Source organism: Catalinimonas locisalis (genome assembly GCF_038039535.1).
Classification (GTDB): Bacteria; Bacteroidota; Bacteroidia; order Cytophagales; family Cyclobacteriaceae; genus Catalinimonas.
Window position 1 is genome coordinate 314,290 of sequence record NZ_JBBPHP010000002.1, and the last position, 57,671, is coordinate 371,960.

Consider the following 57,671-nt stretch of genomic DNA (forward strand, 5'->3'; position numbering starts at 1 on the left):
GTCAACTCTTACCTACACCAAAGGACGTGATCTGGAGGAAGATGCAGCATTGCGCCATGCGGCTCCATTGTTTGGCAGTACTGAGTTGAGCTATCAAAAAGGTAAATTCAGAGGCGAGTTTAACGTTAGGTACAATGGCGCAATAGCCTATGATGATCTCGCTCCTTCTGAACAAAACAAGCCTTATATGTACACTGAAGATGGTACTTTGGCCTGGTATACGCTTAATCTGATGGGTAGCTATCAGTTGAACCAATATTTACAGATCAGTGGTGGCTTAGAAAACATCCTGGATAAGCATTACTGGCCGTATTCTTCGGGCATTGCTGCGCCGGGACGTAACTTTATATTATCATTGAGGACTACCTTTTGAGCATAGTACTCAATGAATTAATACATAAGGTGAAATTTTAATCCTGTATAAAAATTACGATCAGGAGCAGGCTGATAATAACGACCGCCAAACGCGTTAAGATCATTGCCCAGGCTGTATTTTTCGTCAAGCAGGTTGTTTACGCCCCCAAAAATTTCAATATCCAGATCATCTGATATTGAAGCACGATAGCCTGCTTTGAGCAGGATGAGCTTATAAGCATCAGCGTACACTGTATTCGCATCATTAAGCGGAATCTCATCAGTGAAGTTAAATGAACCGTTGAGGTACAGACCCATATTCGTTTTAAGGGTAGTCGCAAACACGATTATGTTGGAAGCAACTCCTGTTAAGTCATTACCAGAATAATCTCTCAGTTCGTCATCTTCAAACTTTGTATAGTTCTTAAACACAAAATCATGCAGTGTATATGAAAGCTGAAACTCAAGGTCGCTGATGAAGCCCGCCTGCTCCTGTAAGGCAAAATAAGTAAATGCTGTTTCCAGACCTCGCTGATCCGTTGAACCTGTGTTGGTAAACAAAACCGTTCCCCGATCCGATTGCTGCTGCACTATGGTTTCATCAAGTTGGAAGTAGAAGGCACTGACGTCAAAATTTAGCTTTCCGTTCCAGGTATTTCCTCTCACGCCTACTTCATAATTGATGCCTTTTTCAGGTCTAAGTCCAAGGTTGATACTACCCTCATTGGTTCTTACATCCTCAATGGTAGGAGGGGAGAAGCCATAGCTAATACTTCCGTGCGCTGCAATACTGTTAAATTGCTTGGCGATACCGATGCGAGGTACCCAAACCGGATCAAATTCTTTCACTACTCTGTAAGCCGAATCCAGGTTATTGTCTACCAGCCGGTTGATGTCATAGTTAAGGTGATTACGGCTTAGGCCAAGAGTCAAAAAGAAATCATCAGGAAGCTCAAATTCTGCTCTTCCAAAAATCAACGACTGACGACTTCTGAGTTCATCATCAAAGTTGAGTGCTCCGGGATCACCGTAATCGTTTTCAAAGTTTCTGGCAACATTAGTCCCTGACTGAAACTCTCCACCCAGCGTGAAGCGGGTTTCAAATCCAAAAAGTTGGGTCAGGTAATCAAAACGGGTACGTCCGCCACCGGCCATGCGGCTATCTCTTTTGTAATCAAGATTGAAAGGGTTCTCAAAAAAACTGAAATCCCCGTAAATCGTGGTAAGGTTACTAAGTTTATCATTCCACTGATAGTCATGACTAAATCCAAAAAGCAGATATTCCTGATCAATGCCTGCCTCCGCTTCTTCACTTCCCAGGGCAAAAGGGTTTCCGGGGCGTGCCTGCCGAGGGTTTTCGTTGTATTGCTCTAAATTAAGTCCTCCGGGTATTTCGTAGAAAAGGTCAGAGTAAAGGAAACTGGCAGATACCTCTCTTTTTTCAGATAAGTCAAACTTTCCGTGCAACTCAATTACATCACGGTCCAGAGTAGTATGATCGCGATACCCTTCTGCCTCCTGATGGGCATATTTGAAAGTGTAAGTTGCATTGTCAGTAACCTGATTAACCGTAGTAGCGTAACGCTGCAAACCATAAGAGCCCAACATGGCTTCTGCTCCAATATAATCCTTGTCTAGCCGTGAACTTTCACTCTGGATATTGACCACACCTCCCGTTCCTGCTCCGTATATGCTACCAGCAGGACCTTTAATCAACTCAATTTCACCCATGTTGATGATATCCAGCAGATTAAAATTAGTACTTCCCGAAGGCTCTGTAAAAGGAATGTTGTTCCAGTACACTTTAATATTTCTTACACCAAAAGGTGCTCTCAGCGTACTTCCGCGAATAGCAATGCGGTAACTGCCGGGAGAGCGTTCTTCCATACGCACCCCTGGAATGATATTCATGGAGGGCAGAGCGGAAGTCTCATCAAAAGCAGTGATCTGCTGAGAAGTGATGAGGGCTACAGCACCCGGAGTTTGAAGGAGTTTGCGATTGGCATCGTATCCAATTACTGTAATTTCATTCAGTAATTTAGTTTCAACACTGTCTTCTTCTTGCGCAAAAACAGCAGGGATGTAAGTAAAGGTGATCAGAAAAAGATAAAAAAAAACTTTCATGCTACAGGTTAATAAAAATTGAAGCATGAAAGTAAGGTAATGGTTAGAGAATTGGTAGTGTGTGGTAGAAAATTATTCATTAATCTACGTTCCAGGATATTTCAACCTGTTGTTTTCCCCATTCTCTGGCTTTTTCCTCATCAGTACCCATATATATATCAATCTTCTTGGTCCAGCGCTTATTCATTTTGTCCAGAACTTCGTAGCGGCCGGATAAGCCTTCTATCTTTACTTTTGCGCCGTGCTCAATACCTTCTTCCTGGAGCAGGTCACGGGACACAGCGATGGCTTTCATTCCGGGTTTTAGTTTATCACCCCAGGCAGCAGTTACAGCATCTCCTTTCTTGGTTTGAGATTCTACAGAATTGTAGGCAGTAGCTGTTACTTCCATAGTTTTAGTTTCTGCACAAGAAGCCAAAAAAATGAAAGCAATGAAGATGACAAAATTATGCTGTTTGGTAAAGTATTTCATAGGTTTTGCTAGGTTGGTTTAAATGATAAACACCAAACCCCCTTCATATGTTCAAAAAAGCGTCTTTTGTATTCCTGCCTGCATAAGTTTGGGTGGCTTGAGATTTAGTTTTAACTGCTTGTTGAGATGGTCAACTAGATAAATGGCTAAGTCGATACATAATGCATCTTCTGGTTGGTGAACGATGAAGTAGAGTTCCTGTAAGCCTAGTTCAATCCAATTTTCAATACGACTTACCCATTGATCAATACGCTCATAATCAGTAGGGTGCAAGGAATTGCCTACAAAGCGAACCATAAGTTTTGGATTTGTAAGCTGCATATGGATCACATCTCTTCTGCCCGCTGTATCGGTAATTACAGTGCTTAGATAATTTTCTTCTAAAAGGTCAAAAGCTCTTTCTCTGATTCTATCATCCTCAAACCAGCCCGGATGACGCAATTCTATAGATAAGGGTACATCATGAGGCCAGTGAGAAAGATAATCAAAGAGGGCTTTGCCATTATTTCTGGGTTCAAATGTAGGAGGAAGCTGCATGAAAGCGAGACCCAGTTGATCTCCAAAAGCATGAAGTGCTTCCAGAAACTGATCGGTAGCACGAATGCTTTTACCAAAATCACTACTGTGACTGATGACTTGCGGAACTTTAGGACAGAACTTAAAGTCAGCAGGCGTCTTTTCCTTCCACTGTTCTACCATATCCAAGGTTGGAATACGATAATGCGTTGTATTCATTTCTATGGTATTGAACTGCCGTGAATAGTGGTACAGGTAGTCTTTGGAAGGAGTGCCTTTCGGATAAAGTTTGCCCACCAGATTTCTGTCGCCCCAGCGGGCCATGCCAATATATATTTTGGGCTGAGAATGTGTATCAGACTTAGTAAGTACCCGTTGATTGCGATCCGCATCCTTGGGTAAGTTAAAGTCTACCTGGCTGATATCGCTAAGTTTTCCAAACTCCATACTGATCAAAGATAGTCATAATGATATTACTTGAATATTGCCTACTTGTTGTGAATAAACAGCAAAGACAGTAGTTTTACAGCTATTGCCTATGCGCTACTTTTTTACATGTACATTGCTTTTTTTGCTTTACAGCAAGCTACTGGCCCAGACAGCGCAACCTCATGCTTTTGATTTTCTGAACTTTTCTCCCTCAGCCAGAATTACTGCGTTGGGAGGCATTCAGGCAGTATCGGGCAGAGACTCCAGTATTATTTCTCCTTCCCTTTGGTTTACCAATCCGGCAGTAAGCGAACCAGCCTTTGATCGGCAATTGAGCCTTGGTTATCAGCCCTATTACGCCGATGTGGACTATGTTACCCTCACTTACAACCATAGTATAGGAGAGCAAGGGGCGTGGGGGCTGGGCGTGCAGTATCTCAACTATGGCGAGTTTGATAGCTATGATATCGCAGGATTACCCACTGGAACGTATCATGCGCAGGAGTATGCCATCTATTTCAATCGCAGTCATCAATCCGGCCCTTTTCGCTTTGGTGTAAACGCTAAGTTTCTGTCCTCTAACTTTGGGGCTTATGGCGCATCAGCCCTTTTGTTGGATGCTGGCGGCATGTTCATACACCCGAATTATGGTTTTACAATCGGCCTGGCCATCAATAATCTGGGGTTCTTGCTCAATGACTACACTTCAATGAGCCAAAGCAGGATGCCCACTGATCTTAAAATAAGCCTGGCGATCAAGCCTGAGTACATGCCATTCCGTTTTTATCTGACTGGTTTTCACCTGATCAACCATTATGGTGACTACTACAGTCAGGATAACAATGAAAAGCCGGGATACGTTAACAGAATACTAAGGCATATGAGCTTTGGTGGAGAGCTTTTGCTCAGTAAAAATTTCCATATACAGGCTGGCTATAACCAATTGAAAAGAAATACGCTACAATTAGAACAATTCACTGGCGGAGCGGGATTATCTTTTGGATTTACGCTTCGCCTGCGTTTTTTACAGCTTGAATATGCACGAGCTTTTTATCATGTTGCGGGAGGATTTAACCACTTTACGCTTAACATGAACTTGAACAGGCTTAATTTTAAAAAAACTAGTACATAAATAATATCCATGATAGAAGCTAATTTGACTCCGAGACAGATTGTCACTGAACTTGACAAATATATTATCGGTCAGCAGGATGCTAAAAAAAATGTGGCAATTGCGCTACGTAACCGTTGGCGCAGAATGAATGTGAAGGATGAAATGCAGAAGGAGATTGTCCCTAATAATATTCTGATGATTGGTACCACCGGAGTAGGAAAAACAGAGATTGCCCGCCGTCTGGCTAAAATCGCTGACGCTCCTTTTACCAAAGTAGAAGCATCCAAGTTTACCGAAGTGGGTTATGTAGGTCGTGATGTGGAAAGCATGGTGCGTGATCTGGTAGAGCAATCCGTAAACCTGGTAAAGTCCCGTAAGAAAGAAGAGGTACAGGAAAAAGCTGCTGAGGCGGTAGAAGAAATTATTCTGGATGCACTTATACCCCCTGTAAAAGGGAACACCCCTAAATCAAATGCTCCACGCATTGGCTTTGAGAATGAAGAAAGTGAAGAGAATCTGAGCGATGCCGAATTGAATCACAGAACTCGCGAGCGTTTTCGGGAGAAAATCAAAAATGGAGATATTGACGATCGCAAGATAGAAATCAATATTAAGCAGAGTGCTTCCCCAGGGGTAGGCATGATTGGTGGTGGCATGATGGATGAGTCTTCCATGATGAATCTGCAGGAGATGCTGAGCGGCATGATGCCCAAGAAAAATAAGAAGAGAAAAGTCACCATAGGAGAAGCCAAGAAAATCTTACTGGAAGAAGAAGCTTCCAAGCTGATAGATATGGATGAGGTAAAGGAAGAGGCTATCTATAAGGCAGAAAACACCGGAATTATTTTCGTAGATGAGATTGACAAGATTGCTGCCGGAGGTGGAGACCGTAAAGGTAGCGGAGGCGCTGATGTAAGTAGGGAAGGTGTGCAGCGTGATCTGCTTCCCATTGTAGAAGGTAGTGCCGTAAATACCAAATATGGCATCGTACATACTGATCATATTCTTTTCATTGCGGCAGGAGCTTTTCATGTGGCCAAGCCTTCTGACCTGATTCCTGAGTTACAAGGTCGTTTCCCTATTCGGGTAGAGCTTAGCGATCTTACCAAAGAAGATTTTGCGCAAATTCTTCGTGAACCCAAGAACGCACTTACCAAGCAATACGAAGCACTGTTTACGGCAGAGAATGTAGAGTTGAAATTTCAGGAAGATGCGCTGGATGAAATTGCTGATATTGCTTTTCAGATCAATTCTGAAATAGAAAATATCGGTGCCAGAAGGCTGCACACCGTAATGAGCCGATTGCTCAACGATTTCCTTTTTGATGTACCCGATAAGATTGAGCCTAACTCCAAGCTATTGATCAACAAAGAGATGGTGAGAGATAGATTGGCTAAGCTGGTACAGAATAAAGACCTGAGTCAGTATATATTGTAGAATAGGTACTAGGGATTGGTTATTAGATTTCGGGGATAGTAACTAAAAATGCATGTTTCCTTATTATTGGAAGTTAATCATTCCCTAACTTCTAATTCATAACAATCTAACCCCATCTATGATGCGACATTTTTTCATCACCGGAACCAGCCGAGGAATAGGTAAAGCTATAACGGAAAAGATTTTACTGGAACCTGATACTCACGTACATGGTTTCTCCCGCAAGAATAGTATTGAGCATGAACGCTATCAACATGTTCAGGCTGACCTTTCCGATACAGACTGGCTGGTGCAACATGTTCAGGAACTGTTTCCTAATTTGTCTTCTGCTGATCAGATTGTTTTGATCAATAATGCAGGTATGCTGGGAGATGTAAAGTATCTGGGTGACCTGGATAACCAGCAGTTTGTCAATCTTTTTAACCTCAACGTTACCGCACCGGCAATTATGATGAATCAGTTTATCAAAAGTTACCGTAATCAGCCCGTTGAAAAACTGATTGTCAATGTGAGTTCAGGAGCGGGCAAACATCCGGTGGATGGCTGGTCAGGCTATTGTGCTTCCAAAGCAGCATTGGACATGCTTTCGCAGGTGGCAAAAGTAGAGCTTAGCAAAAGAAACCTGAGCAAAAACTTTAAAGTGTATGCTCTGGCGCCTGGCGTAGTGGATACTACTATGCAGGGCGAAATTCGTGAGGTATCTCAGGATCATTTCAGCAACATTGAGAAGTTTATCAATTACAAAAAAGAAGGCACCCTGGATGATGCCTCCTATACTGCTGAAAAATTTATGGAACTGATCAACAATACTGAGCGCTTTGAGGAAGTACTGCAGGATGTAAGGCAGTACTAATCATTGCTGCAAGGTATAACTGATTCCCATTTCAAGTCCTCTTAGTTCTGCCAAGCCTCTCAAGCGACCAATTGCGGTATATCCGGGATTGGTTTTTTTATGCAGATCGTCCAGCATTTTGTGTCCGTGGTCGGGACGCATAGGTATCTGATCATCGGATCTGCCATTTGCCTGACGCTTACGAATTTCCTTCACCACTGCTTTCACTACCTGATACATATTGGCGCTGCCTTCCAGATGATTGGCTTCATAAAAACTGCCATCTGCTTCCCTTTGTACACTACGCAGATGCAGAAAGTGAATTTTATCACCTAATCTTTCTACCATTCCGGGAAGGTCATTCTCAGGGTGAGCCCCATAAGATCCGGTGCAGAACGTGATTCCATTGGCTGGAGAGTCTATTACATTCAGCAAAGCTACCGCATCTGCCTCTGTACTCACTACTCTGGGCAGCCCAAGCAATGCACGGGGGGGATCATCAGGGTGAATAGCCATCTTTACACCGCTTTCTTCCGCTACCGGAATGATTTTTTTCAGAAAGTAGGACAGATTTTCTCTTAGCTTTCCTTCATCTATATCTTTGTACAAATCCAGTTGCTGCTGAAACTCTGCCAGACTATAATTTTTGTCAGAGCCGGGAAGACCTGCGATGATACTTTGCTGTAAAGTAAGCTTTGCCTGCTCACTCAGACTGTTTAAATAGGTCTGAGCCTTCTTCTGAGTAGCCTCATCATATTCTTTTTCAGCTCCGGGGCGCTTTAGTATGAGCAAATCAAAAGCAGCAAAAGCAATCGCATCAAAACGTAGGGCAGTAGAGCCATCTTCAATCGGGAATTCCAGATCAGTACGGGTCCAATCCAGCACCGGCATAAAGTTATAACAGATAGTTGGGATGCCACATTGCCCCAGATTGCGGATGCATTGCTGAAATACCTCAATATACTGGTCCCGATCTGCGCCGCCTGCCTTGATCGCTTCGGCAACGGGTACACTTTCTACCACATTCCAGCGCAGACCGGCATCTTCAATCATCTTTTTCCTTTCATTGATAGCCTCAACACTCCATACTTGTCCTACAGGAATCTCATGGAGGGCATTCACAATACCCACTGCTCCGGCTTGCCGGATATCAGAAAGACTTACCGGATCGTTGGGGCCGTACCAACGCCAGCTTTGTTCCATACTCATAGAAAAAAAGGTTTGTAAGTAATGTTGCCAAAGATATAGGATTCTTACATAGTACCAATTCTGTATAAAAATTGAAAAATAAATTACTACAGCTTGTAAAGAGAAGATGTACGAAATGATATATTAATAAAGTAAAATATAGTATAATAAAATTTATACTTTGCCAGGTGTGCTTTAGCGCAAATATTATCTTATGTTTTTTATCCTTAGACATAAATTCATATTTACATCACATCTTTACCTCTTTTTTAATGTGCGTAAGTCATTCATTATTACCTAACTAAAGAAATATTGTGTAACTTTCCGCAGATATTTGATCAACCTTCCGGACCAAAAGAATGCCCAAGGGGTACAATCAATGAAGGTAAATATCGTTATTGTGTAAATTTCCGTTTCAACCTTACAACTTTTTAACGCTCTATGTGTCATCATTGCAAAGACTATCCAACTATGTATATGAAAGCAACTCCCTTTGCACTTTTGATCCCCTTGCTTTTAATGTTTGCATGTGAAGGCGAGCAGGCCGTTCCTTCCAATACCCTGGGAAGTGAGATAGAATTGAGCATGGCTGAGTACATTGACTCAGACCAGCGTTCTCTTTCTTTTAAATTTCTGACCTTAAAAGATTTTCCCTGTATCAATTACAGTATCAAGCATGAGACTGTGGTGGATAATCAGGCGATAAAAATTGTTTTGGAGAAAGTTGAGGTTTCAGATGTTTGTCTTGATGCAATCGGGCCAGCCTCTGCATTCATTGACTTAGGGGCGTTAAGTGAAAAAGAATATGATTTGCAGATTCAGCTAGGGGAGTCTCTGATCAATCATGGTACATTATCGGTAAGCAAGGATGCTTATCAGTTAAATTTGTTGGAGAGTGAAGGGATTGATCTGCTGGAATCTACCCTGAACCGTATTCCTTCTCAGACAGTATGGGGCGTGATCAAGTATCAGGGCAAAGAAAAGAACAAGGAACTGATCTCTTTCTTCAACGAAGCAATGGATATTGCCGGGGCTACCGACAAAAAATTTGCTGAAGGAGATTATGGTTACTTTAAAGTAAGCTCCGAAGGAAAGATTATTCAGCCTCTGGAGCAGGGAGAACTGGTAGAGCAGGCTTTTCTATTTGATTTTGGTGGTAAGTCAGAAGATATAGAGCAGGTGCTGCAGCAAATCAATACCAGTTTTGAAGATGTGCAGATACGCTTCTACAATGCCCGGGGAGAAGAGTTTCGCAACTGGGACTTTAACTAATCCCAGCTTACTCTGATTACCTTGGCCGAGATGCCTTGGTCTTCAAAAAAGCGCAGCCAGTACAACTGCTGAGCAGATAATTGATCGCTTGGCGACTTCACTTCAATAAAACTATACGATTGATCATCCCACACAAAGAGGTCGGGGAAGCCCTTGGTATTTTCTCTGAGGTTCTTTGCCATTTCCAGCAGTACATTTGAAATCTGTTTTGGCTCAAGGCAGTGATAACATTGCTCTACCAGAGGTAATAAGCTTTCGTGCCAGCCCATGATAGGGTTACTCATCCCCATTTTTGTCTCATAATGATGCCGTACAATATTGAAAAAACGTTTTGGGTGGGGCAGTACTTCCAGACGTTGTGCTATCGCTTCATTTCTTTTTTCCAGAAACAAGGGGGTATAAAAGTCTGATGGGACAGTTTGTAAGGGGTTATGAAAGGCTTCACTATCCTGATCAAAGATGATATCCCAGAGCAGCAGGCCAAAGAAACCTCTCCAGAGGTAATTTTCGGTATGCACACCCATCTGTCCCTGCTCCTGAAAGTATTCCAGTACCCCCTGTTCCACATAATTTTTGTGTATATCGGACAGACTGATACAATGGCTGCGTTTCAGATAGTCGGTTGCCTTGCGTGTCCTTTTCTTTTTCTGCACACGGTTACAGAAATCCTCCGCAAAAAACAGCTCATCCGCATTGACAGGCTGCTCCTGCATCGCCTGGCATTGCTCCAGTGCCTCTTCCAGAAACCCTAATTTGTGCAGTAAGCGGACTCTGCGCTCCCGGGCAGGGCGCTGATCGGTGTATTCGTAAGTTTTTAGCGCTAATTCGGGAAAGGATTGCTGCTCTAGCAGTTTGCCCAGGCGTAAGCAGAGCTTATCAAACTGGGCAAGAGCCGTTTCGCTGATTCTTTCTCTTTGCAAATCAAGCTGAGCAAACCAGCTATAGATCTGGTCGGCACTGAGCAGCAATTCATCCCGCATGTATTTGAACTCACGATATACCTTGGAGAGCTTCAACTTGTCTTCCGCCTCTGCTCGGCTTTTGAACAAAGCCTTAAGTTTGGTCTGATCATAAGCCTCTGTTTTGACATAGCCGATATCCCGCACCACAAACTGCGTCATATCACCATCCAGATGACCGAAGTACAGAAATTTCAGCATCTCCAGTTCCTCCTCATGGCCTACTCTTACGATCACTTCCTTCTCTTTCAACACTTTGAGTAAGTCGGCAGCCGAAGTCAGCTGAATCAGTTCCACGATCAGCTCCGGCTTTTTGAGTTTTTTGATCTGCCTGAGCTGTTCTTTTTCCAGTATACTCTTACAAAGCTCGCAAAGTTCGGCCTTGGTATAGGTATGCAGTACCCAGGGCAGCTCTTCGGCATACTTTGTATGCAGCAGGCTGAAGTAATTTCTTTTCAAAAGCAACTGCAAAGCCTTATCCTGATCTTCTATTTCCGCATAAGCGATCTTTTCCATCCGAAAATAGCAGCCTCGGCGATTGACCAGCCGGATGAACAGGCACTTGGCGTCTTCGGGCAGCTTATTGTACCGCCGGATAAAGCTTTTCTCCCCCTTGCTCAGCAGATCACCGTACAGATGCTGCACATGCTCCAGCAACGCACTGAAATAATCCAGGTAGTATTTCTCCGGTAGCTCTATGGGGGCACCTTTCATAACTGCTGTTTGGTATTTTCTTTAAGCCTGAGGCTCTCATAGGCTTCCAGATCACTCAACTGTATATTAAGGGCATTGACCGAAATCTGTATTTCCCGAACAGATAAGGCCAGTGAAGCCATCAATAGTACCAGGCTTACCCCAAAAACTACTTTGCCGATGAAGTTTTCGCCTGCGAAAATGAGAAACATACAGAAGACACAGAGTAAAAGGCTGCATATACCCAGTGCCTGCATGTTACGAATCAGCACTACCCGTTTCCTTAAGTTTTCTATCTGCCCCATCAGTAGCTGATCAGGCTCCGATTTGTACTCAGAATGCAGCTTCCTGATCAGGCTGGCCAGGGTCAGAAACCTGTTGGTATAGGCCAGTAGAAGCAAAGAGATGGCCGGAAACAATAGGGCAGGGGTAGTGAGGCTGATATCTGACATATGGAAGAAAAAGTTTTTCTCTTCAAAAAGTTTCTTGTCTCCAAAATAAGTGTTTCATTTTGTAAAATGCGCGTTAAATCCAACAGAATATGAAGACTTTGTTTCTGATCCGGCATGCCAAATCCAGTTGGGATGATCCCTCACTGGATGACTTTGATCGGCCGCTCAACGATAGAGGTAAAAAGGATGCTCCCAAAATGGGTAAGCGTCTGAAAAAGCAGAAAATTCATCCCGATCTGATGGTGAGCAGTACCGCCAAACGGGCTAAGAAGACCGCGCAGGCCATAGCCGATGCATTGGACTATGCCGAAAAACATATCCAATGGAGAGACGAGCTTTATCATGCCGGGCCGGAAACTATTCTGAGGGTAATACAGAAGGTGGACGATAAGGTAGGGCAGCTATTTTTGTTCGGACATAATCCCGGTCTGACAGATATTGCCAATCGTATTGGCGCATCTCCTATAGACAATATTGTGACCACTGGTATTTATGCGTTGCAACTGGACATCACTAGCTGGCAGGATGCACAACTCAACGGTAAAGCGAAGCTTCTCTTCTACGATTATCCCAAGAAGGGGTAAGGATTACTAAAGTATGTATTCCTCATAGGACGTTTCCATTGTACTCAAACGCGCACTAGATTAATCTCGCTAGACCAGGTATTTCTGTTGCTCTAAAGTCCACCAGGTACAGCAAAGGACTGGTAATTCATCTAATATCAGCATATGAAAGTCATATATAAAATCACTTACCCTAATGGAAAAATATATATTGGTCAGGATATAACAGATACCTTGAATTATTTCGGTAGTGCAAATAGTAAACTCATTGAAAAAGATTTCACTAAAGAACAGATGCGAGATTTTACTATTAGAAAAGAGATATTGTGGGAGTCTGAAATTGCTTCAAACAAAGAAGTGAGTTTGATGGAGATAGAATTAATTAGAAAATTTGAATCAAATAACCCCAGAATTGGGTATAACCAGTGGCCAAAGTTTAAGAGTAAAGATGTGTAATTTGTTACTTGGGCACGTGTGTACACGTCCGCCCTTTACTATCGTCAAAATTGAAATACTGCACTGCTTTATGTATATTCAATGGACATAGCTAAATGTGTCTGCCATGAACGAGCTTCTTCTTATCTTTTTCTTTGTTGTACTCTCCGCTTATGCCTTTGTTTATTACTGGAAAAACGGTAAGCTCAGACAGTGATCTGCTGTGTTTTACGGCTAATTTAGCCATGATCACCCGTCCAACTGCTGTAATTTACACCAAAAATGGACGATTTGAAGACTCCAAATGCTTCATTTTTTTGCAAAAATGAGCTTCATTAACACCTCAAATAGGTAATTTTTGTACTCAACCGTCACTTTTTGAGTGTCCAAAAAGCTTATTTTTCTGCTAAAATGCCCAATCTCAAGTCAGAAAATGCCCTCCCTGAGCCAGATTCGCATTGTCATCCATATTAATTTATATTGTAATATTATAATAAATTATATATATAATTATATTTTGTGTCTGCGTATCTTGCCTTAAACTTATTTATTACAATATGAATATTTCAATACTTTCCCAGAAGGAGCTACTCTATCAGGTAGACATGGGAGTAAACGCAGCCCTAAGTATCGCTGATGTAGGGGCCGCACTATTGGAGCAGGGCATTACCCCTGAAAAAGCTAAAAAAGGCCTGGATCTGAGGGCAGAAGTATTGACTTGGCAAAGTCGTCAGGATGAAACTCATCGCAATGTCCAAAAAGCACAGCGTGCACTGAGTCAGGTACGTGACAGCATAGATGTTATGTATGGTAAGCATCGTACCAACGCACGCTTTTTCTATCGGGAAGATGAAGATATGCTGAAGAAGCTTCATCTGAAAGGTGTAAAGAAGGTTCGCTACACTGATTGGTTAGAGCAGGTACAAAATTTTTATGAGCAGGTGGATGTGAAATCATTGGAAGCCTATGGCATCCTACCTAAAGAGGTGAATGAGGTAAAAAAACTCATCAGCCAGCTTAGTGAATTGATCGTATTGCGCAACGATGCCAAACGCCAGGCGCAGCAGGTAACCCAGGCTAAGCAAAAGGCAGTGGCAGAGCTACGCCAATGGTTCCGTTACTTCATCAAGGTAGCCGAGCTTGCCTGCCATGAAGACCCCCAGCTCCTTGAGTCTATGGGGATAGTGGTACCTTCCAGGTAAAAATCAATTTGTAAATCATGGTATTGGCAGATGCTGAGAGGTGTCTGTCAATATTTTATCTCAATACATTACTAAAGGAAAAATAATTAAAAATAATACTGAGTGTATACAGGTATTGTATAAAATCAACTAAGACAAATGAAAAAAATATCAACAACATCGTTAGCCAAAAAAATTAATATTGATGTAAGTGAATTGTTTAATATTCTATCAACAAAAAAATGGATGTTCAAGTCAGATGGACAGTGGAGGCTTACTAAGGAAGGTCGTATGGTAGGTGGAGAAATAAATTATAACCCTAAATTTGGTGAGTATGTGGTATGGCCTATTGATTTAGATTTGAATAAGGATATAGATTATGGTAATACTTATAATGCAACAAAAATTGGTGAACATTTTAATGTATCTAGCCAGAAATTGAACTTATACTTTTCCGAATTAGGTTGGATTGAAAAGAGCAAAGGTGGATGGGTTGTTACTTACTTGGGCAAACAAAATGGTGCAATTCAGATGGAGGCACAGAATGGCAAACCTTATGTGGTTTGGAATGAAAATATTATTAACAATAAGCATTTAATTCATGAAATTAAGGGTGCTACTGGTGATGAAACTTATCAAAAAGAAGAAGCAGAGTTTAAAGATTCGGACGATTTTAGGAAAAAATTTCCTGCAAATTTAAGAACGCCAGATGGACATTATGTAAGAAGTAGAGCTGAGATATTAATAGATGACTTTCTTTATAAAAATGGTATTGTTCACGCTTATGAGAGGAAATTAAATATTGATGAGGAAATGTATTGTGATTTTTATATTCCCAAAGAGAAGATATATATAGAATATTGGGGGCTGGAAGAAAACCAAAAGTATCTTGATAGAAAAAAGAAGAAGCTAGACTTATATGCAAAATACAAGTTTAATCTTATAGAATTGAGTGAATCGGATATTGAAAACCTAGATGAAAAACTAGCTACTAAGTTAAGGCAGCACAATATAATTGTTGATTGAATTAACAATCATGTGTCAGTGACCACAAGCAATAAACTTCTTATAGCTTGTGGTTTCTCTGCTACAAATTCAGGCACGTATTGCAAACGAGCGCCAGAGATACGTTCATAAAAGCTGCTAAAATAAAGCCTACTCCTTCTGGAGTGCTACTGCTTGATCCTCTCGTCCTTCCTGATCCATCAGGTCGCGGTAGACCTGATACCTTTTGAAGATTTCGTTCACATAATTATAGGGTTCTTCTCCCCGGCAATAGCCATGTTTCACCACGGGGTCTGAAAAATATTCTTTCTGGGCTTTGAGCAGCATATATTCATCCACATTTCCCGTCCATATATTAGGATCTTTACCATATTTCTCAGCCAGGGCACGGGCGTCGCCTACGTGGCCGGGGCCGGCATTGTAGGTAGCCAATACAAATTTGATGTGTTCCAATGAATCCGCTACTTCCGAATACATCGCAGAGAGCTTTTCCAGGTACTTAACTCCGACCTCTATAGACTCCTGAGGATCAAAAAGGTTGTAATCTCCCATCTCCTTAGCGGTAGAAGGCATCAACTGCATAAGTCCCTGGGCACCGGCCCAGGATTCAGTTTTAGGATCAAAGTTAGATTCCTGATAAATCTGCGAGGCCAGCAGCTTCCAGTCCCAGCCCAGTTTCCTGGCACCCTCTTGTATCTCGGTATCGTACTCGGATATTTTGCCTCCGGTAAGTGAAAAGTATTCACTGCTTACCCTGGAACGGAAACGTTTCTGGTTTTTGTAATATTTGTTATAAATGACGTAGAAGTCGGTACCTTTCTTTTCCTCTTCCAGCCAGGAGTTGACTGCGGCTTTCAACTCAGGAGAGGTTTTGCGTACCATCCAGGCTTGCCGCTGGGGAAAGCTAACAGCAGTTTCTACATCCAGATCACGGTAATATGTCTGGTTAATCTTAGCGATATCTTCATCGGCTACGGTGTAATCAATTTCACCTTCGGCTACCCTCTTGATAATTTCGCTGGTTTCCATGTTTCCATCCATGGGTTCCACCAGAATATCACCGCCCATTTCCTGTGAAAGGTTAATCATCCTGCGGTAATAAGAGCTATTCTTCCTTACATATACCGGTTTACCTATCAAATCTAATGGGTCGCGTATGATCTGCTTTTCAATTTCATGCAGTTTCATCTTGCGCCAGCCTTCAGGTTTGCGCTGTACCAGTACCTGACGGGTTACGGAATAGTAATCAGTAAAATCAACGTATTTTTTTCGGGGCTTAGTAATACTGAGGCTGTGAGCTATCAGGTCGCCTTCCCCGGAGTTTAGCATTTCAATAAAGTTATCCAGGTTATAAGCGATTTTGATTTCCAGTTCAAGGTCAAGGTAACTGGCCAGCCTTTCCAATAGTTCATACTCATAACCCATGGGCTGTCCGCGGTAGATAAAGTAGCTGGTAGGACTGTAACTGGATATTGCGATCAGTTTTCCTCTTTCTTTAATCTCGGCAAGATCAACTTCAACCGGCTCACTATAGCTGACATCATTCAATGTTTCTTCACTGTTGATGTCTTCAGCATCCTGATCAGAAGTAGTACAGGATAGAGATAGCAGGATAAGCGATAGGGTAGCGTAGTGCCATAGTTTCTTGGGCCTCATATGACAAAGTTTAGGTGAAAACTGGGTGAGAGTAGGGTAGACCTGTCCCCGCCAGACTCATTAATATAGTCAAATATGGGCTTAAAAGCTAATGTTGTCTATGACTAAGGCGACTGAACCACCAGGTAGATATAGTAAGCATAGATGAGCAGGAGCACTAAGCCTTCTATACGGGTGATTTTACGCTTGATATACATCATAGGAAAAATGATGACCGTTATGCCCAGCATCCAGAGCATATCATCGCTTACAATCTTTTGGTTAACTGTGATGGGTTGTATGACACTGGTAATCCCCAGGATAGAAAGGATATTAAAAATATTTGATCCCATCAGGTTTCCGATAGCGATGTCTGTGGCCTTTCTGAAGGCTGCGACAGTGGCAGTGACTAACTCAGGGAGGCTGGTACCCAAGGCCAGTACTGTAACGCCAATCACTCTTTCGCTTACACCGAAGGATATTGCTAAAGATTTGGCACCATCTACAAACCAGTCAGAACCTAAGGCAAGCCCTAAGGTTCCCAGGATGATGAAAACCAGGTCCAGCCAGATACTTTTAGATGGCGTTTCGGGCAGGTCTGCCTCTTCCAGTATTTCTTCTCCTTTATGATTTTCTCTTCTGGATTTGATGATGATCAGGGTAGTATACACTGAAAGGCTGATCACGAAAAAAGTACCTTCAATGGCGGAGATTAGGAAATCCTGTACCAATAGATACAGCAGTACAGAACTACCAATGGTCATGGGCCAGTCAATTCTAATACTATCGCGATGTACAGGAACGGGAAAGATAAGTGCAGTGCAGCCCAATACCAATGCCAGGTTACAAATGTTAGAACCTACTACATTGCCCATAGCCAGGTCGGGGCTTCCCTCCAGTGCGGATTGTACACTGATAAATAACTCAGGAGCAGAGGTGCCAAAAGCTACTATGGTAAGGCCTACTACCAGCGGTGATAATTTTGCCCTCAAAGCTACACTGGAAGCTCCTCTGACCAAAAACTCTCCTCCTGCCACTAAAATAATTAACCCAACTACAAGTAAGAAAAAAGAATAATACATGTAAGGTTAATTAAAGTTTAGGTCCGAAGGAAAGGTCACCTGCATCGCCCAGACCCGGTACGATATAAGCCATATCATTTAGTTTTTGATCAATGGCTCCGGTCCAGATAGAAAAAGGGGTTTTCAAATTCTGACGAAGATAATCTATGCCTTCAGGACTGGCTATGGCTGTGAGTATATGTATGTGCTTAGGTTGAACCTGTTCTCCAAAACTTTCACTGACTCTGGCAATAGTACTACCAGTAGCCAGCATAGGATCTATTAAAATCACGTTTTTTTGATCAACGTTGGGCATAGTAAAATACTTGAGTGCGATTTCAAAATTATGCTCATCCTGATGATCACGGAAAGCACCAACAAAGCCACTATTTGCCTGGTCAAAATAATTAAGTACGCCCTGGTGAAGTGGAATGCCTGCTCTGAGGATAGAAATAAGAACAGGCTGTTCTACCAGGAGATCTATCTCGCTTATTGCCAGAGGAGTTTGTATGCTCTGTTTCTGATAATCAAGTGTTTTGGATAACTCATAGGCAAGCAGTTCGCCTACTCTTTCCAGATTCCTGCGAAAACGGAGCCTATCTTCCTGAAAGCCGGTTTTCCTAATTTCAGACAAAAAGTGATTGGCTACGCTATGAACAGCGTTTAATTCAAAAAGTGAAGTTTCTTGCATAATTCTTGGCTTTATGGAAGGATGCAAATATATAGCTTTTTAGAAAAGCATTAAAACATCCGACTTGTAGTATTTGTATTATAAATAGTGAAATTAATGTATATATATACTGCAAAACTATTGCTATTCATGCAAAAGTTTTGCAATTAGCGGCAATTAAAAAAATAGCTGTTTTTGTCCTGAAAGCCTGTTTTTTTGTAAATTATCTTGTCAACATATCACTACGTTTCCCGTAAGATTGAATCAGTGCAAAATTATAATGACTTTTGAGTGAGCAAAAGACTAAGGATTGAATGAGTTACATACAGTTTGATAAAAAACAATTAGTAAACCTGGCTTACTCACTGAGTAAGGAGGTAGTACGTTCAAATAGATCAGGAGCATATGCATCAACCACGATTAGTGGTTGTAATACCCGCAGATACCACGGTTTGCTGGTGGCTCCCCAACAGAAAATTCCCGGAGTACATGTTATTATCTCTACCTTGGATGAGACTGTAGTTTGTGGTAATGCCAGCTTTGACCTGGGAGTTCATAAATATCCAGAAATATATAGTCCTAAAGGTTACAAATACCTGCGCAACTTTGTCGCACAGCCTATACCCAAATCTACTTTCCGTCTGGGTGAGGTAGTACTTACTAAGGAGAAGCTTCTGGTTGAACATGAAAACAGGACGCTGGTACGCTATGTACTGGAAGAGGCCAAAGAACCGGTTAAGTTAAGGCTACGTCCTTTCTTGGCCTTCAGAAATGTTCATAAACTGGCCAGTGCCAATGATAATGTCAATCAGGCATATGACCATATCGCACAAGGTATCAAATTGTGCCTATACGATGGTTATGATGATCTGTACATGCAAACTTCAAAAGAACCGGAGTTTGTAGCCAAGCCGGATTGGTACTACTCGGTAGAATACACCGAAGATATGGAGATGGGTATGGATTTTCAGGAAGACCTTTATGTACCCGGTTACTTTGAAGTAACGATGCAGAAAGGAGAAACTGTAATTTTTACCGGTGGCCCGGATGAAGTAAAAACGGCCAATCTCCTGCGCATGTTTAATACCCAGACCCGTAAAAGAACGGAAAGAAATTCGTTTGAAAACTGTCTGAAGGTAGGCGCTGCACAATTTATTCTTACTAGTAAAGGTAAAGGAAAGTCAAGGAAAAACGACCGCACAGATGTCATAGCAAGCTATCAACTCTACCGCAGAGGTGGGAGAGATGCCTTTATTGCCATCCCTGGCCTTACGGTTTCCGATGATGATAATAAAGCTTTCAAAGCGCTGCTGGACACCATGCTGAAAGATCGTAAAGGCCCTTTCTTTCCTTTTTGGGAAGATACAGATTCAGAGGCAACCTACGAGGCTATGGATGCACCGCTTTGGTTTTTCTGGGCTCTGCAGCAGTATGTGAAACGCACAGGAGATCGCGCTGCCGTATGGAAGGCTTATGGTAAAGACATGCGAGAGATATTGGAAGCCTATCGTGATGGTACTGATTTCAATATTAAGATGCAGCCCAATGGTTTGATAAGCGGTGGGGTGGAAGGCAAAGCACTTACCTGGATGAATGCTTTTGCTGAGGGAAAAGCAGTTACTCCTCGTATCGGTATGCCCGTGGAGATCAATGCGCTATGGTATAATGCGGTAGCATTTACCTTAGAGATCGCAGGTCCACGTTCTACCGAAGGTAAGAAGGTAATCGCTGAATGGACAGGTATTCCTGAAAAGATTAAAAAGTCTTTTGTAGAAACTTTCTGGGATGAGAAGAAAGGCTATCTGGCTGATGTAGTGGGTGGAAAGGAAAAAGATTGGTCGGTTCGCCCTAATCAAGTACTGGCGCTTTCTTTACCTTATTCGGCGCTTACAGATGAGATGAAAAGTAGTATTTTAAAAAAGGTTGAAATAGAACTGCTGACACCTCGTGGGTTAAGAAGCCTTTCCAAAAATGACGCAAGTTATCAGGGTAAGTTCTTTGGTGACCTTAATCAACGCAACAAAGCATATCACCAGGGTATGGTTTGGCCTTGGTTGGCTGGTCATTATGTTGAAGCCTTGTTAGGGCATAAAGGGCGAAATGCGCTGCCTCAGGCTTATGAATTATACCAGGGCTTTGAAAGTGTAATGCGAGAACATGGTTTGAGCACTATTTCGGAAATATATGAGGGAGAAGAACCTTATAAGGCCTGTGGAGCAGTTTCCCAGGCATGGAATGTGGCCGAACTGATTCGTATGAACAAGTTGATCAAAGATTTTGACGAAGATACCCAGCCTCTGACAGTTTAACAAAATTTATATAATCCCGTCAAATAGGCGGGATTCTTTTATTTACCTATCTTTTGTACCGCTTGGTCAAATAGGTAATTGAAAATCCAAACAAATCTAAGCACATTCGCTTTGAAGGTTTTAAAAAGCATACATATCTCAAACAATATCCCCTTTCCTTTTTTTTTATTGTTAGTAAGAGCAAATGTACTTACTCATCAAAGTAAACCTGATTAGCTTATCATCAATAAATAACCAAACTCTCCATAAAATGATTGAAAATAATGCCCCACAGTGGAAGCGCTTGTATATTCAGTCTAAAGTACCGACTGAGTTAGAACATCTTGAGGAATTGGCAAATAACTTATGGTGGTCATGGAATTATGAAGCCGTCAACCTCTTTGCCAACATTGATCAAAAGAAATGGAATGAGGTTGGCCATAACCCCATCGCGCTGCTGGATATTCTGGATTACGATGCCTACCAGAGACTTTTAGGCGATAAAGAATTTATGAAGAAGCTGAAGGATATTTATAGTCATTTCAAAGACTATATGAATGCGCCAGCCAAGAAACATCCCTCTATTGCCTACTTTTGTATGGAGTATGGTTTACATGCTTCTTTTAAGCTTTATTCCGGAGGCCTGGGCGTACTGGCTGGTGATTTTCTTAAGGAAGCCAGTGATGAGAATGTAAACATGGTGGGAGTAGGCTTACTATATCGTTATGGATACTTTGGACAAAAACTAACCATTCATGGTGAGCAGGTGGCTCATTACGAACCCCAGAGATTTACTTACTTGCCGATAGATCCTGTGCGAGATTCTCAGGGTGAGTGGGTGAAAGTGCAGGTGCAACTGCCGGGAAGAGTGCTTACGGCGAAGATCTGGAAGGCAAATGTTGGGCGGATTTCTCTGTATCTTTTGGATACCGATATTGAAGAGAATACAGAAGAAGATAAATTCATTACCCATCAGCTTTATGGCGGAAACCAGGAAAACCGCCTGAAGCAGGAAATATTACTAGGCATAGGAGGTATTCGCTTGCTGGATAATCTGGGAGTGAAACCTGAAGTATTTCATCTGAACGAAGGGCATGCGGCCTTTATTGGCTTGGAGAGATTGAGAAAATATGTGCAGGAAGGCCTTACGATAAACGATGCTACTGAGCTGATCCGTTCTTCTTCTCTTTTCACTACCCACACTCCCGTACCTGCCGGTCATGATGCTTTTCCTGAAGGGATGATGTGGCAGTACTTCAACGATTTCGCGAGTTCCATGAGTTTGTCCTGGGAAAAATTTATTGCCTTGGGGCGGGTCAATCCTGATCACAAAGAGGAGGTATTCTCCATGAGTAACCTTGCCTCTAAGCTTTCACAGGAAATCAATGGTGTGAGTAAAATTCATGGAGATGTTTCGCGAAAAATGTTTCAGCCACTTTATCCTGGTTTTGAGCCTGAGGAGCTACATCTGGATTATGTAACCAACAGTGTACACTATTACACCTGGACTGCGGAGACATGGCAAGAGTTGTATGCGAAGACCTTTGGAAAAAGTTTTGAGAAAAATCAGTCAGATGTAAAGCTTTGGGAAAAGATAAAGCAAGTGCCTGACGAAGAGATTGTAAGGATAAAGAAGCATCAAAAAAGTGTGCTGATCCGGATGTTAAAGCAACGTCTGGAGAAAAGCATGCGAGCTCGTTATGAAAGTCCTAAAAAAATTGTGGAAACGCTAAATGCTTTTCATGAAAATACCCTGATTTTCGGGTTTGCCCGTCGCTTTGCTACTTATAAGAGAGCTACGCTACTGTTTCGTAACCCTGAGCGTCTGGCAAAAATTGTCAATAATCCGGAGACTCCGGTGCAGTTTATTTTTGCCGGTAAAGCACACCCGGCAGACAGAGGTGGTCAGGATCTTATTCGTCAGATTTATGAAATATCCGAACGCCCTGAGTTCATTGGTAAAATCATATTTCTGGAAGATTATGATATGGATATTGCCCGTGCGCTGGTACAGGGGGTAGACGTATGGCTGAATACTCCTACCAGACCCCTAGAAGCCTCAGGTACCAGTGGTATGAAGGCTACGATGAATGGCGTAATCAATTTCAGTGTTTTGGACGGCTGGTGGGCCGAAGGGTATCGCCCTGACGCAGGTTGGGCTTTGCCGGAGATGCGCACCTATGATAATCAGGATACACAAAACGAGCTGGATGCCGAGACAATTTACAGCATACTGGAACATGAAATTATTGCTGAGTATTATCAGAAGCATAGTGAGGGCCTATCGGCAGCATGGATAGAACGGATGAAAAATGCCATTGCTTACATCGCACCTCAGTTCACCATGAAACGTATGATGGATGATTATCATAATAAGTTTTATAACAAGCTGGCTGAGAGGAATAAGCTGATGAACAAACACAATTACAAACATGCCAAAGAGTTGTCTGCCTGGAAGGCCAAACTACAAGGCAGTTGGAAAAACATACAGGTGGTAGAAAGGGATATTTATAACTTTGCAAATGCTCCCTTGCCCCTGGGTGAAGACATAAAAGCCAGCATAGTATTGGATGTAGGTGAGCTTTCTCCTGATGACATTTCTGTTGAAATGCTTATTGCCCGTAGAGAAGACAACCGCATCAATATCATCTCAACGTATGAAATGAAAAAGCAGAAAGTAAAACAGGCTGCTCTCGCAGGTAACGAAGATGGCGGAAAGGAGATCAGCGGGAACTTAGTGAAGTATACCTGCAACAAGCAGGTGACTTTTGCGGGAGTTTACGAATATGGATTCAGGGTTTTTCCTTCCAACAAGTTACTGGCTCACCGTCAGGATTTTAGCCTGATCAGTTGGATATAAGTTTTATAATAGCCGTAAACAAAAATAAAAGCCGCATTCTATTAAAGAGTGCGGCTTTTATTTTTTAGTGGCATTACGACTTACTCACCAGTCACGATAGTTTCATAGGTAATGAAGATGAAGAGGATATTAGTGGTTTTTAAGTCTACCGTTGAAATTTCAGTAATGTTGCCGGCGGCAGCAGCTTTTTTGATGCTGGCATCCTGATCAAAAGTGAGGCCGAGAATAGAAGTAGCTTTAGCTCGCCCTTCTTTGGCCCCCGGTACCGGATTACTGGTGGCTGCTATAGGCAAAGTAAGGGTACAGGCTGATAGAGAAAAGACGAGAATAGCAGCAAAGATTGTAGCTTTAAGGTACTTTTTCATAGGGTTTGAGATTAGTTTATGAATAAGCAATGTAAGAAAAGTTACGCTCAATTGCTGCATTCAGGAGACAGTCACAAAAACAAAAAAGCCGCATCTGATAGATGCGGCTTCATTATATTGTTATGGAAGAAATGATTAGAAGTGAACGGCTACACCGATTGTACCGTAACCGAAAGCGCCACGGCCACCTTCAAAGTAAGCACCAATTTTATCATTGAATTTATATTTGAAACCTAATACGGGACCGAAGATAAATCGGGTATTATTGGCACTGCTCAATATCCCATCAGGACCGCTATAAGTTTGAAATTCCAGACCCATAAGGAGAGTCACGTAAAAATCCAGTTTCTCTTCATTCAGATCAAGATCTAAGGCTTCATTAACAAGAGGAACATAGTGGAATGAGCCTCTGGCACCAACTGAAAGAAAATCCCAGCCATAGTTAGATCCAAAACCTCTGTAATCCCAACTTGCATAACCAATATAAGGGCCTACACTGAAATTTTCGTGAATCCCAAATTCTAAAGCAGCAGTTAACGGAGGCAGGCTAACTGACCTTGTTCCTGCTAAACCATACCCATAGTATCCAAAGCTAATACCGGCTAGAAAGATTTTGTCACCTTCCTGATAGGCAAGGCCATCATTGGTTTCTACCCTTACTGTATTCTGAGCCATGGCTGTAAAGCTCAAGAGGGTAAATAAAAAGGTTAAAATAAATAAGTTTTTCATAGTTATGTTTGGTTAAATCTGTGGCGAAAGTTAATAATTTTCTTATGAAATATCATCAAAAAGCTATACAGCAGCAAAATTTTGCTGCTGTATATTGATTATTTACAAGTTAGTTTCACCTGAGAAGTTTGCCTCAAACGTATTACCTGCATCTATGATTTCCTGGGTGGTAGTAAGCTGAGTATTGGTCTCATCTGTTACGATACCGTTACCTTCTATAAAAATACCATAACCCGATAAACTGTTGGTAAAAGAGCTGTTGGTTATTGCCATTTTACCTCCATTCTCAATACCTACATTAGCCGCATCTACGCCAAAGCCAAAGCCTGAGGTTCCTCCATAAGATACATTCACATAATCCAGCTTATTGGCAGAGGTATTGGTGAAAATTACTATTCCCATCCAGCCATCTGCCTGGTCACGGGCGGTAAAGGTGATAAGGCTATCGGCAGTACCCACGGCTTCCAGTGCGCCATCATTACCAGATACTTCTATGCTCACATCCTGATTAAACTCTAGGGTAGCCCCTGGCTTTATGACTAAGTCGTTGTCAACATTAAGTTTACCACTGATGTAATAGGGGGTTTCATCAGCAAAGGCAGGCAGTGTTTGTGGATCATCTCCTGAGGCTAGCGTTGAACCAAAAATTTCTACGCTATTATCACCATTACCGCTAAAGGTGGTTGCTCTATCCAGCACTCCGGCGGTAGCAATGGGTAATCCTATTGGAAAGCCACCATTGTCAGTAAAAGTATTAAGACCGAATTCAGCAATAGCGCCACCGGTTTCAACAAAAATACCGTAGTTACTCACACTATTGCTAATGGTAGAGTTGGTGATCCTGATTTCTCCTTGGCTTTCCACGCCTAGGTTGGCAGATTCAACACCAAAGCCAAAGCTGCGGTTACCTCCGTATGAAATAGTAGTGTAGTCAATGGTGTTTCTACTATTGGTGGTAAAGAAAATAATTCCTCCCCATCCATCGGCCTGCTCTCTGGCAGTAAGTACCACATTGTCTGTATCTGTACCTTCTGAAGTGAGGTATCCATCATTGCTTACCTCAATATAGGCATCCGGATCACCCTCAATAGATACACCGGCCATAAGTTTAAGCCCTGAGTCTACATCAAGTTTTCCTGACAGAAAGTAGGGTGTTCCATTAGATAGAGCAGGCACTGTCATTTCATCATCCTCATTGAGGGTAGTGCCTAAAATCTCAACAGCATTGTCTGTATTATCCGTAAATGTAGAAATTTCATCCAGGTTACCTACCTGATTGATAGGAAGTACAATAGGATTGCCATCATTATTTTCCAGGGCATTGTTGCCTGACTCACGAAGCAGTCCACCGTTTTCTATGAAGATACCATGACTAAAACTGTTGGATACTGTGGAGTTTGCAATCTTAAACCCCCCGGCAGACTCAACACCGATGTTCGCTGCTAGTACACCAAAGCCAAAATCATTTTGCCCACCGTATGATATGTCAGCATAGTTAAATTCATTTTGCACATTTTCATTAAAGAAAATAATACCGTCCCATCCGTTTAGTGAATCTTCGGCGGTCATTACAATCAGGCTATCTTCTTTTCCGATAGCTACTAAAGCCCCATTGTTACCAGTGACAGTTAATCCACGGTTGGGTTCAAACATCACTTTTACGCCCGGAGCAATCGTTAAAATTTCTCTTACACTTACATCAGCTACTACATAGTAATCTGGCAGCGCGGGGTTTTCAAAAACATTGGCCCAGGTAGTAGCTACGTCAATATTTTCGTCTATTACAACCGGATTAGCGGTGGCTACCAATTCCACAGTAGTTGAGTTGGTATTGCCTTCCGGATCTTCTACTGTAAGCTGCACGGTGTATTCCCCTACTAAGTCAGTAGTAAAGTCAGCCATATCACCGTCTTCATTGGGTGTAACAGTAGGAGAACTGCCTTCAGGACTTTCTGTAACTTCCCAGGTATAAGTAAGGTCCTCACTGTCAGGGTCTGAGCTTCCACTGCCATCCAAGGCATAAGCAGTATTGACGGTTACTTCATTGTTCGTCTCATCAATAACATCACTGTCACCATTGAGGATCAATGCTACCGGAGGGTCACCTAGTGATTCCAATGCTTCTACAGTGACAAGGTCAGTTACCGGATCATACACACCATCAGAAACAGAAAGCTGCAACTGATAGGTACCTACTACATCTGGTGTAAAAGTTGTCTGTGCACTAGTGGCACTTAGTGAGGCATTGCTGCCATCAGGGCGCTGGCTGATGCTCCATGAATAACTTAGTGCATCGCCGTCGGGATCAGAAGAGCCGCTTCCATCCAGGGCAGCAGCCGATCCAACGGTTACTTCAATGTCATCGCCGGCGTCGGCTATCGGAGGTTGGCCGGGTAATTCTTCATCATCTTCTTGGCATGCTGAAAAAATCAACATGACGGAAAGTGCTAAGTAGCTGAGGTTTTTGATCTTAATCATTATGTGAATTATTTAATAAAAATAACTTTATGAGTACAATTCACTTCTTTATGCCTCAGAAAAAGCTTAGGTAAACAATAAAAAAAAACTTTTTTCTCGTTTACCTTTTTATCATTGAAATCATAAATAAGAAAATTCGGATAACATTCCTTGTGAGGCCGATTAAATAATGCCTTTATGAATTTAGACCACATAGATCTGATTGATCGCTACTGTAGGGGTTCTTTAAGCGAAGCAGAAAAACGAGACTTTGAACAGAAAATGAATCAGAATCCTGGTCTGAAAGAGGAAGTGGAGCAACATGCTGATCTCATCAAAGGCATGCAGCATCATTTTAGCAGTGAGCTTAAGTCCAGGCTCAAAGAATCGGATCAAGCCAGTAAAGGGAGTAAAGGCAGCAAAAGTTACAGAAGGATTTTTCTCAATAGCCTGGCAGTAGCTGCTACTATTTCCCTTTTTTTTGTCCTGGGATATGTACTGATGGACAATGCCTCTCCTGAAGCACTTTATCAAACTCATTACCAGGCGTATCCAAATATTGTGAATCCAGTTGAGCGTTCTGCCTCAGCAGAAAGTAGTGAGCTGAATAATGCCATGAGAGCCTACGAACAGGGAGATTACCAAGAAGCAGTCACTTTGTTTGAACAGGCCGAGGAACCACTTTCCACTTCGTATGAATTTTATCTGGCTATCAGCTATCTGGAACTGGCCAACTATCAAAATGCAGTGGAACTCCTGAAAAAAGTTGAGCAATCAGAAGTGGAAGCTTATCATTACCCAGCTTTATGGTATCAGGGCATGGCGTATCTGGTGCAGAAAGATACTGAAAATGCTAAGCAGATTTTAAAACAGCTAAGCGAGAGTGGGGATAACTATTACAGTACTAAAGCTTCGGAACTGCTGCAAGAACTGTGATGAAAAAGCAGTGTGGGTAGATGTAGTGAAGATGCAAGCGTTGAAGAGCGGGTGGAATGAGGATACAAGCAGGTGAAGTAGGTAAGAGATAAGAGACACAAGCGGGACGCTTGCGTCAGTTTGTGAAGATGCAAGCAGGGCGCTTGTGGCAGTTGGTGCAGGGAAGAGAGAAAGTAGATAAATAAAGACCCAAGCCGGACGCTTGTGTTAGGGAAGTGAAGAATAGAGTAGACCCAAGCGAGACGCTTGTGTCGGGTTGGGCGGGACGCTTGTGTCAGGGGGGTGAGGATGCTTGTGTCAGGGGGGTGAGGATGCTTGTGTCAGGAGTGTCAGGGATAGAGTGTCAGTTTGTGAAAGGTACTATATATTTCTATTGTTAAATCAAAAGAACTTTACTTTTGTGATAAAAACAGCGAAAAGTGAAAAGTTCTATCTAAGAATCGGTGCTTCCCAGGCCAGATTCAGTTGTTTTTGGGTCAGGGAAGCACATTCCCAAGGCAAAATCAATAGTTTTAATACAGGTAAGCCTTACTTTGTGGTTCAGACAAAAGTTTTAGTGCCAGGGAAGCAGACTCCCTGGGCATAAATAAATGTTTTAGTGTCAGGGAAGCGCTTCCCGATGTCATAAACAAAAGTTTTAACCTCTGGGAAGCGCTGATCTATGGCAAAAACTAATTTTTGTAGCATATTATTCGGCTGACGTGAGAAGAATTCAAGCTGGTAGATCAGGCAGCTCTGATACATTTTGAGGCATTTATTTAACATTATGCATGAAAAGCATGGAAACTTGCATCAATTGAGGTTGATTGTGTCAGAATCTGTATGCATGTCTGGCTTATGTATGTTTTGGCTTAAGCTCAGTAGAAGGGTAATGAAGACCCAAGCGAGTGAAGAGTGGGTAAGAGAGAGACACAAGCGGGATGCTTGCGTCAGAGTGAGACACAGCGGGACGCTTGTCTCAGAGTGGGTGCCTGGGTTAGTTTGGAAAAACACAGAGTTCAGGAAGTATAGGATGAGTTATTGGTATAAAAAAAGCGCATTGAAAAATGCGCTTTAAAGAGTCATTCTGATCGTTATCAATTAGCTCAGGGAAGCAGTACTTCGCTGATCACATGGATTACGATACCGTTTTCTACCAGATTGTTGGCAGGGAAAAGTAGGTTTGCATTGGTTTCCGTAGCGGCATTATTATCATTCAAGGTAATCGTACCGTTAGTACCTTCCAGGGTCACTGCAATATTCCCATTTAAAGTAGTAAGCGTACCCGCCTCAAAGTCAGGAGAAAAAAGGATGCCATCAGTCACTACATGCTTTTGTAAAATAGAAGATAGTACTGAAGCGTCAATTCTGGCTGCCTCGGCTTCTACGCTATCAATGGTAGTGATGATCCCCGCATTTTCAAAAGCAGCATCGGTAGGCATAAAGATAGTGCGGTTACTTCCTACATCAATGGCAGTTTCTGCTAAAGCTTTTCTGAAGATAGTGAAGGAGTTGCCACTCAGTGCTTCAATATAGTCTACCATATCTGCCAGAGGAGCAGCAGGCTTGAGTACACCTCCCAGGTGAATCAGTCGTCCATTGTCTGCCGAATAACCAAAATCTACGGCTACTCTCCCGTTAAGGTAAGTACCATCCTCAACATTGGATACATAAAGGGTTTGTCCCCCCAGCGTAGTGATGGTTCTTCCGGCAGAAGTAAGGTCTACATTTCCGTCTAAGACATGGTAATTAGCGGTCTGAGAGACATTTTCGTTGGATACAAAGAAGAAATCATCAAAACTGGAATTGATTGGAGCCAGTACTGTATAAGTAGCGCTTCCACTAAGGGTGCTTAATAGGCCTGTGCTATTGAATACATTATTAATTGTAGATATACCACCATCAAGATTAGGTGCTCCTATGACATCACCCAGCGTAGAGGTCAGACCTGCTAAACTGCCCAGAAGAGGAGCAAGCGTAGCTACGCCGGGAGGAAGGATAACCTGGTTGGTGATATGCATATATCCATTAGATGCTGGTATAGTATTGACTACACCCGTAGCAAAACCCTGCGGCTGAGTATCGGGGTTAATTAATACGGAATCACCCTCACTGTCAAAACTCATTTGAGCAAGACTTAGGGTAGTGATGGTAGAATCCAGTTCGTTTTCATTCAGCGCAATATTGGCTACTACGTGATAGAGGATAACATCAGATAGTATATCACCTCGTAGTTCAGACATGGTTTGTAGTCCAATAGCGTTGAGCAGATTGGCGAAGGCCTCATTGTTGGGAGCAAAAAGTGTATACTCTCCGGTAGTCAGTCTGGTAGCTAGAGGGTTATTAGAACTTGGCTGTCCGATAAGCGCTGCCAGGCTATCCAATCCTTCAGTGTTGTTCAGTACCTCAATGAGGTTATCGTCAGGGCGTGGCGGCTCTCCGTCATCATCGTCATCACAACTACTAAAAATGACTGAAAGGCTTAGTAGACATATGAAAAGGAAATGTAGTTTTTTTAAAGTAAAAGGATGTGTCATAGGGTTAGGAAATGAGGATAAGGGTGTTCAATAGATAAATTATCAAAGCTTAATATACACTTTTGTTATAATTTCTTATTCATTTGCTTCTTAATTTTCCTAAAAATTCACGTATTTGTCTGGAGCTTTACAGTATCACTGCCTGATAATTTTTTAATTGATGAAAAGGCAATAGATGCTATGGATTGAACGTAATAAATACATGTTTGCGTAAAACTGATCGCCAACATAAATGTTATGATCAATATTAGATACGCACTGCATTATATAGACTAACCTCATTAGTAATTATACATTAATCATGATTGTGAAGGCTTAAACCACAGTAATTTGAAAAAAAATTTACTATTCTTTATTATCGTATGTTTCAACTTTTCTGCTGTCTGGGCTCAAAGCAGAGTCATCAGTGGGAGAGTGACTACCGAGATAGGTGATGACGCCCTGCCCGGCGTAAACATCATAGTGCAGGGAAAAGGTACGGGTACGGTTACTGATATTGATGGTAATTATTCTTTAAATGTTGAGGAGGGTGATGATGCGCTGGTATTTTCATATATCGGTTATCAAACCAAAGAAGTCAATATTGGGAATTCTAATACCATTAATGTAGTACTGATAGAAGACAATGCGCAACTGGAAGAAGTCGTTGTTACCGGTTTTCAGGAAGTAGAACGCAAGCTGTTTACCGGTTCTGCCAGTCGCATAGACATGGCGGAAATCAGAAGCCCCGGCATGGTAGATGCCAGCCGCATGCTGGAAGGGCAGGTAGCCGGTGTAACGGTAGATAACGTATCCGGTACTTTTGGTACTGCACCTAAAATTCGTATTCGCGGAAACACTTCCATCAATGGAGACAACCAGCCGCTTTGGGTAGTGGATGGTGTAATTCTGGAAGACCTCACTAATGTAAGCGCTGACGATATCGTTACCGGAGACCCTAACACTGTACTTTCTTCATCCATTGCAGGGCTTAATCCTGACGATATTGCTTCTTTTGAAGTATTGAGAGATGCTTCTGCCACTGCCCTATATGGTACGCGTGCCAAAAACGGGGTGATCGTCATCACTACCAAAAAGGGTAGAAGTGGTGCTTTGCGCGTTAATTATTCAGGCAACTTCTCATTCAGGCTAAGGCCCAGCTACAATCAGTTTGATATCCTTAACTCCGGCGATGAAATGTCAATCTACCGGGAGATGTACGAGAAAGGAATCGTGGATATCACCACTTCGGTAAGAGCACAAAATTACGGCCCTTTAGGTAAAATGTTCTCCCTCATCTCTGAGCATCAGATTCCCTGGGGAATCAATGGAACGCTAAATGAAGAGTTTCTCAACCAGTACGAAAATGCCAATACCGACTGGTTTGATGTACTCTACAAGGATGTCTCTTTACAGCAGCAGCATTCCGTAAGCCTTACCTCGGGAACAGAAAATTATAACAGCTACTATTCACTCAGCTACCTAGATGACAACGGGCAAACTGTAGCTGATAAAGTAAAACGCTTTGCAGGAACGGCACGTAACACCTTTTACTTCTCCGATCGTTTTACGCTGGATACAAAGCTGAACGCCAGTTTTCGTCAGCAATCCTTACCGGGTACTACCGACAGGGATTTTGATCCCATTACCGGCAGATTTAAGCGTGACTTTGATATCAACCCCTTCAGTTATGCAATCAATACCAGCCGTTCCATTCGTCCTTACGACAGCAATGGAGAGTTGGAATACTTCCGCAGAAATTACGCGCCTTTCAACATTCTGGAAGAACTTGACCTCAATTATATAGATGTGCGGGTAGCCGATATCTCTGCTCAGGCAGATTTTAATTTTAAGATTCTGGATAAATTAACTTTCCGCAGCACTATGCAGGGAAGGTATGCCGCTACTAATCGTGAGCATATCATTCATGAGTGGTCTAATCAGGCTGAGGCGTACAGAGCGGACGGCACACAGTATATTCAGGATGCCAATCAGTTGCTTTATCAGGACCCGGACGAGCCCGGTTCTCAGCCCAAAGTAGTGTTGCCGGAGGGAGGTTTCAACTATCTGGACGAAAGTGATCTCTTGAATTTCTATATCAGAAATAGTGTGGAGTGGTCAGAAACCTTCGGTCAGTTACATCAGGTCAATGTGCTGGGAGGGCAGGAGATCAAATATACAGATCGTTCTTCTCGTAGTGCCGATGGAATCGGAGTAGTGTATGAAAATGGGGGAGTAGTCAATACTGATCCCGACATCATTGAGTTTCTGAATCGTCAGGGCGTAGATTTTTATTCACTATCCGAAGATCGTGAGCGCTTTGCCGGTTTGTTTCTCAATGCCGGCTATTCATTCAATGATAAGTATGTGGTGAACGGAACGGTAAGATATGATGGTTCCAACCGACTGGGAAAAAGCCGGTCCGCCAGATACCTGCCTACCTGGAACGTGAGTGGAGCCTGGAACATTGATCAGGAGCGTTTCCTGAACCTGCCTTCGGTGATCAGTTATCTGAAACTCAGAGGAACTTACGGCTTGTCAGCCAACCTTGGCCCTGATGTAAGTGCTCTGCTCAATCTTCAGTCGGATGTCACCCTTAGACCAACCGACAATGAGTCTTACCTATACATTGAGGACCTGGAAAATCAGAATCTTACCTGGGAGAAGCTTAATGAACTTAATATCGGTATAGATTTTGGTTTACTCAACGACCGTATTACCGGTACAATTGATTATTTCAAACGAGATGCTTTTGACCTGATTGGTGTATTACAAACCAGTGGGGTTGGTGGAGTAGCCTATAAGTTAGGAAACTTTGCCGACCTGAAAGCCAATGGCTTTGAGTTTTCCATCAATACGCTGAACTACCAGGATCAGAATTTCTCCTGGTCTACCAATTTTAATATTGGTTATACCAAAGATATAGTAACACGTCTGGACTTCGGACCCCGTATTGCCGATGCCATATCTGCCCAGGGTGCTCCCCTGCTCAATGGCCCAAGAAGAGGTATATATTCCACCAAGTTTGCCGGGCTGGATGCCAGAGGTATTCCTACTTTTTTTGATCTCAATGGTGAGACAGTATACGATTATAACCTGCAGGAAAGAGACAGCCTGGAGAAAATATTACAATACGAAGGTCCTTCTGAGCCTCGCGGAGCAGGAGGTCTGACCAATAATCTGCGTTACAAGAATTTCTCACTGAACGTATTGTTCTCCTACAAATTCGGATATAAAATCAGGTTGAATGATGCTTTCTACCCTCGTTATACTGACTTCAGTTCTTTCTCAAGAACCTTTGTAGATCGCTGGGTAGTACCCGGTGATGAAGAGTTTACCGATATCCCGGTGATTCTGGATCAGCGTATTGTGCAGGGTGATAATACCGCGCAGTTCAGAAATGCATACGATTTATACAATAAGTCTACCGTAAGAGTAGCAGATGGCAGTTATGTACGGCTTAAGACGGTAAGATTAACTTATAATCTTCCGAATTCGCTGGCGAGTAAGATAGGAGCAAGGACGGCTACGCTGGGCGTGGAAGGGCAGAACTTATGGTTGGTATATTCTGATGATGCCTTAAACGGTCAGGATCCGGAGTTTTTCTCCACAGGAGGAGTTGCTTTTCCACAGCCCAGACAGGTGACCTTTACATTAAATGTTGGATTTTAAGAGATAATGAGCAGGATCAATAAAGATATGAAAAAACTTATTGGGTTGATGATGCTATTATTTGTGGCTACTTCCTGCGACGATTATCTGGAAGAAACACCGGATAATAGGGTTGAGCTAAATACCCTGGATAAAGCAGCACAGCTACTTACCAATGCATACTCACAGGGAGGCTATAATTTTGTAGAATGGATGGGAGATATGGTCACCTATACAAGAGGTACTACCAAGGAAGACCAGCATAATCAGGCGTATCAGTGGCAGGTAGTAGATGAGCTTTTTCAAGATTCACCTACTTATTACTGGAATGAAACCTATCAGGCTATAGCGCACGCCAATGAAGTATTAGCAGTAGTAGATGATTTGCCAGGAGAAGATGCTCAGCGCAGAGCGGTTAAAGGTGAGGCACTGCTTACAAGAGCTTATGGACATTTTATGCTGGTAAATCTATTTGCCGAGCATTATGATGAAGCTACGGCGGCCAATGAGCCGGGTATTCCTTACGTCATGGAGCCTGAGACAGAGTTTATCAAGCAATACGAAAGACAAAGTGTAAAAGCAGTATACGATAGGGTAGAAGATGATTTGCTACAAGGTTTAGAACTGTTAGACGGCTCATTTTATGCCAATTCAGGAAAATACCATTTTACCAGAAATGCTGCCCTTGCTTTTGCTTCCCGCTTTTACCTTTTTAAAGGTGACCTTAACAGTTGCATAGAATATAGTACTCAGATGCTGGGAGCAAATCCTGATGTGTATGTAAAAGATCTGGCAGCCCTACTGGAAGAAAGAGTAAATACTGAGGACTATGTCAGGTTGTACACTTCGGCCAATGATCCCAGTAACCTGCTGCTGATGAGGAAGATTACCAACTTCCATCTCACAGTTGGCTACTGGCCTGATGATGAAATTTACAGCGGAAGGATATTCGGAAACAATCCTTTTGATGCTACCGATCTCAGAGAAGACCCTGCTTATGTCAGAGGGGACAATGGATTAAGCGCCACCCGCTTTGAGTTTCTTTTTGAAAGAAGCAGCCTTACCTCAGGGGTTGGTTTCAATTACACTATCGTGCTTCCGTTTCGCGGGGAGGAAGTACTATTAAACAGAGCGGAAAGTTATGCCCGACAGAACAGAGTGAATGAAGCTCTGGCAGATTTGCAGACGCTATGGAATAAAAGGTACGACAGTCCAGTATCACTTACTCTGGAAGAAATACAACAGTATATTGGAGAAAATGATCCTCGCATCGCTTTGCTCATTTATATTGTAGAGATAGAAAGGCCAAAAGAATTTATACACGAAGGCTTGCGCTGGTTTGACATCAAGCGTTATGATATTCCAGTTACTCATGTATTAGAAAATGGCGCTACCATCACCCTGGAGGCTGAAGATAACAGAAGAGTACTACAGATACCGGAAGCAGCGCAGGATGTAGGTGGTTTAGCTCCCAACCCAAGATAATTTTAAATCATGAAAAGTATACATTATAAAGCCCTGATTTCTTTGCTGATGGTACTGGCTTCTGCCTGTTATCAGGAAGATCCGGTAGAGAAAGAAATCACCCAGGTAGAAGCCTCAAACGACCCACTGGATCAGTTGATTCAAACCCGGTTTGTAGAAGAGTATGGAGTTGCAGTACGCTATCGCTTTGTAGACCGTTATGTAGATCCTACAAAAAGAGTCTCGCCTCCCCGAAAAGAACTGGTAGAACCGGTGCTTGACTTTCTTACCCGCTTCTGGATAGAGCCCTATATTCAGGTAGACAATGGTGAAGAATTTTTCAAGAACCATGTACCTGCCGAGATTATCCTGATAGGCTCTTTTATTTTTAACGATGATGGTACGGTAACTTTAGGTACTGCCGATTCAGGGGCGAGAATCACTTTGACAGAGATCAACAACATAGATGAAGAAAACCCGGACTGGGTGCTCCGTCAGTTAGGAACCATTTATCATGAGTTTGCCCACATTATACATCAGCGCTATAATCTTCCGCCGAACTTTCAGCAGGTTTCTCCTCAGGGGTATACTTCTCCCGGCTCATGGTTTAACCTCACTGATGAAGAGGCCTTAAGACGTGGATTCGTATCCCCCTATGGCACCAGCTCTTTCAATGAAGATTATGCAGAACTCGTAGCGCATATTCTTTTTGAGCCGGATTTTTATGAAATGTTTATCAACGAAGAAGAAGACTGTACGGATGTGGCATGTGTGGAAAGAAACGAAGGGAAAGCACTGATTCGTCGTAAGTATAACATGATTTTGGACCATTATGAGCAAAATACAGAGGTAGATCTTTTGGAGGTCAGAGAAATCATTCAAGCCAGACTTTGATATGAAGAGAATAATATGGGCTTTTAGCCTTATGGGCTTGCTAATAGCTTGCCAGAACGATGACAATGTATTTGATACCAGTGCAGATGAGCGGGCTGCTGAGGCTATCGCAAATCTGAAATCTCAGCTTACCGCTCCTGCTGAGGGTTGGTTGCTGCGTTACAAGCCTGAAAACGAATCTGGTAGCTACTATGTCCTGCTGAATTTTGACGAAGAAAATAATGTACGTATCAGAACGGATTTTGGCGTGAATGATGGAGAGTTTTATGACCAGACCATTACTTACAGGATTGATAACTCGCTCGGACTGGAACTGATCTTTGAAAACTATTCGTTCTTCAGCTTCCTTTTTGAGCAGGAAGGCGCTACTTTTCTGGCAGAGTATGAGTTTAATTATGTCAATGAGACTCCCGATGGAGCATTGGTTTTTAGAAGCAAGACAGATCCTTCATCACCCACCACTCTGGTTTTTGAACCCGCCATCGGGAATGAAGAAGCAAATTTGTTGGGAAAAGAATTGTCCAACAATTTGAATATGCTCTCAGAAAATGCTCTGGCCAGATTTGCAACCTCTTACCGCCTCAGCTATACGAATCGTGATATCGTAATCTATCTGACTTTTGAGAGTTTCCTGCGTACTATCAACTTTACTTTTATTTCGCCCGATGGTTCTGAAGAAGGACAGGAGCTTGAATTTGCTACTTCTTATATTGTTGAGAACGACAAAATTATTTTTGACCAAGCTTTTTCAGGCAATTATTTTGGGCAGGAAGTTTCTATCCCCAGCATCAGTTTTGGCGAACTTACTGAGGCTAGTCTGACAGTTTGTGATGAAACTGTATCAGTAAATGAGTATACCGCTTCAATTAATTCATCGCCCGCTGTACTTGAGAATGCGATCTTTGATCCTAATGGAGCAAACTTGTTTGATAAAGCTGAGTTCTTCTTTAGTGTCAATCAGAACATTTTTGATGAAAATGGATCACTCGGTTCCCAGATAGTGGAAGATGTTGAAGGTTCTCTTGCCATGATTTTATATTATGATCAAACACCATCTGACCCTTTTTATGCTCTGGGCTTTTTTATTGTAAATGAAAGTGGCACTGTCACCCGTGCGCTGAGAGAATTTACGCCCAACCTTCAGGGTAACCAGCTTCAGCTTGAGTATGCTGATGATTTTACGGTATTACAGGATACTACGGGTACGTTCAATGAAGCGAATGTAGATAAATACCTGAATTGGTTTAATGAGGGAGAGGGGGTACGTATCTACAAAGTTGAGGACAATGTATACGAATTTTACAATACCTGTAATGGTATGAGCTTCGTATTCTTGTACAATGAATAGTCTTCAAGGCAAACGTAACTGTTTAATGCAGACTGCTGCCGGAATGTGAGCTTCATTTCCGGTGGGACTTAGTTTTCCGCTATTTGCATCTCTTTTGAAGACAACTACATTATCGTTATCACGGTTGGCTACAAACACAAACTCACCCTGGCTATCCATGCAAAAATTTCTGGGGTGAGCGCCCCCCGAGCCTTCGTGGCCTACATAGGATAACTTTCCGGTATCAGCATCAATGGCATAGATGACAATGCTGTCGTGTCCACGATTGGATGCATATACATATTTTCCGTCAGGAGATACGTGAATATCTGCCGTAGTATTGTTTTGAACTTGCGTACCTTCAGGTAAGGTAGGCACGCGATCCACTGCTTTCAAAGCTCCTGTTTTTTCATCTACCGAATAAACTGCAATTGTGGAGGATAACTCTTCAATAGAAAACGCTAATTTTCCGTTAGGGTGTAGCGTAAAGTGTCTTGGCCCGGCTCCGGGTGTACTGGCTGCGTAAGCTTGTTGAGCAGGCTTTATCTCACCTGATTTACGCTCAGGCTGGTAGATCATAACCTTATCAATTCCCAGGTCAGAGGCATATAAGAAATCTCCGTTTTCAGAAGGGATAATGGAATGCATATGCGGGGCTTGCTGGCGATTTTGGTTTACACTGCTTCCCTCGTGTTGAATCACATCAGTCGCCATACCCAGACTTCCATCGGGGTTAAGCGGATATACGGCTAGATTGCCACCCCCGTAGTTAGAGACATACGCCAGCTTACCTTTAGGATCTATGCTTATATGACAAGGGCCTGCTCCATGCGAAGATTGTTCATTAAGCTTGCTGAGCTTACCGCTCTTAGGATCAATACGAAAAGCAGTGACGGTACCATTTTTATCATCCTCAGTCATACCCTCCCGGTATACAGCATAAAGAAATTTTCCATTAGGATGGATTGCCAGAAATGAAGGACTTTGTTTATCTTCTAAGGTTTGTAGTTCGCTTAGCTTTCCACTGGTCCTGTCAAATTCCATTACGTAAATGCCTTTGCTTCCCCGGTCTGAGTATGTGCCTACATATAAGCGTTCTTTGGTAGGAGTCTGTGCTTTTAATAAAAAGCACATGAACATCAAAAGACTAAGCAGAAGAGTATGTTTGATTTTCATAGGTTGTGGTGTTGATTATCTCAAAATGCAAAGCAGATGCATATTAGACAAGCAGAATGAAAAATAATAGCAGTTTGAGTATTAAGGTTATGTTCAACCTATAGATTGAACATCCCTTGCTATCAGCGTATAATGTTAAATTCTACCCTACGATTTAATTGCTTATCCTTTTCAGTTTTTTCTTCAACGATTGGCTTAGCACTACCGTAACCAATAGCCTCAATACGGCTGGCATCCAACTTTCCAAATTCCACTAGATACTCTTTGATTGCATTTGCACGTCTTTGAGAAAGATCCAAGTTAAGATCAGGATCACCATCGGAGTCGGTATGCCCTTCAATTTTAAGCTTAAAATCAGGGTTATCCAGCAGGAAGTCTATGATTTTGTCCAGGTCAGCAAACATAGAGGTTTTGAGCTCAGCCTTTCCATTGTCAAACTTCATGTTTTCAAACTTGAGGCGGCTGCTGACCGAAGCGACTTTGCGATGTATTTCTTTGTCACCATCCAGAAAGAAAATCTCTTCCAAACGGAAAAATTCATCTCCCTGAATGATAATCAGGTAATTGTTATTATTGATCAGTTGGAACTCAAAGGAGCCATCCGGTTTAAGGAACTTAGGCGCTACTTCTATACCATTATCCAAATCTATGATAGACACAATACCATTGGAAAAAGGCTTACCGGTTTCTTCATTGCGCAGCGAACCTTTAAGGTTTGTGGTCGCCAGAGGCTGCGCTTCCATAGGCAGTGGAAATGAATAAAGATCAAGGTTAGCCATCTTATCCTCCACTGAACGTGCGTAATACAGATTTTGGGATTGAGCATCTATCGTAAAATAGAACTCACTGCCTTGACCATTCACCAGAGGTCCAATATTCTTGGGTTCTCCCCAGATATTATCCAGCCGGTTGGATTTGTAGATGTCAAATTCTCCAAAGTTGAGCAGGTGCCCATTGGAGCTAAAGTAAAAAACATGGTGCCCGGGATGATAGAAGGGGCTTACTTCGCTACCTCTGGTATTGATAATTGGCCCCATATTTTGTGGGATAGACCAGAAGCCAGTTTTGTCTTTATGGGTAAAATAGATGTCTGTCATTCCAAATCCCCCCGGTCTGTCAGAAGCGAAGAATAAGGTATCTCCGCTATGTGAAAAGGAAGGGTGTGAATCCCAGTAAATACTGTTGATGGCTTTCCCGAGATTTTGAGCGGTGCTCCAGGTGCCATCTTCCTGCATATTGCTCACGTAGAGGTCGCAGCTTCCGACACCATCCGGTGAGCTACAACGCGTGAAAACTAGCTTATCTCCCTTAGGGCTAATGGTCGCTGAGCCTTCGTTGTAAGGTGAATTAACCGGAGTAAGGGGTTCTGCAGGCGTCCAGAAGCCGCTTTCATTTCGGCTAAACATCAGGTCTTCATTTTCCCTTTCTTTTAGCCCCTGTTTAATGATATTCCTTTTGGAAGTAAAGAACATTACCGAATTATCGGGGCTTAATGCCGGTCCATAATCTCCTGCTCTGGAGTTAATTTCCTGCCCCATGTTGATGTACACACCCTGAGGAGGACGCAGTGTATCTATTTCTTTACGGTACTCAACCAGTTCGTAATAATATTTGAGAGGAACATAATCGTCTTTATTATCCACTGGCAGCTTATTCATCTCATCTTTTACCAGCCCAAGCTCCATACCGTCCCGGTAATGTTTTAAGACTAACTTGTATAATTGAATGGCTGCCAGTGTGTCACCCTTTTCTTCTTCCAAAGCTGCCAACTGCCAGAGAAGTTGATTATCTCTAAAAAAATTCTCTATACCGAATTGGCTTACGTACTCATATAATAAAGGATAAAGCTCATTTTTATTTTTGGCATTACTGTACTTCTGGATTGCCTGTAAATCTTGCTTGTCCGAGTAATAAGGTATCCGGTTAATATTAGGAAAAGAGATAAGTTTGCGGATTCTTTTTTGTTGGGCAATAGCACTGCTATCCTCCAGGCTTAAGCTTTCACTTACCGCCCGAAGCTGCGAATGTGCTTTCACGATTGTGAAACAAAAAAGCACTGTACAAATGAAAAGTCTTAATACCATCTAGCCTGCAAATTCTGACAACATGCTTTTAGGAACAATTAAAAGCCAAATTAATTTCAATTTGTAAGAATGCAGCATGTTTTCAAGTGGAACTGCTTATATTTTACTAGGTTAGATAAGCCTTTATTGCTATTTGGCCTCAAGTAATGGCATAGCGATTGCCAATTACTACATATAGTGGTATAGATAAAATAACTACATATAATATGCCAAAATGGCATAAAAGCGTGGGATATGAAAGATAATACAATGTTTGAATCAATATTATTGAATGAATTACATGAAGGAGAATCCAATGACCTTATTCGCCTTGTCACCAGCGACGAGAACGAAGAAGATGATATAAATGAAATTCCGGAGGAATTGCCTATCCTCCCTATCCGCAATACTGTACTTTTTCCCGGGGTAGTCATCCCGATCACAGTAGGAAGAAAGAAATCCATCAAACTTGTCAAAAATGCCTATGAAAACGGAGACAGAATAGTAGGGGTAGTGGCACAAAAAGATGGCGATGCCGAAGAGCCTGACTCCGAGGATATTTATAAAGTAGGTACAGTAGCCAAAATTATCAAGATGTTGGTATTGCCGGATGGCAGTACTACCATTATCATTCAGGGTAAGGCACGATTCCAAATCACTGAAGTAATTAAAGAGGAGCCTTATATTACGGCTAGTATTTCAGTTATTGAAGAGCACTTTCCTTCTCGTTCAGAAAAGAAAGTGATTGCTTTAGTACAATCATTAAAAGAGGCGGCTACCAAAATTCTTAAGCTTAATCCTGAAATCCCTCAGGAAGCGCAAGCTGCCCTGGACAATATTGAAAGCCCCAGCTTTCTTACTCATTTTTTGTCTTCCAATATCAGTGCGGATGTGGCAGACAAACAAAAATTGCTGGAAACCAATGATGGTTTAAAGAGGGCCAAGCAGCTTTTGGAGTATATGTACAAGGATATTCAGATGCTGGAAATACGGCACGAAATCCATAGCAAGGTACATTCCGACATTGATCAGCAGCAGCGCGATTACTTCCTCCGTCAACAGATGAAAGTCTTGCAGGATGAGTTGGGCGATGGTGGGCTGGATAAAGAAATGGAGAAAATGCGTACTCGGGGGGAGAAGAAAAAATGGCCCGAATATGTAGCTAAGCATTTCAACAAAGAACTGGATAAGCTTTCCCGTATGAATCCGATGGCTGCCGAATATCCGGTATCCTTCAACTATGTGGAGTTTCTGCTGGACCTACCCTGGGAAAACTATTCTAAAGACAGCCTTGACCTGAAAAGGGCTAAGAAAATACTGGACAAAGACCACTATGGGCTGGAAAAAGTAAAAGAGAGAATCATAGAATATCTAGCAGTGCTTAAGCTGCGAAATAATATGAAAGGCCCTATTCTTTGTCTTTATGGCCCTCCTGGTGTGGGTAAAACCTCCTTGGGTAAATCTATTGCCAAAGCACTCAACCGTAAATACTGCCGTCTCTCCTTGGGTGGTGTGAGTGATGAAGCTGAAATCCGAGGCCACCGTAAGACATACGTAGGGGCAATGCCTGGTAAAATCATCAGCAACCTCAAAAAAGCAAAGACCGGCAACCCGGTATTTGTGCTAGATGAAATTGATAAAGTAAACTCTGATTTTCGTGGTGATCCTTCTTCTGCTTTGCTAGAAGTGCTGGACCCTGAGCAGAATGATACATTTCTGGACAATTACCTGGAAGTAGAGTATGACTTATCCAATGTACTCTTTATTGCCACTGCAAATTCTTTGGATACCATCCATCATGCGCTGCGTGACCGTATGGAAATCATAGAGATCACCGGTTATACCATTGAAGAGAAGATAGAAATTGCCAAAAAACACCTTGTGCCCAAGCAGCGCAAAGAGCATGGCCTTAATGCCAAGCAGGTGACATTTGACAAAAAAGCGATCCAAACTATTATTGAAAATTATACCCGTGAGTCTGGTGTAAGAAGTTTGGAACGTAAGATTGCTACGGTGATCAGAAATATTACCAAATCTATCGCACTGGAAGAGGAGCATTCTCCTAAAATCACTGCTGAAGCAGTAGAAAAGATTCTGGGTGCTCCCGTATTTGATAAAGAAATTTATGAGGAAAACGAACTGGCAGGCGTAGTCACAGGATTAGCCTGGACGCAGGCCGGGGGAGAAATTTTATTTATAGAATCCAGCCTGAGCAGAGGCAAAGGTAAACTTACGCTCTCCGGTCAGTTGGGTGATGTGATGAAAGAATCAGCCATGACGGCACTTTCTTATCTGAAATCCAATGCTGAGCAGTTGGGTATCAACTATAAGGTGTTTGACAATTACGATTTGCACTTACATATTCCTGCCGGCGCGGTACCCAAAGACGGTCCTTCAGCAGGTATCACGATGCTGACTGCCATGACCTCAGTATACACCCAGAGAAAAGTGAGAAATAAGATGGCCATGACTGGTGAGATTACGCTTAGAGGAAAGGTGATGCCAGTTGGTGGTATCAAAGAGAAGATTCTTGCAGCCCGTCGTGCCGGTGTCAAAGATATTATTCTCTGCGATCGTAACCGTAAAGATGTAGACGAAATAGGTGAGCAGTATACTAAACAGCTCAACATACATTATGTACGTACCGTTGATGAAGTACTTGATTTGGCATTATTAAGCAAAAAAGTAAAAAATCCTATCCAGTTTGTAACTGAGTAGGATTATACATTATGTTGTTTTTATGAGGCGGAAGTCTAAATCTTCCGCTTTTCTTATTCGCCTACCTCAGCTTTCAGATAATAAGCACCTTCTAAGACGATAGACTGCCCTTCAAGGGTTTCCGGATTAATAATTTGCGTCATGTCGTTGTATTCTGCTCCGGTTTGAACACGTCTTCTTACAAAAGCATCTCCTTCCTTAACGAAAATATAGTACTCATTACTTTCTCTGATCAGTGCAGATTGAGGGAGAGCAGCCACACTATCTGCTGCCAGGAAGATTTTGGCATTGGTATACATACCGGGTTTGAAGTAATCTTCTGGAGCATCAATATCCACGTGTACACTAAAAGCACGATTTTCTTCTTCCATTTTCTGCCCGATAAGGGAGACTTTCCCCTCAAAGCTACGCTCAGGATTTTCGTTAAGGCTGTAAAATACACTTTGTCCTATGCTGATTTTTGGGATATCTTTTTCAAATACATTGAGGTCAAGATGCATGTGAGATTTATCAATCAGCTCATACATATTTTCCTGGCTGCTCACAAATTTCCCACGGTTGATATTTACCGCTGTAATGTAGCCGTTGATGGGGGCAAAGAGCGCTATACTGGACCTGATGCCATTTTTCTCAATATCTTCCGGGCGGATGCCGATGTATTTCAGTTGCGCGGCAGTACCCATTAGTTGAGCCTGGAGAGATTTGTAATTAGATGTGGATTCTTCAAGTCGTTTGCGTGCCGAAGCATCTCCGCTGGAAAGTGTTTTTTGTCTTTCGTACTCCTGCTCAGCGAAGGTTAGCTTACTTTGGGTATCCAAATAAGCCTGTTGAAGCTTAATGTAGTCGGTGTGACTCAGTACAGCCAGCAATGCTCCTTTTTTGACAAAGTCTCCGGGAAGGTAATTTACTTTTTCCACAAAGCCACCCATAGGGGCATTTACTGTAACAATATTTTGTGGTGGAAGGGTAATGGTACCGTTGCACTCTACAAAGTCGGAAACCATTTGCTTTTGTAATGAGCCTAATTTGATCTCAGCCAGAGCGATCTGGTCATCATTTAATTTGATACTGCTGGAAGTAAACTCTGCAGGAGTGTCTACTTCGGCTGCCTCTTGATTTTCCTGTGTGCTTTCCGAGCAGGAGAGAAAAAGAAGAGTCAATGGAATAAAATATATGGTTTTCATGATATTAATCTTTATTGGTAAAACTCTACATTGATGACAGCCTGATTGTAATCATTTAAGCTGTTGAGATAATTTATTTTGATTTGGATAGCCGTGGTGATACTTTGTAGATAACGGAAGTAATCAATCTCACCCTGTGAAAGCTGTAGATTCGCAGTGTTTAAGATCACTTCAGCCTGGGGCAAAGCAGTTTCAGTATAGTAATTGAGTTGTTTCTCAGTCTGGTTTAACCGAAGGAGTAACTTGTCAATTTCCTGCGCTACATTGTACTGCATGTATTCCATACGATTGAGGGCCTGCTGTTCCTGTATCTTGGCACGACTGATCTTACTTTTCTGGGGGAAAAACCAAACAGGAAAAGCGACTCCGACCTGCCAGCCCTGCAGATTTTTCAGCCTTAGCTCGCGATCACTGATATTTTGGTGGAAGTAGCCCACCGAGAGTTCAGGGAAAAACATGCTGCTTTCCAGCTTAACCAAAGACTGGCTCAAGTTGTGAGCTTTCTGACTTCTGTCTACTAACAAAGTATTGGTACTATTTGCTAATGACTTCGCCTGAAAGTCAATGGTTAGCAGTGTATCCACGTCAGGTGATATTTGTCTAAAGTCAGGATCATACAACAACTGCTTTAATGTGTTTTCTGCGATCTGCACCTGGTCTTTTTGTTTCTCTACGGCATTGCGGGCATTACTGTACTGACTTTCAGATAGGGTTTTTTCCAGTAGATCGCTGTCACCACTTTCGTAGCGCAGCTTTATTTTTTGGCTGTAATCTGAGTACAGGTTCAGCTCCTCTTGTCTTTGTTTCAAAAGCTCAAGCTCATATACCCAGTAGTAGTAAGCCGCTTTAATTTCCTTTTTCAGCTGCTTCTGGGCTAATGCCAGCTCAGTTTCATTGAGCGCAATCTGCTGGTTTACATAATTGCTTCTTTGCCCGTGGGCAAGCAGCGAACCAAAGGATTGATTGATTTGCCACATCGGATCTTTCAGTTCTGAGTTGATTTGTCCGTACTGATAGGTAAACTCTGTAGAAGGTAGTTGCAGCACACTCCCTTTCATCTTTTGAGCGCTCAATACCTCCAGTTGAGCATTGTTTACGGAGGGATGGTTTTCTAATCCCACTTCCAAGGCACGGTCCAGGCTTAAGGTAGCAGGTTCATGCTGAGCCTGACTGGCAAAGGGCAGACAAAGTAGTAAGAGTACTCCTAGGCCACTTTTACTCACGCGTGGAGCCTGGTTGAAAAGCATGTAAAGAATTGGTAGCACTACCAAAGTGAGCAGGGTAGCAGTGATCAGCCCTCCGATCACTACAGTAGCCAAAGGCTTTTGTACTTCGGCCCCTGCCGTACTGGATAAAGCCATCGGCAGGAAACCTAAAGAAGCAACCGCCGCAGTCATGATTACCGGGCGCAATCGTGCCAATCCTCCTCTGATCACTACTTCTCTCAGGTCGGTCATGCCTTCATCACGCAGATGATTGAAATAGCTGATCAGTACGATACCATTGAGCACAGCTACACCAAAGAGCGCGATAAAACCTACTCCAGCAGAAATGCTAAAAGGCATATCCCTTATCCATAAAGCAGTAATACCTCCGATAGCAGAAAGTGGTACTGCGGTAAAAATCAGAATGGCATATTTGATAGAGCCAAAAGTGAAATATAGCAGTATAAGAATCATCAGAAGGGCAATGGGGACAGCAATACTCAGTCTGGCTTTAGCAGCCTGAAGGTTTTCAAAATCGCCTCCATAACCAATGTAGTAGCCGGGTTGAAGGGCTAGATTATTGTCCAGTTTTTGCTGTATCTCTTCCACCAGGCTTTCTATGTCCCGGTTCCTGACATTAATACCGATGGTCACTCTTCTTTTGGTGTCCTCCCGGGAGATTTGCATCGGCCCTTCTTCGTATTCCACACTGGCTACCTGACTCACGGGAAGGTGTGTACCATAACCATTATTGATATACAATTGCTCCAGGTTTACATTTTGCCGGTCGGTTTCATTCAGCCTTACTACCATGTCAAACTTACGCTCTCCTTCAAAGATGACCCCGGCAGGTTCACCAGCATAAGCCGCTCTGATGAGGGTATTGAGTTCTTCAATATTGAGGCCGTACTGGGCGATCTTCTGGCGATCATAACGGATCATCAGCTGAGGTAGCCCTTCTACCTGTTCCACCTTAATATCCGCCGCTCCCGGTATATCGCTGATGATAGCTGCCGCCTCATTGGCTTTGGAAAAGAGTTCGTTCATGTCTTCTCCATATATTTTGACGGCAATGTCAGTTTTTACGCCTGAGATCAGCTCATTAAAGCGAAGCTGAATAGGCTGGGTGAAGTCAAAACTTGCTCCCGCCACTACGTCCAGCTTTTCTTTCATCATGGCCACCAGTTCTTCTCTCGTCTCGGCAGTCACCCAATCAGCCTTATCTTTCATAATAATCATGATATCGCCATCTTCAATAGCCATAGGGTCAGTGGGCACCTCGGCTGTACCTATTTTGGAGATCACCGTCTTTACTTCGGGAAAGTTTTCCAGCAATATCTTTTCTGCCTTGCTGGAAGTTTTTACACTCTCCTGTAATGAACTACCCGGCTGAATCGTCATCTGCATGGCAAGATCCCCTTCTTCCAGGGTAGGAATAAATTCACCCCCCAAACGGGTAAAGCTGAAGGCACTGATTAGGAACAAAACAAATGCGACGGCCACCACACTTCTTTTGTAGTCAATAGCTTTGTTAAGTACCGGTAGATACATTTTTTTTAAGCCTCCCATAATCTTGTCTGAGAAGTTTTTGTGGTCTTTGATGTCTCTTTTCAGTACCAGAGAGGCCATCATAGGCACATAAGTCAAGGATAAAAAGAGGGCACCTAGCACCGCGAAACTCACTGTCTGGGCCATAGGCCTAAACATCTTGCCTTCTATGCCGGTCAGTGTCATAATCGGGATAAATACTACGATGATGATGAGTACACCAAAGGCGGCTGACTTGAAGATTTGAGATGCCGAGTAGCTCACTACTGAGTTCATTTCGTCTCTGCTGAGCTTTCTGCCCACATACTGCGTGTAGAGGACATGCAGTACAGATTCTACAATGATCACCGCACCATCTACCACAATACCAAAGTCTATTGCTCCTAATGACATCAGGTTGGCCGACACGCCAAAAGCCCGCATCATGATGAAGGCAAAGAGCATGGAAAGCGGGATGACCGAAGCCACAATAAGGCCTGCCCTGAAGTTGCCTAGTAGAAGTACCAGTACAAAAATCACAATCAAGCCCCCTTCTACGAGATTATTTCTTACGGTTTTGATCGTTCGTGCTACCAGATCAGAACGGTCCAGGTAGGGGACAATCTGTACTCCTTCAGGTAATGATTTTTGCACCTGCGCAATTCTTTGGTGCACATTGTCAATTGCCTCAGAAGAGTTGGCACCTTTCAGCATCAGCGTGATACCCCCAACAGCTTCTCCCTTTCCATCTTTGGTCATGGCACCGAAACGCTTGGCAGAGCCAAATTGAACTTCCGCTACATGCTTTACCAGGATAGGCAAGTCATTACGCACATCAATCACAATATTTTCAATGTCCTGAATCTGGCTGATCAGTCCTTCAGCACGGATATAGTAGGCGTTGCTATTCTTTTCAATATAGCTGCCCCCGGAATTCTGGTTATTGGCAGCAAGTGCATCAAATACATCAGCAATGGTTAAGCGGTGACTTTTGAGTTTGGCAGGGTCAAGAGCTACTTCATATTGTTTGAGATAACCTCCGAAACTGCTGACCTCCACAATACCCGGTATTCCGGATAACTGTCTCTTAACAATCCAGTCCTGTATCGTACGCAGTGACATGGCATCGTACTCGTCTTCAAAGCCTTCTTCTACTTCCAGCGTATATTGGTAAAGCTCTCCCAGCCCGGTAGTGATCGGCATAAGTTCCGGACTACCTAAGCCTGCCGGAATCTGGTCAGCGGCAATGGCAATTTGTTCCCCTACATACTGACGGGCAATCATAGTAGGTACATCATCTTCAAAGACAATAGTAACCACTGAGAGCCCGTATCGGGAAATAGAGCGAATCTCCGTAACATCCGGAATATTGGCCATGGAGATTTCTATAGGATAAGTAATGAATTTCTCTACTTCCTGCGGTGCCAGGGATTGTGATACGGTTACTACCTGCACCTGATTGTTGGTGATATCTGGTACTGCGTCAATGGGTAGCTCTCTCATGGAGTAAATCCCAAATCCGGTTAGAAAGAGCACCATGAGGATGATAATAAATTTATTGTTGACCGAGAGGTCAATGATCTTCTCAAACATGACAAGAATATGTATGGGTAAATAGAATGATGCTTCACTTCAGCAATGGTAGCTGAGTGTGGCAAGAAAATAAAAACGGAAAGGGGGGGTTAAATATGGGGCGGCGCTCTGAGGGGAGCGTCTTTCAAAATAAATTCTGCAAAAAGTTTGGGGGAGGCTTCAAGAGCATTATAGGTCTTCTCTTCTTCAGTCTCTATATTAAAATGGAGTAGGGTATGTAAAAAAGCCTGAGCTACAAAAAGAAATGCAGGAAGTTCCTGTTGTGCTTTGTTGAAATTTTCCAGATGGTTATCTCCCAAATCCTGTGAGAATACATCATGCAGCAGGCTAAAAATACCGCTTTTACAATTCAATGCTTCTATGCCGAGAATAAATTCGTCGCCACTGGTTTTTTGGTGGGTATGCGGAAATACCGAATGCCCTAATACCAAAAAGCAAGCGAGAAATAAGGGTAATATATTAAACTGGCGTAACATTTAAAGAAGCAAAAGCATATGCATTAAAGTAGCTAATTAATGTAAGCTTTTAAACAAAATAACCGTATTTTACTTTTAGATAAAAGCAAGTCACATAATTTATATCTGATCTAATTAGTAGCCCTAACACCTGAATGCATGCGTAAGAAATCCGTGATTATTGGAAGCATTGCCATCGGGCTGCTACTGACATTAGTAATTGGTGTACAGCTATTTGTATTCTTCTGGATAAAGCCAGTACTCAATGCAGTTTTTAAAGAATCAGTAAGCTATTATTCTTCAGGCTTGTATGAGGTATCCTATACCAATATGGATATTCATCCTTTTCAACAGACAGTTACATTCAAAGACTTTAAGCTCAATTTTGATAGTGCACGCGTAGCAAATGAGGATAGTCTGCAAAACAGAAAATGGGTGTCTGCCAATGTAGGTGACTTTGAACTGGGGCTGGGCAATTTTTGGCGGATGATTCCTCAAAGGTATTTACTGGTTGAAGAACTTAGTATCAAAGCCCCTCGCCTTATCATCTACGACTATTCTTTAGGCAAAAGAAAAAAGAAAGATTCTGTGGGTTTGGATAAAATCCAACAGTTTGACGCGCATGCGCTCATTAAAGAATATTTTGATTCATTAGATGTTCAAAAATTAAATATTGATGGGGCTAATCTACAATGGGTAAATAAAAAAAATGAACAACTGCCTTTCAGCCTGGGAGATATCCATGCTAATATTCTTGAATTGCATGTAGACTCCAGCACGGTGAATCGTAACTATGGCTACCCATATGCCAAAGAGTTTGTCCTTAAAGTTGAAAATTCCTCATTTACCACGTCCGACAGTTTATACACATTTAAGCTCGGCCTGCTGCAGGCTGACCCGGTAGCGGAACAACTCATTGTTGAAAACTTTTCTGTAGAACCTCAAAAATCTCTGTACCAGTTTGCCCGTGATGTCGGACATCAGGCAGACCGGATTAACTTAAATGTTGCCAGGCTGGACATGGAGCAGATAGACCTGCATTATCTGGTTAGTGACCTTGCATTTTTGGTAGGAAAAATCACGATTGAAGATGCCGAATTATCAGTCTTCAAAGACAAGCGGTTGCCTGAAGCTCCTCAGGAAACCAAACCTATGGTGCAGGAAGCAATATTAAATATACCTATTCCCTTCAGGCTGGATACCCTACAGTTGAAGAGAGGAAATATCAAATACCAGGAGCAGGTTGAAGATGCCCAGGAACCAGGTGCCATTACTTTTGAGGAGCTTTATATGAGTGCTTATGGTATTACCAACTTAGACAGTCTTCAGGAGCAAGCTATGGAAGTTGATATTCAAACCAGGTTCATGGGTAAAAGTACCATGGATATTCATTTTAACTTTCCTCTTAACAGTCCGAACTATCAACATTATATTCAGGCAGAGATGTATGAGTTGCCACTTGAAAGTATGAACGTAATGCTGGAAAAAACAGCCTTTGCCCGGGTTGAAAGCGGCTATGCTTATGCTGTGAAATTCAATATTAGTGCAAATGACAAAGTTTCAAAGGGAGATATGCATTTCGCCTATAAGGATTTGAAGATAGAACTTATCAATAAGGACGATCCTAATGATCCAAGGCTCAAAGAAGTAGTAGGTTCTATTCTTGCCAATGCATTTGTTGTCAAAACAGATAACCCTTCCAGCAATTCGCAGCCCTTACGCATAGGGGAGATCAGTTTTGAGCGTAATCCTAACAAATCAGTTTTCTCTTACTGGTGGAAGTCATTGCTCAGTGGTATGAAAGGAAGTATGGGGCTGGGTAATGAAATCCCAGGAACAAATCCTGAAGCAAAAAATGAAGATGAGAAAAAAGGATTTTTCAAAAGACTGTTCAAAAAAGACAAATCTGAATAATAAAACTTGATTTAGATAATCAACCGCAGGCTAATCTTAGGCTTGTCCAATCATACCACACGAAAATCTTATGAATATTGCAATTGGTATAATAATATGTAGCTTATCCTTGTGATTTATACAATTTCCTTATTTTTGGTGCTATACCCAAAAAATGATGGAAATGAACAAAGTATCTCAAGATCAACTTGATGGCCCTCCTTTTTTTAAACGCTGGTCCGGCATGTATTGGCTGGTAATTGGCAACTTAGTTTTTCTCATCATTTTATTTTATCTCCTCACCGCCTATTATTCATGAGCACCATAGACTGGATTATTCTTTTCGGTACACTTTTGTTTATCGTAGGCTATGGTGTTTACAAAACTCAGGGGAGCAAAGATATGGAGGGTTACCTGAAAGGTGGAAACAGCATGAAGTGGTGGACAGTTGGTCTTTCAGTCATGGCCACCCAGGCGAGTGCGATCACTTTCCTTTCTACTCCAGGTCAGGCTTTTGAAGATGGTATGCGCTTTATCCAGTTTTATTTTGGCCTGCCCATCGCCATGATCATCATCTCAGTCACGTTTATTCCTATTTATTACAGGCTGAAGGTGTATACCGCTTACGAATATCTGGAAAGCCGTTTTGACCTCAAAACCCGTACGTTGGCAGCCATCCTCTTTCTAATACAGCGGGGCCTGGCTGCGGGGATTACCATTTATGCGCCTGCTATCATCTTGTCCACTATACTGAACTGGAACCTTAACCTTACTATCATCATCATTGGTACTCTGGTGATTATATATACTGTAAGCGGTGGAACAAAAGCGGTGAGCCAGACCCAGAAACAACAGATGGCTGTGATGATGGGAGGGATGATCATTGCTGCTTTTGTGATTATTAATTTGCTGCCAGAAGATGTCTCTTTTGGCAACGCTATGGATGTAGCAGGAAATATGGGACGCTTTAATGTGATTACTTTTGACCTTGATTTCTCCGACCGATATAATGTATGGTCGGGGCTCACCGGAGGTATGTTTCTGGCGCTTTCTTACTTTGGCACGGACCAGTCGCAGGTACAGCGATACCTTTCCAGTAAGTCAGTAGCGCAAAGCCGATTAGGATTATTAATGAATGGCCTTTTGAAAGTACCCATGCAGTTTTTAATCCTGTTTGTAGGGGTTTTAGTTTTTGTCTTCTACCAGTTTTACCAGCCCCCGGTATTCTTCAACGAAGCAGTTACCCAGCAGGTAGTGCAGGGTGAGTATGCTGATGACTGGCAGGCCCTGGAAGAAAAACATAGTGCCACATTTGAGCAAAAGCGAGAAGAAATCAACGGATTTCTACAGGCTTCGGAAGCGGGTGACGAAGCAGGCATGAATTCCAGGAAGGAAGCAGTAGATCAGCTCAGTGAAGAACAGGCTGAGATACAGAATGAAGTAAGACAACTGGTAAACCTGGCTATCCCTCTAGCTGAAACCAAAGATACTGACTATGTATTTATCAGTTTTATCATGAATCATTTTCCTACAGGATTGATTGGATTATTGCTGGCGGTTATCTTTTCAGCTGCAATGTCTTCTACCGCTTCCGAGCTCAATGCGTTGGGCTCAACCAGTGTAGTGGATTTGTACAAAAGGTCTTTTAAAAAGGAAGGCTCTCCGCGACATTACCTCAACGCTTCCCGTCTTTTTACGTTGGCCTGGGGAATCCTTGCCATTATTTTTGCGACGTTTGCCTCTCTGGCAGACAACCTGATTGAGTTTGTCAATATTATTGGTTCTATCTTTTATGGTACAATTCTCGGAATATTTTTGGTAGCTTTTTATATCAAGTTTATCAAATCTAATGCAGTGTTTATTGCTGCCTGCATTGCGGAGGCTACTGTACTTTATCTCTTCTTCACTACAGAGATTGGCTTCCTCTGGTTTAATGTCATTGGCTGTGTGCTGGTAGTATCAATTGCACTACTCCTACAATCGGTAATGGGTAAATCTAAACGTGTTTCGGATTAGAAGATGAGAAAGGATATGATGGTTTCTGACAAGCCAAAGACGAACAACACAAAGCCATAGACATTACTCAAAATAAACAGCTTAAAGATAGTTTTGAGCCAGCCTTGCCTGTACACTTTCTTCAAAGAGAGCAATACGTAGATATGGATCATAAATTGAAGAAGCACTATTATCCACAAGGTAAGCAGATCATCAAAGTTTATCAATAAGTGAGTAAGCAGGGTGAAGGTAAACAACAAAAATGCAAAAGCATGCAAATGAATTCCGTGAATCAGATGATTGACATACAAATGCTTTTGCCGGATATAGAGAAGCTTGAGGAGGAGAGCAAAAAGGGGTAAGAGCAGAAACATCATGATAGGCATATTTTGCACTACATAAACGGCAAATACATCAAAATCTTTACGGGCAACTTTTCTCAACTGACTGAAAGCAAGAGGGCCGAGCCATGAATCCGGATTGATATTGATTTCTGTTATGGTTTGCATAGAGTCCAGCGCCTGCTGGTCGTTAAGGGTTTCATCTTCAAGTACATTCCTAAAAATTTCCCAATTGCTGATGAATTTAGATTCTATCTCAGTAGGAATGGAATCTCCTTGTACTGCAGTCCCTAAGTCTTGATTTCCATTTTCAACAGAGATATCCGAGAAAGAATTTTGTACCAAAAGGGTACTAAGAAAGAAGAAAACCACACTAATAATCAGGTACAGCCGTAAAGGATTCACATAACTTGCCCGCTTGCCTTCATTGAAACGCAAGGTAAGAAAACCAGGCAAGATGATAAATGGCTTAATACTACGGGAAAACTTGGTATCAAATGAAAAATAATTGATAAAAAACTCTTTTACCAGCATGCCAAATGATACATTCTGATCATTATTTTCCTGTCCGCAGCGAGGGCAGTAATTGTAGATTTCGTTAAGTGACAGGCCGCAGTTGAGGCAGTCTTTCGTTTTTCTACGGATTCTCATAGTTTAAAACCAGTGGAAGAAGTAAGCTGAGCCACTCTGAAAAATACTGTAATTAATCTTCCAGATCATCAACCTCAATCGTTTCCAGAATATCTGCCAGGTCATCAAAATCTTTATATCCGGGTTTGATTTCATCTCCACCTTTGAGCGCTATTCCTTTGATAGGATGATTCTCAATGATTTCCAGCACATTATCCTGGCTCAGACCGAACCCAATCAGAATAGTGTACTTTTCGGTGAGCCCCAGTACTTTTTCTAAAAGTGCATCATCAGTTTCATTTGCAGAGTTTTCAATCAGGAAGAAGGCTACGTCTTCGGCTGTGCTTTCAAGTATTGAAGTCAGTTGGTCATTTGCTACGCTACCCAGGTCAATTTTCAGGATGATGGGAATGTCTAATAATTTTAAGGAAGGAATAAATCTGACCTGAGTAAGCTGTAGGTAATCCACTGCTGGATACTGCTCCAGTATTTCTTTGATTTGCTCAGGTTCACTTTCGTCAAACTCTGCGGCAAAAGCCACACCAGAAACCCATTCGGAGATAGCAGTATATTTGTCAGGCGCCATAAAGTTTGCGTCTTTAGGCTCAAAGCTAAATCCTAATACATCTACGATCATTCCTGCACAGTAGCGAGCATCGCTCAGATTATTAATTCCGCCAATTTTCACGAATGTTTTTAAAGCCATAATAATTTTATTGATTCAAATAAGAAAATTTCTCAAACAATAAACTTTTTTATATCGTTTCTCGTAATTAGAAAGCAATTTTTAATTGGAGAAACTTTAAAAACAAATCTAACAGAATGGCTGTAGAACTTATAGAAGATTCAGAATTTCAGGAAAAATTGAAGCAGCAAGATAAGGTTGTGGTAAAATATTATGCGGATTGGTGTGGAAGCTGCCGTTTATTCAAACCCAAGTACAGACGTTTGTCAGAAGATCAGCGTTTTGATGGAATAGCTTTCTTGGATGTAAATGCAGAGAAAAATCCTGAAGCCAGAAAAGCAGCAGGCGTTACTAATCTACCCTTTTTCGCAGTTTTCAGAGATGGTGAACTTCTGGATTCGGTAGCTTCTAGCAAGGAGGAAGCCGTTGTAGAACTCATTCAAAAGTTAAACTAGAAAAAGAAGATTATAGATTATGAAAATACCTGTTGTCAAGAAGTTGGTAGAGAATCAATCCATGGAGGACTTAATTACGGCAGAAGAGGCATTAGTAGAAGAGCAGCCGTTACCAATTGAAGTAGAAGGAGAGGATGATGGAGAGAAATTGACACATATTCTGGCCGCTATCTTTATCCTGGAAAGAATGAAAGACGAAGGCGTTGATTTCAAATCCGCATTAAGAGAATATACCCGGAGAGTAAGAGAATCTATCAGCTGATATGCTGGCAGATCATTTCCAATACATGTAACGGACTTAAGGTCCGTTATTTTTTTGTCTTTTTATCACATTGGAGGGCATTCCCTAAAATATTTGCTGGAATGTCAGGTTACTACTGTAAATTGGCAGAAGACACTAATTCATTATTACTTTGCGAATTTCTATCATTATTGCTCTGATTTCACTAGCTCTAGTAAGCTTATGGGCATGTGAAAGTGAGACTATTCCTCCTCAGAGCAGTCGTTTAGGCATTGATTATTTTCCTTTGGAAGTAGGCAGGTATTCAATATACAACGTGCAAGACATACAATATACCCTGGTAGATGAGCCTGATACCCAGCAATATCAGCTTAAGGAAGTTGTAGCTGATTCTTTTCCCGGGCAGGGAGGCGAAATTGTGTATCGCCTGGAGCGCTTTACCAGGGATATGGAGTCTGACACATGGGCGCTAGATTCTGTATGGACAGCCAGAAAAAGTACCCAGAGAATTGTGGTGGTAGAAAATAATCTTCCGCTTATCAAACTGGTTTTTCCGGTAAGCTTTGGCCAGCGTTGGGATGCTAATGCATTAAATAGCCGGGAAGAAACCAGATACGAACTAAGAAACACCAGTCAGGCGTTAATAGATGAGATAGATAGTCCGTTGGATAGTTTGATGTTGGAGGATATGCTTACCGTAATACAGGCTCAAAGCCAGGATACCATCATCAACAGAGTGGAAGCATCTGAGACATATGCTGAAAAGCTGGGGCTTTTGTATAAAAAATCTCTTAGATTGAATTACTGTGCCAGTGAACCGGAATGTGTAGGGTTGGGGATACTGGAATCAGGACGTATCTATCGCCAAACATTAATCGCTTACGGTCATGAAAACAACTAGGCAGGGTGCTTGTAAATCCATACTGAAGTGCTGTAGAGTATTAGATATGCCCAAATATTTTATACTATTTTTCATTCTTTTCCTTGGTGGAAATTGGGCGTTTGCCCAGGAAAGTCAATATGTGGTTTTCTTCACAGATAAGGATACCCTTGCCTACGACCTGGATCGTCCGGAAGATTTTCTCTCTCCCCGGGCCATTGAAAGACGTAATAGACAGGACATAGCAGTTACTTATTCTGATTTTCCGGTACGTGAAGATTATCTGACACAACTCAAGGAAATGGGCGCTGAAGTTTATTACAAAACCCGTTGGTTCAACGGTGCTCTCATTGAAGTTACCCCCGAAGAGTTAGAAACCATCACTTCACAGAGTTTTATCATTGCCGCTGAGTTGGTGAAGCCAAGAGGGAGAGGAGAACGCAGAAAGTCAGGCTCCTCTTTTGGTAAATCCAAACAGGTAAAAGCGCATAAAGAACCCTTGGAGCAATTGCTTAATATGGAGCAGAATGATATGCTCGGCATAGATGAAATGCACGAGGACGGTTATAATGGTAGTGGCTTATTAGTTGCTGTGTTTGATGGCGGCTTCAGAGGTGTTGATACCGTGTCATACTTTCAGCACATTTACGAAGATGGACGTATGCTTCCCGGTTATGATTTTGTAGGTAATAGTTCCGATGTATATCAGTATGGCCAGCATGGTACCGAAGCACTTTCCTGCATCGGTGCATACATACCGGGAGTACTGGAA

Annotated in this window: 43 protein-coding genes (2 of these 43 only partly in view); 23 read left to right on the forward strand and 20 right to left on the reverse strand. The window is 42.3% G+C overall.

What is annotated here, in order from left to right; translation table 11 throughout:
• Positions 1 to 373, forward strand: the end of a protein-coding gene (locus tag WJR50_RS04895) for a TonB-dependent receptor plug domain-containing protein (protein WP_341292113.1). The gene continues 2,036 nt to the left of window position 1, outside the view; only the last 373 of its 2,409 coding nucleotides appear in the window; the start codon falls outside the window, past its left edge; its stop codon occupies positions 371 to 373.
• 17 nt (positions 374 to 390) lie between these two features.
• Here WJR50_RS04895 and WJR50_RS04900 read toward each other — a convergent pair whose 3' ends face one another.
• The 3 genes from WJR50_RS04900 to WJR50_RS04910 form a co-directional block, all read right to left on the reverse strand.
• A complete protein-coding gene (locus WJR50_RS04900; RefSeq protein WP_341292114.1) occupies positions 391 to 2,478 on the reverse strand; it encodes a TonB-dependent receptor family protein in 2,088 nt (695 codons plus the stop codon).
• Between the two features lie 79 nt (positions 2,479 to 2,557).
• Positions 2,558 to 2,950: a 3D domain-containing protein gene (locus WJR50_RS04905; RefSeq protein WP_341292115.1), complete on the reverse strand. Its 393-nt coding sequence runs from the start codon at positions 2,948 to 2,950 to the stop codon at positions 2,558 to 2,560.
• 51 nt (positions 2,951 to 3,001) lie between these two features.
• The gene (locus WJR50_RS04910; RefSeq protein ID WP_341292116.1) at positions 3,002 to 3,913 is read right to left on the reverse strand and encodes a DUF72 domain-containing protein; all 912 of its coding nucleotides are present in this window, start codon (positions 3,911 to 3,913) and stop codon (positions 3,002 to 3,004) included.
• Between the two features lie 91 nt (positions 3,914 to 4,004).
• Here WJR50_RS04910 and porQ point away from each other — a divergent pair, with 91 nt between their 5' ends.
• From porQ to WJR50_RS04925, 3 genes are all read left to right on the forward strand, one after another.
• Positions 4,005 to 5,027, forward strand: coding sequence for a type IX secretion system protein PorQ (gene porQ / locus WJR50_RS04915; RefSeq protein WP_341292117.1), 1,023 nt, complete (start codon positions 4,005 to 4,007; stop codon positions 5,025 to 5,027).
• A gap of 9 nt (positions 5,028 to 5,036) precedes the next feature.
• Entirely contained in the window at positions 5,037 to 6,446 is a 1,410-nt protein-coding gene (hslU, locus tag WJR50_RS04920) for an ATP-dependent protease ATPase subunit HslU (RefSeq protein ID WP_341292118.1), read from the forward strand.
• Between the two features lie 118 nt (positions 6,447 to 6,564).
• Complete coding sequence (locus tag WJR50_RS04925; protein ID WP_341292119.1) at positions 6,565 to 7,299, forward strand: SDR family NAD(P)-dependent oxidoreductase; 735 nt, start codon at positions 6,565 to 6,567, stop codon at positions 7,297 to 7,299.
• Here the strand turns inward: WJR50_RS04925 and uxuA are convergent, their stop codons facing one another.
• Positions 7,300 to 8,487: a mannonate dehydratase gene (gene uxuA, locus WJR50_RS04930; protein WP_341292120.1), complete on the reverse strand. Its 1,188-nt coding sequence runs from the start codon at positions 8,485 to 8,487 to the stop codon at positions 7,300 to 7,302.
• 456 nt (positions 8,488 to 8,943) lie between these two features.
• Between uxuA and WJR50_RS04935 the strand changes: the two genes are divergently transcribed.
• The gene (locus WJR50_RS04935; RefSeq protein WP_341292121.1) at positions 8,944 to 9,738 is read left to right on the forward strand and encodes a hypothetical protein; all 795 of its coding nucleotides are present in this window, start codon (positions 8,944 to 8,946) and stop codon (positions 9,736 to 9,738) included.
• On the opposite strand, the gene WJR50_RS04940 is transcribed toward WJR50_RS04935, so the two are convergent.
• Positions 9,735 to 11,411, reverse strand: a complete 1,677-nt coding sequence (locus WJR50_RS04940; RefSeq protein ID WP_341292122.1) for a VRR-NUC domain-containing protein — start codon at positions 11,409 to 11,411, stop codon at positions 9,735 to 9,737. The genes WJR50_RS04935 and WJR50_RS04940 overlap by 4 nt on opposite strands.
• Positions 11,408 to 11,842, reverse strand: coding sequence for a DUF2721 domain-containing protein (locus WJR50_RS04945; RefSeq protein WP_341292123.1), 435 nt, complete (start codon positions 11,840 to 11,842; stop codon positions 11,408 to 11,410). The genes WJR50_RS04940 and WJR50_RS04945 overlap by 4 nt, the downstream gene beginning before the upstream one ends.
• Before the next feature lie 89 nt (positions 11,843 to 11,931).
• Between WJR50_RS04945 and WJR50_RS04950 the strand changes: the two genes are divergently transcribed.
• The 4 genes from WJR50_RS04950 (at position 11,932) to WJR50_RS04965 (ending at position 15,047) form a co-directional block, all read left to right on the forward strand.
• Positions 11,932 to 12,426, forward strand: a complete 495-nt coding sequence (locus tag WJR50_RS04950) for a SixA phosphatase family protein (RefSeq protein WP_341292124.1) — start codon at positions 11,932 to 11,934, stop codon at positions 12,424 to 12,426.
• Positions 12,427 to 12,570: 144 nt separating this feature from the next.
• Positions 12,571 to 12,861 (forward strand): GIY-YIG nuclease family protein, encoded by a 291-nt coding sequence (locus WJR50_RS04955; RefSeq protein WP_341292125.1) that lies wholly within the window; start codon positions 12,571 to 12,573, stop codon positions 12,859 to 12,861.
• 536 nt (positions 12,862 to 13,397) lie between these two features.
• Positions 13,398 to 14,042 carry a PQLLE family protein gene (locus tag WJR50_RS04960; RefSeq protein ID WP_341292126.1) on the forward strand — a complete coding sequence of 215 codons (645 nt, stop codon included), beginning with the start codon at positions 13,398 to 13,400 and terminating at the stop codon, positions 14,040 to 14,042.
• 138 nt (positions 14,043 to 14,180) lie between these two features.
• Positions 14,181 to 15,047, forward strand: coding sequence for a glycerol kinase (locus tag WJR50_RS04965; protein ID WP_341292127.1), 867 nt, complete (start codon positions 14,181 to 14,183; stop codon positions 15,045 to 15,047).
• Between the two features lie 129 nt (positions 15,048 to 15,176).
• Here the strand turns inward: WJR50_RS04965 and WJR50_RS04970 are convergent, their stop codons facing one another.
• The 3 genes from WJR50_RS04970 to upp form a co-directional block, all read right to left on the reverse strand.
• Complete coding sequence (locus WJR50_RS04970; RefSeq protein WP_341292128.1) at positions 15,177 to 16,682, reverse strand: MltF family protein; 1,506 nt, start codon at positions 16,680 to 16,682, stop codon at positions 15,177 to 15,179.
• A gap of 104 nt (positions 16,683 to 16,786) precedes the next feature.
• On the reverse strand, positions 16,787 to 17,743 hold the full coding sequence (locus WJR50_RS04975) for a calcium/sodium antiporter (protein ID WP_341292129.1): 957 nt from the start codon (positions 17,741 to 17,743) through the stop codon (positions 16,787 to 16,789).
• 10 nt (positions 17,744 to 17,753) lie between these two features.
• On the reverse strand, positions 17,754 to 18,413 hold the full coding sequence (upp, locus tag WJR50_RS04980; RefSeq protein WP_341292130.1) for a uracil phosphoribosyltransferase: 660 nt from the start codon (positions 18,411 to 18,413) through the stop codon (positions 17,754 to 17,756).
• 293 nt (positions 18,414 to 18,706) lie between these two features.
• Between upp and WJR50_RS04985 the strand changes: the two genes are divergently transcribed.
• Positions 18,707 to 20,701 (forward strand): amylo-alpha-1,6-glucosidase, encoded by a 1,995-nt coding sequence (locus tag WJR50_RS04985; protein ID WP_341292131.1) that lies wholly within the window; start codon positions 18,707 to 18,709, stop codon positions 20,699 to 20,701.
• Positions 20,702 to 20,951: 250 nt separating this feature from the next.
• Positions 20,952 to 23,540, forward strand: coding sequence for an alpha-glucan family phosphorylase (gene glgP / locus WJR50_RS04990; protein WP_341292132.1), 2,589 nt, complete (start codon positions 20,952 to 20,954; stop codon positions 23,538 to 23,540).
• A gap of 80 nt (positions 23,541 to 23,620) precedes the next feature.
• Here the strand turns inward: glgP and WJR50_RS04995 are convergent, their stop codons facing one another.
• The 3 genes from WJR50_RS04995 to WJR50_RS05005 form a co-directional block, all read right to left on the reverse strand.
• Positions 23,621 to 23,905: a TRL-like family protein gene (locus tag WJR50_RS04995; RefSeq protein ID WP_341292133.1), complete on the reverse strand. Its 285-nt coding sequence runs from the start codon at positions 23,903 to 23,905 to the stop codon at positions 23,621 to 23,623.
• Positions 23,906 to 24,040: 135 nt separating this feature from the next.
• Positions 24,041 to 24,634 (reverse strand): hypothetical protein, encoded by a 594-nt coding sequence (locus WJR50_RS05000; protein ID WP_341292134.1) that lies wholly within the window; start codon positions 24,632 to 24,634, stop codon positions 24,041 to 24,043.
• A gap of 102 nt (positions 24,635 to 24,736) precedes the next feature.
• The gene (locus WJR50_RS05005) at positions 24,737 to 27,112 is read right to left on the reverse strand and encodes a PKD domain-containing protein (RefSeq protein ID WP_341292135.1); all 2,376 of its coding nucleotides are present in this window, start codon (positions 27,110 to 27,112) and stop codon (positions 24,737 to 24,739) included.
• 177 nt (positions 27,113 to 27,289) lie between these two features.
• Here WJR50_RS05005 and WJR50_RS05010 point away from each other — a divergent pair, with 177 nt between their 5' ends.
• Complete coding sequence (locus WJR50_RS05010) at positions 27,290 to 28,027, forward strand: tetratricopeptide repeat protein (RefSeq protein ID WP_341292136.1); 738 nt, start codon at positions 27,290 to 27,292, stop codon at positions 28,025 to 28,027.
• A 1,085-nt stretch (positions 28,028 to 29,112) separates the two neighbouring features.
• On the opposite strand, the gene WJR50_RS05015 is transcribed toward WJR50_RS05010, so the two are convergent.
• Positions 29,113 to 30,543 (reverse strand): fasciclin domain-containing protein, encoded by a 1,431-nt coding sequence (locus WJR50_RS05015; RefSeq protein ID WP_341292137.1) that lies wholly within the window; start codon positions 30,541 to 30,543, stop codon positions 29,113 to 29,115.
• Positions 30,544 to 30,873: 330 nt separating this feature from the next.
• Here WJR50_RS05015 and WJR50_RS05020 point away from each other — a divergent pair, with 330 nt between their 5' ends.
• The 4 genes from WJR50_RS05020 to WJR50_RS05035 are packed head-to-tail and all read left to right on the forward strand — an operon-like array spanning position 30,874 to position 37,879.
• Positions 30,874 to 34,194 carry a SusC/RagA family TonB-linked outer membrane protein gene (locus WJR50_RS05020; protein WP_341292138.1) on the forward strand — a complete coding sequence of 1,107 codons (3,321 nt, stop codon included), beginning with the start codon at positions 30,874 to 30,876 and terminating at the stop codon, positions 34,192 to 34,194.
• Between the two features lie 27 nt (positions 34,195 to 34,221).
• On the forward strand, positions 34,222 to 35,658 hold the full coding sequence (locus tag WJR50_RS05025; RefSeq protein ID WP_341292139.1) for a RagB/SusD family nutrient uptake outer membrane protein: 1,437 nt from the start codon (positions 34,222 to 34,224) through the stop codon (positions 35,656 to 35,658).
• A gap of 9 nt (positions 35,659 to 35,667) precedes the next feature.
• Complete coding sequence (locus tag WJR50_RS05030) at positions 35,668 to 36,531, forward strand: substrate import-associated zinc metallohydrolase lipoprotein (protein ID WP_341292140.1); 864 nt, start codon at positions 35,668 to 35,670, stop codon at positions 36,529 to 36,531.
• 1 nt (position 36,532) lies between these two features.
• Positions 36,533 to 37,879: a DUF4302 domain-containing protein gene (locus tag WJR50_RS05035; protein WP_341292141.1), complete on the forward strand. Its 1,347-nt coding sequence runs from the start codon at positions 36,533 to 36,535 to the stop codon at positions 37,877 to 37,879.
• A 3-nt stretch (positions 37,880 to 37,882) separates the two neighbouring features.
• Here WJR50_RS05035 and WJR50_RS05040 read toward each other — a convergent pair whose 3' ends face one another.
• The gene (locus WJR50_RS05040; RefSeq protein ID WP_341292142.1) at positions 37,883 to 39,034 is read right to left on the reverse strand and encodes a lactonase family protein; all 1,152 of its coding nucleotides are present in this window, start codon (positions 39,032 to 39,034) and stop codon (positions 37,883 to 37,885) included.
• 122 nt (positions 39,035 to 39,156) lie between these two features.
• Complete coding sequence (locus WJR50_RS05045; protein ID WP_341292143.1) at positions 39,157 to 41,070, reverse strand: OmpA family protein; 1,914 nt, start codon at positions 41,068 to 41,070, stop codon at positions 39,157 to 39,159.
• A 282-nt stretch (positions 41,071 to 41,352) separates the two neighbouring features.
• Between WJR50_RS05045 and lon the strand changes: the two genes are divergently transcribed.
• Positions 41,353 to 43,815, forward strand: coding sequence for an endopeptidase La (gene lon, locus WJR50_RS05050; RefSeq protein WP_341292144.1), 2,463 nt, complete (start codon positions 41,353 to 41,355; stop codon positions 43,813 to 43,815).
• Positions 43,816 to 43,868: 53 nt separating this feature from the next.
• On the opposite strand, the gene WJR50_RS05055 is transcribed toward lon, so the two are convergent.
• The 3 genes from WJR50_RS05055 to WJR50_RS05065 all read right to left on the reverse strand — a co-directional run bounded on the left by WJR50_RS05055 (position 43,869) and on the right by WJR50_RS05065 (position 49,800).
• Positions 43,869 to 44,999 (reverse strand): efflux RND transporter periplasmic adaptor subunit, encoded by a 1,131-nt coding sequence (locus WJR50_RS05055; protein ID WP_341292145.1) that lies wholly within the window; start codon positions 44,997 to 44,999, stop codon positions 43,869 to 43,871.
• 11 nt (positions 45,000 to 45,010) lie between these two features.
• Entirely contained in the window at positions 45,011 to 49,324 is a 4,314-nt protein-coding gene (locus WJR50_RS05060) for a CusA/CzcA family heavy metal efflux RND transporter (RefSeq protein WP_341292146.1), read from the reverse strand.
• Positions 49,325 to 49,413: 89 nt separating this feature from the next.
• Positions 49,414 to 49,800: a hypothetical protein gene (locus tag WJR50_RS05065; RefSeq protein WP_341292147.1), complete on the reverse strand. Its 387-nt coding sequence runs from the start codon at positions 49,798 to 49,800 to the stop codon at positions 49,414 to 49,416.
• A 138-nt stretch (positions 49,801 to 49,938) separates the two neighbouring features.
• Here WJR50_RS05065 and WJR50_RS05070 point away from each other — a divergent pair, with 138 nt between their 5' ends.
• Together WJR50_RS05070 and WJR50_RS05075 are read left to right on the forward strand one after the other, a co-directional pair.
• Positions 49,939 to 51,693 carry a DUF748 domain-containing protein gene (locus tag WJR50_RS05070; RefSeq protein WP_341292148.1) on the forward strand — a complete coding sequence of 585 codons (1,755 nt, stop codon included), beginning with the start codon at positions 49,939 to 49,941 and terminating at the stop codon, positions 51,691 to 51,693.
• A 294-nt stretch (positions 51,694 to 51,987) separates the two neighbouring features.
• Complete coding sequence (locus tag WJR50_RS05075) at positions 51,988 to 53,688, forward strand: sodium:solute symporter family protein (RefSeq protein WP_341292149.1); 1,701 nt, start codon at positions 51,988 to 51,990, stop codon at positions 53,686 to 53,688.
• Here the strand turns inward: WJR50_RS05075 and WJR50_RS05080 are convergent.
• Positions 53,685 to 54,659: a DUF3667 domain-containing protein gene (locus tag WJR50_RS05080; RefSeq protein WP_341292150.1), complete on the reverse strand. Its 975-nt coding sequence runs from the start codon at positions 54,657 to 54,659 to the stop codon at positions 53,685 to 53,687. The genes WJR50_RS05075 and WJR50_RS05080 overlap by 4 nt on opposite strands.
• Positions 54,660 to 54,711: 52 nt before the next feature.
• Positions 54,712 to 55,344, reverse strand: coding sequence for a phosphoribosylanthranilate isomerase (gene trpF / locus WJR50_RS05085; RefSeq protein WP_341292151.1), 633 nt, complete (start codon positions 55,342 to 55,344; stop codon positions 54,712 to 54,714).
• A 116-nt stretch (positions 55,345 to 55,460) separates the two neighbouring features.
• On the opposite strand from trpF, the gene WJR50_RS05090 reads away from it, so the two are divergent.
• From WJR50_RS05090 to WJR50_RS05105, 4 genes are all read left to right on the forward strand, one after another.
• Complete coding sequence (locus WJR50_RS05090) at positions 55,461 to 55,778, forward strand: thioredoxin family protein (RefSeq protein ID WP_341292152.1); 318 nt, start codon at positions 55,461 to 55,463, stop codon at positions 55,776 to 55,778.
• A gap of 19 nt (positions 55,779 to 55,797) precedes the next feature.
• Complete coding sequence (locus WJR50_RS05095; protein ID WP_341292153.1) at positions 55,798 to 56,040, forward strand: DUF6952 family protein; 243 nt, start codon at positions 55,798 to 55,800, stop codon at positions 56,038 to 56,040.
• Between the two features lie 151 nt (positions 56,041 to 56,191).
• Positions 56,192 to 56,920, forward strand: coding sequence for a hypothetical protein (locus tag WJR50_RS05100; protein ID WP_341292154.1), 729 nt, complete (start codon positions 56,192 to 56,194; stop codon positions 56,918 to 56,920).
• Positions 56,907 to 57,671, forward strand: the start of a protein-coding gene (locus tag WJR50_RS05105; RefSeq protein WP_341292155.1) for a S8 family serine peptidase. It continues 936 nt past the right edge of the window; 765 of the gene's 1,701 nt are visible here — the first part of the coding sequence; the start codon lies at positions 56,907 to 56,909; the stop codon falls past the right edge of the window. Before WJR50_RS05100 ends, WJR50_RS05105 begins: the two co-directional genes overlap by 14 nt.

What these genes read in the sequence shown, in the direction of transcription:
- WJR50_RS04900 (WP_341292114.1), bottom strand. Translation starts at nt 2,478, where the DNA reads ATGAAAGTTTTTTTTTATCTTTTTCTGATCACCTTTACTTACATCCCT.
- WJR50_RS04905 (WP_341292115.1), bottom strand. Translation starts at nt 2,950, where the DNA reads ATGAAATACTTTACCAAACAGCATAATTTTGTCATCTTCATTGCTTTC.
- WJR50_RS04910 (WP_341292116.1), bottom strand. Translation starts at nt 3,913, where the DNA reads ATGGAGTTTGGAAAACTTAGCGATATCAGCCAGGTAGACTTTAACTTA.
- porQ (WP_341292117.1), top strand. Translation starts at nt 4,005, where the DNA reads ATGCGCTACTTTTTTACATGTACATTGCTTTTTTTGCTTTACAGCAAG.
- hslU (WP_341292118.1), top strand. Translation starts at nt 5,037, where the DNA reads ATGATAGAAGCTAATTTGACTCCGAGACAGATTGTCACTGAACTTGAC.
- WJR50_RS04925 (WP_341292119.1), top strand. Translation starts at nt 6,565, where the DNA reads ATGATGCGACATTTTTTCATCACCGGAACCAGCCGAGGAATAGGTAAA.
- uxuA (WP_341292120.1), bottom strand. Translation starts at nt 8,487, where the DNA reads ATGAGTATGGAACAAAGCTGGCGTTGGTACGGCCCCAACGATCCGGTA.
- WJR50_RS04935 (WP_341292121.1), top strand. Translation starts at nt 8,944, where the DNA reads ATGAAAGCAACTCCCTTTGCACTTTTGATCCCCTTGCTTTTAATGTTT.
- WJR50_RS04940 (WP_341292122.1), bottom strand. Translation starts at nt 11,411, where the DNA reads ATGAAAGGTGCCCCCATAGAGCTACCGGAGAAATACTACCTGGATTAT.
- WJR50_RS04945 (WP_341292123.1), bottom strand. Translation starts at nt 11,842, where the DNA reads ATGTCAGATATCAGCCTCACTACCCCTGCCCTATTGTTTCCGGCCATC.
- WJR50_RS04950 (WP_341292124.1), top strand. Translation starts at nt 11,932, where the DNA reads ATGAAGACTTTGTTTCTGATCCGGCATGCCAAATCCAGTTGGGATGAT.
- WJR50_RS04955 (WP_341292125.1), top strand. Translation starts at nt 12,571, where the DNA reads ATGAAAGTCATATATAAAATCACTTACCCTAATGGAAAAATATATATT.
- WJR50_RS04960 (WP_341292126.1), top strand. Translation starts at nt 13,398, where the DNA reads ATGAATATTTCAATACTTTCCCAGAAGGAGCTACTCTATCAGGTAGAC.
- WJR50_RS04965 (WP_341292127.1), top strand. Translation starts at nt 14,181, where the DNA reads ATGAAAAAAATATCAACAACATCGTTAGCCAAAAAAATTAATATTGAT.
- WJR50_RS04970 (WP_341292128.1), bottom strand. Translation starts at nt 16,682, where the DNA reads ATGAGGCCCAAGAAACTATGGCACTACGCTACCCTATCGCTTATCCTG.
- WJR50_RS04975 (WP_341292129.1), bottom strand. Translation starts at nt 17,743, where the DNA reads ATGTATTATTCTTTTTTCTTACTTGTAGTTGGGTTAATTATTTTAGTG.
- upp (WP_341292130.1), bottom strand. Translation starts at nt 18,413, where the DNA reads ATGCAAGAAACTTCACTTTTTGAATTAAACGCTGTTCATAGCGTAGCC.
- WJR50_RS04985 (WP_341292131.1), top strand. Translation starts at nt 18,707, where the DNA reads ATGAGTTACATACAGTTTGATAAAAAACAATTAGTAAACCTGGCTTAC.
- glgP (WP_341292132.1), top strand. Translation starts at nt 20,952, where the DNA reads ATGATTGAAAATAATGCCCCACAGTGGAAGCGCTTGTATATTCAGTCT.
- WJR50_RS04995 (WP_341292133.1), bottom strand. Translation starts at nt 23,905, where the DNA reads ATGAAAAAGTACCTTAAAGCTACAATCTTTGCTGCTATTCTCGTCTTT.
- WJR50_RS05000 (WP_341292134.1), bottom strand. Translation starts at nt 24,634, where the DNA reads ATGAAAAACTTATTTATTTTAACCTTTTTATTTACCCTCTTGAGCTTT.
- WJR50_RS05005 (WP_341292135.1), bottom strand. Translation starts at nt 27,112, where the DNA reads ATGATTAAGATCAAAAACCTCAGCTACTTAGCACTTTCCGTCATGTTG.
- WJR50_RS05010 (WP_341292136.1), top strand. Translation starts at nt 27,290, where the DNA reads ATGAATTTAGACCACATAGATCTGATTGATCGCTACTGTAGGGGTTCT.
- WJR50_RS05015 (WP_341292137.1), bottom strand. Translation starts at nt 30,543, where the DNA reads ATGACACATCCTTTTACTTTAAAAAAACTACATTTCCTTTTCATATGT.
- WJR50_RS05025 (WP_341292139.1), top strand. Translation starts at nt 34,222, where the DNA reads ATGAAAAAACTTATTGGGTTGATGATGCTATTATTTGTGGCTACTTCC.
- WJR50_RS05030 (WP_341292140.1), top strand. Translation starts at nt 35,668, where the DNA reads ATGAAAAGTATACATTATAAAGCCCTGATTTCTTTGCTGATGGTACTG.
- WJR50_RS05035 (WP_341292141.1), top strand. Translation starts at nt 36,533, where the DNA reads ATGAAGAGAATAATATGGGCTTTTAGCCTTATGGGCTTGCTAATAGCT.
- WJR50_RS05040 (WP_341292142.1), bottom strand. Translation starts at nt 39,034, where the DNA reads ATGAAAATCAAACATACTCTTCTGCTTAGTCTTTTGATGTTCATGTGC.
- lon (WP_341292144.1), top strand. Translation starts at nt 41,353, where the DNA reads ATGAAAGATAATACAATGTTTGAATCAATATTATTGAATGAATTACAT.
- WJR50_RS05055 (WP_341292145.1), bottom strand. Translation starts at nt 44,999, where the DNA reads ATGAAAACCATATATTTTATTCCATTGACTCTTCTTTTTCTCTCCTGC.
- WJR50_RS05060 (WP_341292146.1), bottom strand. Translation starts at nt 49,324, where the DNA reads ATGTTTGAGAAGATCATTGACCTCTCGGTCAACAATAAATTTATTATC.
- WJR50_RS05065 (WP_341292147.1), bottom strand. Translation starts at nt 49,800, where the DNA reads ATGTTACGCCAGTTTAATATATTACCCTTATTTCTCGCTTGCTTTTTG.
- WJR50_RS05070 (WP_341292148.1), top strand. Translation starts at nt 49,939, where the DNA reads ATGCGTAAGAAATCCGTGATTATTGGAAGCATTGCCATCGGGCTGCTA.
- WJR50_RS05075 (WP_341292149.1), top strand. Translation starts at nt 51,988, where the DNA reads ATGAGCACCATAGACTGGATTATTCTTTTCGGTACACTTTTGTTTATC.
- WJR50_RS05080 (WP_341292150.1), bottom strand. Translation starts at nt 54,659, where the DNA reads ATGAGAATCCGTAGAAAAACGAAAGACTGCCTCAACTGCGGCCTGTCA.
- trpF (WP_341292151.1), bottom strand. Translation starts at nt 55,344, where the DNA reads ATGGCTTTAAAAACATTCGTGAAAATTGGCGGAATTAATAATCTGAGC.
- WJR50_RS05090 (WP_341292152.1), top strand. Translation starts at nt 55,461, where the DNA reads ATGGCTGTAGAACTTATAGAAGATTCAGAATTTCAGGAAAAATTGAAG.
- WJR50_RS05095 (WP_341292153.1), top strand. Translation starts at nt 55,798, where the DNA reads ATGAAAATACCTGTTGTCAAGAAGTTGGTAGAGAATCAATCCATGGAG.